The sequence below is a fragment of the Zongyangia sp. genome, assembly GCF_965361945.1.
Window position 1 is genome coordinate 1 of sequence record NZ_CBDTOK010000130.1, and the last position, 56527, is coordinate 56527.

The window sequence follows — 56527 nt, forward strand, 5'->3', positions numbered from 1 at the left end:
GTTGTCTGCAACTCCAACTATAACCGATGAGGCCGTATCCTTCATCCTTTTTTATTCAACTGTCCAATATGTATTGTACTCCTACATGATTGAATGATTAGAATTGAAAAGAGAGAAACTTCAATTTTTATCATAGATGTGCTATAATAAAGCGTTAAGTGCCCTCTCATGTTTGATGTGTGGCACGACAGATAAGAGCCAATGATATATAGGTTTGTTTTCAGAATGAAAGTAGCAGCAATGCTAAGTAAAAGGAGCAAAAATGGAACAGATTGACAAACCATTTAAGCTGGTTTCGCCTTATAGCCCCACGGGAGACCAGCCGGAAGCGATCGCCAAGTTAGTCGAGGGCATCAAAAGAGGGGATAAGGAACAAACCCTGCTGGGAGTCACCGGTTCGGGAAAAACCTTTACCATGGCGAATATCATTGCGCAGATGAACCGTCCTACGCTCGTGCTTGCTCATAATAAAACGTTGGCAGCACAGCTTTGTTCTGAATTTAAGGAGTTTTTTCCAGAAAATGCAGTGGAATATTTCGTCTCCTATTACGATTACTATCAGCCTGAAGCGTATATTGCTTCGACCGACACCTATATCGAAAAAGACAGTGCTATCAACGAGGAGATTGAAAAACTTCGCCATTCAGCGACTTCGTCGTTGTCGGAGCGCAGGGATGTGGTCATCGTCGCATCTGTTTCCTGCATCTACAGCTTGGGAGACCCTATTGATTACCGTAATATGGTCATTTCCCTGCGGCAAGGAATGCAAAAAGACCGGGATGAGCTGCTCAAAAAGCTAGTAGAAATACAGTATGAACGCAATGATATCAATTTTGTGCGGAATAAATTTCGGGTGCGGGGAGATGTAGTGGAGATTTTTCCCGCTTATTCTGGGGAAACTGCCATCAGAGTTGAATTTTTTGGCGATGAAATCGATCGGATTAGTGAGATTAACCCACTGACAGGGCAGATAAAAAATGTAGTTTCCCATGTGGCCATTTATCCCGCTTCCCATTACATTGTTCCGCAGGATAAGATGAAAGCGGCTATTGTGGATATCGAAAGGGAAATGGAGGAAAGAGTCGCCTACTTTAAGTCCAAGGATAAGCTGATCGAGGCCCAGCGTATACGGGAAAGGACCTGCTATGACATCGAAATGCTGCAGGAAATTGGCTTTTGTAAAGGGATTGAAAACTATTCTCGTGTCCTGTCAGGCCGCGCTCCCGGGAGCTGCCCTTTCACGCTGCTGGACTATTTCCCTGATGATTTTCTTCTATTTGTGGACGAAGCCCATGTGACACTGCCACAGGTCAGAGGAATGTATGCGGGGGATCGAGCGAGAAAAGAGAGCCTTATTGAATATGGGTTCCGGCTTCCCTCAGCACTGGACAACCGTCCTTTGAATTTTGACGAGTTTTACAACAAGCTCAACCAGATTGTCTATGTCAGCGCCACGCCAGGCGAATTTGAACGGGAACACAGCACCCAGATTGTAGAACAGGTGATCCGGCCAACCGGCCTTTTGGATCCTAAGGTGACGGTAAAACCGGTAGAAGGACAGATTGACGACCTGCTCAGCGAAATTAATCTGCGTGCCCCCAAGGGAGAGCGGGTGCTGGTCACCACCTTGACCAAAAAGATGGCGGAGGATCTGACCTCTTACCTGGAAAATATGGGGGTCAGGGTCCGGTATATGCACCACGACATTGATACCATTGAGCGGATGGAGATTATTCGGGACCTGCGTTTGGGCGAGTTTGACGTGCTGGTGGGCATCAACCTACTCCGTGAGGGATTGGATATCCCTGAGGTTTCTCTGGTAGCCATTCTGGATGCGGATAAGGAGGGATTTTTGCGCAGCGAGACGTCCCTGATTCAGACCATTGGCCGTGCTGCCCGAAACGCGGAAGGCGAGGTTATCATGTATGCCGACAGCGTGACTGGCTCCATGGAGCGGGCCATTTATGAGACCCAGCGCCGGCGAGAGATTCAGATGCGGTATAATGAAGAACACGGAATTGTGCCGAAAACTATTAAAAAAGATGTTCGAGAGATTCTAGAGATTTCTAAGAAAGAGGAGTCTACAAACAAGAAAACCAAGAAGCTTTCCCGGAAGGAACGGGAGGCCCTTATTGCAAAATATACTGTGGAGATGCGAAATGCCGCTAAAATTCTGGAGTTTGAGCATGCAGCGTACCTACGGGATAAAATAAAAAAACTCAAGGAACAGGCATAGATACTGGAGGTAACAATTTGGCAAGGGATAAAATTATCATTAAAGGCGCAAGGGAACACAATCTCAAAAATATAGATTTGGAGATTCCCAGAGATAAGCTGGTGGTGTTTACGGGACTTTCTGGTTCTGGCAAGTCCTCTCTTGCTTTTGACACCATCTATGCGGATGGCCAGCGGCGCTATGTGGAGAGTCTCTCCTCCTATGCGCGGCAATTTTTAGGCCAGATGGAAAAGCCAGATGTAGACTATATTGAAGGGCTCTCTCCAGCCATTTCCATCGACCAAAAGACAACTTCGAAAAACCCACGTTCCACTGTAGGCACGGTGACAGAAATCTATGATTATCTCCGCCTTCTCTATGCCCGCATTGGAATTCCCCATTGTCCGGTTTGCGGGAGAGAAATCAAACAGCAGACCGTGGATCAGATCGTGGATAAGGTCCTGGAGCTTTCAGAGGGTACCCGGATCCAGGTGATGGCTCCAGTGGTACGGGCAAGAAAAGGTACCCATCAAAAGGAATTTGAGGCCGCAAGAAAAAGTGGCTATGTCCGTGTAAGAGTTGACGGCAACATTTATGATCTCTCGGAAGAGATCAGCCTGGAAAAGAACAAAAAGCACACCATTGAAATTATTGTAGATCGTCTGGTTATCAAAGAGGGTGTCCGGTCCCGGCTGGCTGATTCCATTGAAACAGCGGTGGGGTTGACAGGCGGATTGGCAGTCATCGATGTCATTGGTGGCGAAGAGATCATGTTTTCGCAAAATTACTCCTGCCCAGAACATAACATTAGCATCGATGAGCTTTCTCCTCGGATGTTTTCCTTCAATAATCCCTTTGGCGCATGTGAAAAGTGTACCGGACTTGGTACCTTTTTAAAGGTGGATCCAGATTTAGTGATTCCGGATAAAAAGCTGAGTATCCGTCAGGGAGCGATTAAGGCCAGTGGATGGTATTTTTCCGATGGCGGTATTGCCCAGATGTATTATGAGGGCCTGGCCAAACACTATGATTTTTCTTTGGATACCCCTGTCCGGCAATTGCCCAAAAAAATCATGGACATTCTGCTTTATGGCACCAAAGGGGAGAAGATCAAACTCCAAAGGGAAAAAGGACTTTCTCAAAGCACCTACTTTACAGATTTTGAGGGAATAGTCAACAACCTGGAGCGGCGTTTTCGAGAAAGTAACAGCGAATGGATGCGGGAGGAAATCTCCTCCTATATGAGCAGTGTCGAGTGCCCGGAATGCCATGGGGATAGACTAAAAAAAGAAGTTCTTGCAGTCACGGTAGGCGGCATCAACATCAGTGATTTTTGTAAGATGTCGGTGGTGGATGCGTTATCCTTTATCGAACATCTGAATTTGACAGAGCGGGAGCACATGATTGCAGATCGTGTCCTCAAAGAGATCACAGAACGTCTGGGATTTTTGCAGAGTGTGGGGCTGGAGTATCTGACCCTGTCCCGTTCTGCCAGCACCCTTTCCGGTGGTGAAAGCCAGCGGATTCGGCTTGCCACCCAGATTGGCTCTTATCTGGTAGGGGTTCTCTATATTCTGGACGAGCCAAGCATCGGACTGCATCAAAGAGATAACGACAAGCTGATCGCAACCCTGAAGCGGCTTCGGGATTTGGGAAATACCTTGATTGTAGTAGAGCATGATGACGAGACGATGTTGGCTGCTGACTACATTGTAGACATTGGTCCAGGAGCGGGACGGCATGGTGGTGAGGTGGTCTTTGCCGGAACAGTAGAGGATATGATGAAATGTGATGCCTCTATTACCGGGCAATATCTCAGTGGGAAAAAGAAAATCCCAGTTCCCAAAGAGCGCAGAAAAGGAGACGGACGCTATCTGGAAATCAAGGGGGCGGCAGAGAATAATCTGAAAAATATAGATGTAAAACTGCCGTTGGGTGTATTCACAGCTATTACCGGGGTGTCCGGCTCGGGAAAAAGCTCACTGGTCAATGAGATCCTTTATAAAAAGCTGGCTCATGAGCTCAATGGCGCCCGGACCAAAGCCGGAAAACATGAGGATATGATTGGCATTGAGCAATTGGATAAGGTGATCGATATCAACCAATCCCCCATTGGTCGGACGCCGCGGTCCAACCCAGCAACCTACACCGGCGTCTTTACCGATATCCGGGAGGTGTTTGCCCAGACCAATGAGGCTAAAATGCGTGGTTACAATTCTGGCCGTTTCTCCTTTAATGTGAAAGGCGGCAGATGTGAGGCATGCGAAGGAGACGGCATTATCAAGATTGAGATGCATTTCCTTCCTGACATCTATGTCCCCTGCGAAGTTTGTAAAGGCAAGCGGTATAACCGTGAGACCTTGGAGATAAAATATAAGGGGAAGACCATCTACGACATTTTAGAGATGACGGTAGAAGAAGGCTTGCAATTTTTCGCCAATCACCAGAAAATCAGCCGAAAGCTCCAGACCCTTTATGATGTGGGACTTGGCTATGTCAAGATCGGACAGCCGGCCACCACGCTTTCCGGCGGAGAGGCACAGCGGGTAAAATTGGCTACCGAGCTTTCTCGGCGTCCTACCGGTCGCACCATCTATATCTTGGACGAGCCTACTACCGGCCTTCATGCTGATGACGTCAACAAGCTTATTCAGGTGCTACAGAAGCTGGTGGATAGCGGTAATACAGTGGTTGTTATTGAGCATAATTTGGATGTCATCAAGACTGCGGATTACATTATCGACCTTGGCCCGGAAGGCGGTGACAAGGGCGGTGAAGTTGTCGTTTGCGGCACACCAGAGGAAGTTGTTCAATGTGAACGGTCTTATACTGGTCGATATCTTAAAAAAATGCTCAAATAATTTGAAAAACCTATTTACAAACCGATACTAAAACAGTATAATTTAGTTAAGAATTTCACAATCCATGAATGTTGGAAAGGAGATTTCAAGTATGGCGAAATATGTTTGCTCCGTATGTGGCTATGTCTACGACGAAGCAGAGGGCGCTCCTGATGCTGGCATTGCTCCCGGCACCAAATGGGAAGATGTTCCCGATGATTTTGTTTGTCCTCTTTGCGGTGTCGGAAAGGACATGTTCGAACAGGAATAACCAAACGGCGTAAGGGGGCTCACATTGGCCCCCTTGCTCTTTGTGAAAGTGGGGAAATAAAATGGCGAGTTACAAAATTACCGATTCTATTTATTCTGTTGGTGTACTTAATCCCAATATGCGCATTTTTGATATTGTCATGGAGACAGAATACGGGACAACATATAATTCCTATATTGTCAAAGGCAGTGAAAAAACGGCACTTGTCGAGACCTGCCATAAAACCTATTTTAGAGCTTATCAGGATAACATCAATGAAGTTGCAGATATTAACAAGATTGACTATGTGATTATGAATCACAATGAGCCGGATCACTCTGGCGTATTGGCCAAATTATTTGACCTCAATCCCAATCTGACCGTCATCGCTTCTCAGGCAGGTGCTCTTTATCTGAAGAATATCACCAATCGTCCGGGATTAAAGGTCCAGGTGGTCAAGGATGGCGATACGCTGGATTTGGGCGGGAAAAAGCTTCAATTTAGGATTGCCCCCTTCCTCCACTGGCCTGACTCTATGTTTACCTGGTGTGAAGAGGATAAGGTCCTTTTCTCCTGTGATTTCTTCGGCTGCCACTACTGTGAGCCCTATGGATTTGATGTTAATGTGGCCTATCCCAAAGCATATGAAATTGCACTGAAGGGCTACTACGATGCAATTTTTGGCCCCTTTGGCTCCTATGTGCGCAAAGGACTGGACAAAATTAAAGACATTGATCCTGAATTTATCTGTACAAGCCATGGCCCTATTCTCACCAAAGGCGGCAATATCCAGCACGTCAAAGAGATGTATGAGCTCTGGAGCCGTCCGGCGAAAAATGAGGCAACAACCATCCCGATATTTTATTGCACTGCTTATGGAAATACCGGAATCCTAGCCAATGCGATTAAAGAGGGAATTCTCAGTGTACTGCCTGATGCGCAGGTACCTGTCTATGACATCAACGATTACGAGATGGGAGAGCTTGCTGCACAACTGAATGGCAGTGATGCTTTTGTTATCGGTTCTCCCACCCTCAATCGTGCTGCCGTACCGCCGGTGCTGCAGCTGCTGAGCCATCTGGATATGATCAATAACCAGAAGAAGCCTTGTATGGTCTTCGGTTCCTACGGATGGAGTGGGGAGGCTGTGCCTATGCTAACCACTTATCTGAAGGCGATGAAATTTAATGTCTTTGGTGATGGTTGCCGGGCTGTGTTTGTACCTTCTGAAGAAGAGATTGCCGCTGCCAAAGCCTACGGCGCAGATTTTGCAAAGACACTCTAATTGAATTGAAAAACCGCGGAAAGGAAGACTTCCCGCGGTTTTTGATATCTCCTCCACGGGAGCCGCTCAAAGTTGTAATCCGGTTGGGGACATGGTATACTTAATTTAAATTGTGCTTTCTGCTGCTAAAAGGAGATGACGGTAATGTGGGCTGATGAGAGCGTTTTTTATCAAATATATCCTCTGGGATTTTGCGGCGCGCCAGAGCAAAACGACGGATTGGTTGTTCCGCGTATTGCGAAGGTGGCGGAGTGGATTCCTCATATTTTGCAGACAGGTGCGAATGCCATTTATTTTTCTCCTCTTTTTGATTCGGATTCCCATGGTTATGATACCAGAGATTATCGCCGACTGGACTGCAGGTTGGGAACAAATGCAGACTTTGCAAAAGTTTGCAGGCAGCTTCACGAAAATAAAATCAAGGTTGTTCTAGATGGCGTATTTAACCATGTAGGGCGGGGATTCTGGGCTTTTCAGGATGTACTGCAAAATAGAGAGGGTTCACGGTATAAAGACTGGTTTCATATCAACTTTTCGGGTAATAGTAATTATAATGATGGCCTTTGGTACGAAGGATGGGAAGGACACTATGAACTAGTCAAGCTCAACCTGCGCAATGAGGAAGTGATTGCCCATCTCTTTGACTGCATCCGGGGCTGGGTAGAGGAATTTGACATTGACGGACTGCGGCTGGATGTGGCTTATATGCTTGACCGAGACTTTTTACGTCGGCTCCACGATTTTTGTCAGGGCCTCAAACCAGATTTTTTCCTGGTGGGAGAAATGCTCCACGGAGACTACAATCAATTGGTCAATGACCAGATGCTCCACTCTGCAACCAACTATGAATGCTATAAGGGGCTTTATTCCAGCTTTAACAGCATGAACATGTTTGAAATTGGTCATTCCCTTTTGCGCCAATTCGGCCCGGAGAATTGGACTTTGTATAAGGGCAAGCATCTACTCAATTTTGTGGACAACCATGATGTGACTCGGGTAGCCAGTATTCTGACCAATCCGGAACATCTGCCCTTAATTTACGGTATCCTTTTTGCCATGCCGGGGATCCCCTGCATCTATTACGGTAGCGAATGGGGGACAGAAGGGGTAAAACAGCAGGGAAGCGATGCCAATTTGCGCCCTTGTTTTGACGGACCTATTTTCAACGATTTGACCCAGCAGATTGCAGCCATGGCCCAGGCACACCGTGATAGTCCGGCTCTTTGCTACGGCGATTATAACTCACTGGTTCTCACCAATCGCCAGATCATATTCCAACGCAGATGTGATAGAGAGCGGGTCATTGTTGCCGTCAATGCAGATTCACAGCCCTACGTGGCCCATTTTGACGCCCAGTCAGGACAGGGAAAGGATTTGATTACAGGACAGCTCCATGATTTTGGCGGCGGAAGTACGCTGCCCCCTTATAGTGTTTCCTACTGGCAAACTGAAAGATAGATAAAAATACAGCCGATTACTATCGGCTGTATTTTTATTTGCGTGATGCCGAAAAGCCAGGACAAGGGGATTATTGGTTGAATCTTAGGGCAAAAAATGATATAATTATTTGAATTTCATCGTTTGGAAGGAGTTTCTGTTTTGCTCCAAAGCAAAGATTTAGAGATAGAGATTTCTACTACATCTAAAGGCACTGCTATGCAACTTGAATGGATTGGCTGGGAGGCTCAGCAAAGCTATATTTCCCAGGTAAAAAGCTTATTGGAAGAGCGCTTTGACCATCCTCCTATGGCGTGTGTACGGACCTTTGGCTGCCAGCAAAATGAGGCGGACAGTGAGAAGATTCGAGGAATGCTTTCTCAAATGGGGTATGGACTTACAGAAGAAACCGCCCTTGCGGACCTGATCCTTTTTAATACCTGTGCAGTCCGGGAAAATGCGGAGGATCGTGTTTTTGGCAATGTAGGAGAACTTAAACGTCAGAAGGAACAAAATCCACACCTTATCATCGGACTGTGCGGCTGTATGGTTCAGCAGGAGCATATCGCCCAACGCATTAAAAAAAGCTATCCTTATGTAGATTTGGTTTTCGGTACCCATGCCTTGTCCTCATTTCCCCAGCTTTTACTAGAAAAGCTGAGCCGAAACAAGAGGATATTTGACATCCATGACAGCGCGGGCGAGATCATTGAGGGTATGCCGGTGCGCAGAAAGGATGGGCTTAAGGCGTGGATTCCCATTATGTATGGGTGCAATAACTTCTGCACATACTGTATTGTACCCTATGTCAGAGGCAGGGAGCGAAGCCGGGAACCGGAAGCAATTCTGGAGGAAATCCGCGGGGTGGTCGCGCAAGGATATAAAGAGATCACACTTCTTGGGCAGAATGTCAACTCCTACGGTAAAACCCTGAAGACCCCTCTCTCCTTTGCAGGACTGCTGGAGAAAATCAACGGCCTGGATGGGGATTTTCGCATCCGGTTTATGACGTCCCATCCCAAAGACTGTACCCATGAGCTAATTGACACAATTGCCAGATGCGACAAGGTATGCAACCACATCCATCTGCCGGTCCAGTCGGGCAGCAGCCGGGTGTTAGCGGCAATGAACCGCCATTATACCCGGGAGGAATATATAGAGCTGATCCAGTATGCCCGAAAGAAGATTCCCGAAGTGTCCTTCACCAGCGATATTTTGGTAGGATTCCCAGGGGAGACCTATGAGGATTTCAAAGAAACTCTCCGGTTGGTCCAGGAGATAGAATACGATAGCCTTTATACTTTTATCTATTCCAAGCGGGAGGGGACAAAGGCCGCACAGATGGAAGACCCGGTGCCTTATGCAGAGAAATCCAGATGGCTCAGAGAGATTATAGAGGCGCAGGAAGAGATTGCCAGCCGGCGGCATCGAGGACTGATCGGACAGACTCTCCGTGTATTGGTGGAAGGCCCAGGAAAACATCCGGGAACGATGGCGGGACGAAGTGAGCAGAATATCATTGTGGAATTCCCGGGGGATGAAAGCGCGAAAGGGCTTTTTGTTGATGTGAAGATAGACCGGGCGGCCAACTGGGCAGTGTTCGGCAAAGCTGTATTTTAGTGGGGAGACCCTTAAAATAAATCATTTTGAAAAAAGTTTGGGAGGATATAACCATGGATATTATTCAAATGGCAAGAGAGATGGGTAAGGCCATCCAGAAAGACGAAAATTACCTGGCGCTGATGAAAGCTAAGGACCTTATTGACAATGATCCTACACTGCAGAAGCAGATTTCTGAATTTAATCTGAAAAAAATGAGCCTTAACCAGGAACTGGGCAAGGAAGAGAAGGATCAGTCCAAATTGGCCTCCTTAGATCGTGAGATCAAAGAAATTTACAACAGCATCATTGGCAATGAAAACATGATTGCTTTTAACCAGGCCAAGCAGGCGATTGACACCATGATGAATCAAGTCAGCCAGATTCTCATGCTTTCTGTTAACGGAGAGGATCCAGATACAGAGCTTAGCTCCTGCACCGGCAGCTGCTCCAGCTGCGCTGGATGCCATTAATCCTTAGAGCCATCTGATTAATGTGACAAAGCATAAAGATTTTCAAGGAGGAAATAACAGTGGCCGAACTTTCACCCATGATGCAGCAATATTTTAGGATCAAAAGTGAACACAAAGATCAGCTTCTGTTTTTCCGCCTTGGGGATTTTTATGAAATGTTTTATGATGATGCCATTACCGCCTCCAAAGAGCTGGAACTGACCTTGACAGGACGGGACTGTGGGCAGGAGGAAAGAGCACCTATGTGCGGCATTCCTTACCACAGCTGTGAAGCGTATATTGCGCGGCTGGTGAAAAAGGGCTATAAAGTAGCCATCTGTGAGCAGATGGAGAATCCTGCCCTTGCCAAAGGCGTTGTCAAGCGGGAAGTTGTCCGGGTTGTTACGCCCGGAACTGTGATTGAAAACAGTATGCTGGATGAGGCAAGCAATAACTTTATCTGCTGTGCCTATCTAGATACCTATGCCTGTGGGCTTAGCTTTGCGGACATTTCCACAGGTGAAGTTTATGTAACCGAACTTTCCACTGACGAAGTGGAATATAAGATCATGAACGAGTCCAGCCGATTCTCTCCCAGTGAGGTAGTAGCCAATCATACCTTAGCGGAGAAGAAACAGGTCATCCAGTTTTTTAAAGATAAGCTCAACTGCATGTATGACGTGCTCGATGACGGCTATTTTGAAGAAGAAAGTTGCAAGACCAGAGCAACCAGCCAATTTGCGGACACGGACCTTGAAAAGTTGGGACTTTTTGAGAAGAAAGCAGCCCTTAAGAGTTTAGGGGGGCTGATTCGTTATTTATATGACACCCAGAAAACCGGTGTCGAGCGGCTGATGACCATCAACTTGTATCAGGAAACCCAATTCATGAATTTGGACCTGGTGGCAAGGCGGAACCTGGAACTGACCAAAACGCTGCGTTCCGGTGATAAAAAAGGATCATTGCTTTGGGTGCTGGATCAGACAAAGACAGCCATGGGCAAGCGGCTGATGAAAACCTATATTGAGCAGCCAGTGGTTAATCCCACCATTATCACCAAACGTTTAGGCGCTGTAGATGAATTGTCCCAAAACAATGTGGCGCGCCAAGATCTGATGGAATTACTGGGCGGTGTCTTTGATATGGAGCGCCTGATGACCCGTATTGTCTATGGAAGTGTCAATGGAAGAGAGCTAAAGGCATTGGCCTTTACAGCTCAAAAATTACCCGAAATCAAAGGAATTCTTTCCCCTTTCCAGGCAACCTATCTGGAGCAGATCGAAAATGCCATTGATCCACTGGAGGATATTGCCTCTTTGATTGAAAACGCTATTATTGACGACCCGCCAGTTACCCTGAAAGAGGGTGGGGTCATCAAGAATGGATACAATGAAGAACTGGATTCCCTGCGGGACGTGGTGAACAACTCGAAACAGTATTTGGCCAATATTGAGGCGTCTCAGCGGGAAAAAACCGGGATTAAAAACTTAAAAATTGGATATAACAGGGTGTTTGGCTATTATATCGAAGTAACAAAGTCCTTTTTAAGCCAAGTACCTGAAGAATACATAAGAAAACAGACCCTGACCAATTGTGAGCGCTACATTACCCAGGAGCTCAAGGAATTGGAGGAGCTGATTCTTACAGCCAAGGATAAGATTATCCTTTTGGAGAATCAGTTATTTGAAGAGATTCGGAAAACGGTGGCGAGTGCCCTGCATCGAATTCAGGCTACCGCAACGGCAGTGGCCAAGCTGGACGTATTTTGCTCTCTGGCTCAGGTGGCGGTAAAGAACCGCTATGTTCGGCCCCACATCAATTTAGAGGGCAGAGTAGAAATCAAAGGGGGGCGGCATCCTGTAGTTGAGGCCATCAGCGACGCGCCATTTGTCCCCAACGATGCCATTTTGGATAAAAACGAAAACCGGGTGGCCATCATTACCGGGCCTAATATGGCGGGGAAATCTACCTATATGCGGCAGGTCGCCTTGATTGTCCTCATGGCACAGATGGGGAGCTTTGTTCCGGCAGAAAGTGCGGATATCGGAATTGTAGATGGCATCTTTACCCGTGTTGGCGCCTCGGATGATCTTTCGGCGGGACAGTCTACCTTTATGGTGGAGATGAGCGAGGTGGCCTATATTCTAAAAAATGCCACATCCAACAGCCTTCTCATTCTCGATGAGATCGGACGGGGAACCTCCACTTATGATGGCATGAGCATTGCACGGGCTGTGATCGAGTATATCGCTGATAAGAGAAAGCTAGGGGCCAAGACCCTGTTTGCCACCCATTACCATGAGCTGACGGAATTGGAAGATACTATCAGCCGGGTAAAAAATTACAATATTGCGGTAAAAAAACGAGGCGATGAGATTATCTTTCTGCGCCGCATTGTCAGTGGTGGGGCAGATGATAGCTATGGAATCGAGGTTTCAAAGCTGGCGGGCATTCCCGATCCGGTGATCAAGCGGGCCCATGAGGTGCTCAAGGCCCTAGAGGCAGGAAAAACACCGGCTGAACACCGGAGAGGCAGGAAGCCTGCGGCGGCAGCGGAGGACTCTATGCAGATTTCCTTTGCCCAGTCGGTCAATGACCAGTTGGCGGATACCATCCGGAATATTGATCTTAACACGGTGACGCCGATTGAAGCGCTCAACAAGCTATACGAATTAAAGAACATGCTTAAATAATGAGAAGGTGGTGGAAAGATGCCTGTTATCAATGTGCTGGACAAACATGTTGCCGAATTGATTGCTGCCGGCGAGGTGGTAGAGCGGCCAGCTTCCGCTATTAAAGAGCTGATGGAGAATTCCATTGATGCTGGTGCATCTTCCATTACGGTAGAGATAAAGAATGGTGGCATTTCCTATATACGGATTACGGATGACGGCTGTGGCATTGAAAGGGCGGATGTCCGAAACGCCTTTTTGCGCCATGCCACCAGTAAAATTAAGAGCGAGGAAGATTTGGAAAGCATCGGGACACTGGGATTTCGAGGAGAGGCTCTGGCCTCTATTGCGGCGGTATCCAAAGTAGAGATGCTGACCAAAACCCAGGAGGAGACCGTAGGATCCCGCATCACCTTGTCAGGCGGCGAAGTGGAAAGTCTGGATGACGCTGGATGCCCCAAAGGGACGACCATTATTGTGCGGGATATTTTTTTCAATACTCCGGCTCGGATGAAATTTCTGAAAAAAGACGTTTCAGAGGGGAATGCGGTCGCCAATGTTGTGGAGAAAACTGCGCTTTCTCATCCTAATGTATCCATCCGTTTTCTGAGGGATAATCAGGAGCGGCTGTATACACCGGGAGATAATAGCTTAAAATCCACTATTTATGCAGTTTATGGAAAAAAGTTCTCCGATGATTTGATACCGGTGAATTTTACCAGTGGTGCCCTTACCCTGCAAGGCTATATTACAAAACCCTATGCGGCCCGAGCAAACCGTACTATGCAGAACTTTTTTGTCAATGAACGTTTTGTCAAATCCAAAACCTGCATGGTAGCGTTGGAGGAAGGATATAAACACAGCATCATGGTGGGGAAATTTCCCGCCTGTGTGCTCCATATTACCATTCCGGAAAATACGGTAGACGTCAATGTCCATCCCGCAAAGATCGAAGTTCGTTTCGCAAACGAAAAGATGATTTTTGACCTTGTGTATTACGGGGTGAAATCTGCGATTATGAAGTCGGGGGATCAGCCGGAGCTTCATGTTTCTCCCACCGGCCAAACTGTGTCTGCTGCTAAAGCAACAGAACAGATTGATGCTGTAAAGAATCAAGTTCACTTTGAAGAGATAAAACCGTCTTCCAGAAAAAGCACTCTGGTTGAACGCGAGAATCCTGTTCCCCCAAAAGCTGCTGCCTACCGTCCACAGATGATTTTTACCTCCCCTGAAAGGGAGAAGCTGCGGCCACTTCAGGATACCACCACCTTTACCTATGAACTGAAACCTAAAGCGGCAATTCCGGTGGATGAAACTACTTCACCATCACTGCGCCCTATCCAGGCAGATCAGCAGGAAGAGACAGAAAAAAGTGTAAAAGAGATCTCTGAAAGTGCCAATAGAATACAAAAGGAAGAGGACGGCTATCGGCTGGTGGGAGAGGTTTTCCGCACCTATATGATTCTGGAACAAGGAGAAAAAGTCGTTTTCATTGATAAGCACGCAGCCCATGAGAGGCTGCTATATAACCGGCTGAAGACTGGACTCGGTGAGATGGATCGGCAGTTTCTCCTGTCTCCGGTGATGGTGACGCTGACGCCGCCGGAACATGAGGCTGTCTGCGGAAATGTGAAAGCCTATGCCGCTCTCGGCTTTGACGTGGAAGATTTTGGCGATCATACTATTCTTGTTCGTAGTGCTCCCATGATGCTGGATACGGCGGAGATTGAGAACTGTGTTTGTGAAATTGCAACTTCCATCTTGGAACATAAAAAAGATCTGACGCCTCAGGTTATGGATGATCTCTACCATTCCATGGCGTGTAAGGCGGCTATGAAGGCCAATGACAAAAGGAATACTCTGGAATTAGAGCAGCTTATTACCCTTTTGCGACAAGATGACGATGCGAAATACTGTCCTCATGGCCGGCCGGTTTCTATAGTGATCAAAAAAACAGAGCTGGAAAAGAAATTCGGCAGGCTGGGATAGGATGATGGTCAAGAATAAAGGAGGATGCGAGGTTGGATAGGAAAATACCTCTTTTGGTTATTACAGGACCAACTGCATCTGGAAAGACCCGGCTCTCCATTGACCTGGCCCGATGCTACCATGGGGAAATTGTTTGCGCTGACTCCATGCAGATTTATAAGGAAATGCAGATTGCCACGGCCAAGCCAACGGCTGAGGAGATGCAGGACATCCCCCATCATCTTTTTGATTTTTTATCCCTGGATGAGGAGTTTAGCGTCGCTCAGTATTGTGCAAAGGCGAAAGAAGCAATCGCGGATATTTCAAGCAGGCAGAAACTCCCTATGCTAGTGGGTGGAACTGGTCTCTATATTAATTCCTTGATTGACAATGTGAATTTTGAAAAGATAAAAACTGATCCCCAACTTCGTCAGAATCTACAGGGCTTGGCACAGGAAAAGGGCAACGATGCCTTGTTTGCGATATTACAGAAAATTGATCCCTTGCTCTGTGAAAAATTGCATCCCAACAATGTGGGCAGGGTGATCCGTGCCATTGAAGTTTATCAGACCACTGGAATCCCTATGTCAGAAATGCAGAAAAGGGCGAAAGAAAAGGAAAGCCAGTACCAGCTATGTATGATCGGTATTGCCTACGCCGACCGGCAGAAGCTGTATGACCGCGTTAATCTTCGAGTGGACCAAATGCTGGAGATGGGGCTGCTGGAAGAGGCAAAGGATATTTTGTCCAGAGGAGATCTAAAAACAGCCCGGCAGGCCATAGGCTATAAGGAACTTAAGGGGTATATTGATGGTCAGATTTCCTATCAGGAAGCTGTGGAGAATCTAAAAAGGGAAACCCGGCGATACGCTAAGCGACAACTCACGTGGTTTCGCAGAGATCAGCGGATTCAGTGGATTTTGCCTGATACTCTCCATGGTTATGATGAAGTTTTTCGGTCAGCGCAAAGAATACTGGAAAAAAGTGGAATACTGTGATAAGATATATTTAAAAGCCCATCAACAAATCTGACACAAAATTATGGTATGATAAAATATAGCTCAGTGTTGCTTGCTCAGACACAGAAAAGTTGATTCATAGGAAATAGGAAAAGCGGGTTTTTGCCAGCGACGAATCCGTTTCTTTCCTTTGCAAGGTTCGCTGGAGAAATGGTGGTTTGAAATGAACAAAAATATGAATTTACAAGATGTATTTCTCAATCAGGCACGGAAGGAAAAAATTACGGTGACCATTTATCTGACCAATGGTTTCCAATTCAAAGGTGTTGTCAAGGGATTTGACAGTTTCACTGTCATTCTCGACACCGAGGGAAAACAGAACTTGGTATATAAACATGCGATTTCCACCATTACGCCATCTCGGGCCATCAGCATTTTGGACCAGACGGAAAAGGAAAGTATAGAATAAAAGTCTGAGGTCTAACAATGAATAACCGAACTGGTAAGGTTTTAATCTTTGTATTTTCATTATTCCTCGTTATTTATGCCGGCTATCAGGCGGTGCGTTATTTTTATGCCCCCTATCGAACAGAGACAGCATTTAACTTCACGGTGGCGGACAGCATAGATGTCCAGGGAATTATGATCCGTGATGAGACGGTAATTGATGGCCAGACAGGCGATGTCATCAGTTATGTCAACGCTGATGGGACCAAAGTGTCCCAGGGCAGTGTGATCGCTGAAATTTATCCGTCGGAACAGTATGCGGCAGATAAGGTCCGCATTGAAGAATTGGCCAACCAAATCGAGATTTTGGAAGAAGCCCAAAGTGCTGGCAGTGGCTATTATGCCAATTCGGATTCTATCACTCGCCAGATCGCAGATGAATTAGGAAACTACATTGACGCCGCTTCATCTGGGCAGGTGGGAGAGATAGAAGATACTAAAATGAATTTGGTCTCTCTTATCAATAAAAAACAGATGTCCACTGGGAATACTACAGATTTCAGCGCTACAATCCAAGAACTGACTGCGGAAAAGGAGCAATTGGAAAGTACGGCTGCCGCTGGAACAGAACAGACGATTACATCTCCTTTGGCCGGGTATTTTGTAGGTTCTACTGATGGATTGGAGGAAACACTGAAGTTTGAGGCAATGGATCAGATGAGTGTTAAAGAGTATGAAGATCTCATCGCCCAAGAGATAGAGCCTCAAAGCGGGCATATAGGAAAGATCATCAGTGAGTTTAACTGGTTTTATGCGGCTCAGGTGTCCGCAGATGATGCCTCGAAGTTTGTAGAAGGTTCTGATGTTAGTCTGAGTTTTAGTGAGACTGATGAGGAAAGTGTTCCTGGGGAAGTTATAAAGATTTTCAGTGATGATACCTCAGAAAATAATATTGTTATTATCCGGTGTAATCGTATGTCTTCTGATCTTGCTCAAATGAGGACGGCACAGGCGCAGATTCAGTTTGAAAGCTATACTGGACTGCGTGTTCCTGAGAAAGCGATCCGGATTCAAAACAATGTACAGGGCGTTTTTGTCCGCATTGGAGACCGAGTGAGCTTTAAACAGATTTATCCCATATTTGTTGGAGAAGATTTTGTCCTCAGTTCCATTGACGAATTGGATACAGATGGATCACTGCAATTGTTTGACGAGATTATTGTAGAAGGGACAGATTTATATGATGGAAAGTTACTCAGTTAAAGAGAAACAGGAACAGATACGGGAGAATATTGATCGGATTCGTGAGGAGATCGTTAAGGCGGCGCTTTCCTGTGGGCGAAACCCGGATGATATTACACTGATGGCGGTAACAAAGACAGTAGACCCTATTTTTGTCAATACCGCCATTGACTGCGGCATCAAGCTCCTGGGGGAAAACAGGGTACAAGAATTTCTCTCTAAGAAGGACAAATATCATCGAGACGGTGTCTCTGTCCATATGATCGGACATCTGCAGACCAATAAGGTAAAATACATTATAGGGGAAGTGGATTGTATTGAATCGGTGGACAACCACCGATTGCTGGCTGAAATTGAAAAAGAGGCGGCAAAACTGAATAAAAGGATGAAAGTACTGCTAGAAGTCAATATCGGAAGAGAAGAGAGCAAGTCAGGTCTGGATCCGGATAAGGTGCTGGATTTTGTGGAGGAAACTTCTGCATATCCCCATATCCATGTAGCTGGACTGATGGCGATTCCTCCAATTTGTGATCAAATTTCAGATTTGGAGGACTATTTTGACAGAATGTATCAGCTATTTCTTGACATCGGCACGAAAAAAATAGATAATGTTTCTATGGATTTATTGTCGATGGGAATGTCAGGCGATTATCTGACTGCAATCCGCCATGGGTCTAACATGGTACGTCTTGGCACAGCAATCTTCGGCAAACGAAACTATTAAGGGGGAATTTTGTCATGGGAATGATGGACAAATTCAAGAACTTTATGGGAATACCTGACGAAAACTACGAAGATGACGACATGGATATAATTTCTTCTAAATTTGACGACGAGGTGGAGGCTCCGGCAGAGGATACGGCTGGAAAGCAGCGCAATAAGGTGGTAAACATTCATGCCACAACACAGCTGCAGGTCGTATTGGTAAAGCCTGAGCGCTTTGACGATGCCAGCGCTGTAGCTGACCATCTGAATTCCAAACACACAGTGGTACTGAATCTGGAGTCTACCAATCGGGATGTTGCCAGAAGGCTGCTTGACTTTTTAAGTGGTGTGGCTTATGCCAACAATGGCCATCTGCAGAGAGTCGCTAACAGCACTTATATTATTACACCCTATAACGTAGACATCAAAGGAGAACTCCTGGATGAGCTGGAGAGCAATGGCGTTTTCTTTTAATATTGCTTGCACGGGAGAAATGTGATGACGACAGTTTTATCTTCGCCTGAGGACAAACTTCTTTTGTCCCGGGCCGAAGATTGTTTCATATTTGCCCGGGATCAATACACGCCAAAATTCCTAGGCTTTTTGGATTTACACCAATCTGCGGTAATTCAGTCCATGATAAAACCTGTGGATGTTACACTGGATTTTTTCGGTGGATATCCGGGAAGTGAACGAACGATGGCGGGCTTTTTCCCGCCGTATTGTGAGCCAGAGGTAGGAGATTATCCTCTGTGTGCTTTGACACTTACCTTTCGCAGGGAAGCGCAGTTGTCACATCGGGATGTGCTGGGGGCGCTGATGCACCTTAATATTACCCGGGACAGTGTTGGCGACATTCTGATAGAGCCAGGTCGGTGTGTAGTTTTCCTCAGAGAACCTGCGGCTCGGCTAGTGAAAAATGAATTGTCCAAGGTGGGCAGAGAAGGTGTAAAAATCAGTGATGGTTTTCAAGACCCTTTGCCTGCCCTTCATCATTTTGTAGAGTCGGAAGGTACGGTCAGTTCTATGCGCCTTGATTGTGTCGTTGCACTGCTGCTTTCTTTGAGCCGTGAAAAAGCAGTGCGTCTCATTACATCTGGATTGGTGGCGCTAAATTTTCTGGTGTGCGAAGACAAGGACAAAACCGTGGAGGAGGGAGATCAACTCTCCATTCGCGGATATGGACGATTTCTGGTTGACAGCATCGGAGGGACAACCCGTAAGGGCAGAACCTTTATCCATACGAAAAAATTCATATAAGTGAGAGGGAGGACAGGGAATGTTAACTCCGAATGAGATTGCCAACAAAACTTTTGAGAAGACTAAATTTTCCGGTTACCGGCCTGAGGACGTAGATGTTTTCATGCAGGAAGTTGCATCGGCTATGGCTGCCCTTCAGGCCGAGAAAAATGAACTGGAGGCTAAAATTGAGGTTTTAGCTGACAAGGTTGAGGAGTACCGGAACGACGAGGACAGCCTTCGTGCCGCGTTGATCGGCGCCCAGAAACTGGGAGACAATATTGTCAAAGAGTCGAAAAATAAGGCGGAGCTCATTATGCGTGATGCCCAGATTAAGGCGGAACGCATCGTAGAAAATGCTCAGCATAAAATCGAAAAAGAGCAGTACGCCCTGCAGTTGATGCAGACGGAAGTTAAAAACTTTAAAGAGAAATTACTTTCCCTGTATAAAGCCCATTTAGAGCTAATTACGGCGCTTCCTGATTTTGACGATGAGAAGGAAGATGCGGTGGAAATCAATATTGACGATATTTCTTCTTCTGAACCGAAAGAGGATGCTGCGGTTCAGCCCGAGGAAACCAAGCTCAATGAAGAGCCGTCCATTTCGGTTGTAGAGAATTCTCAATCCGACGAAGCGGCTGCTGTTGAGGAAGTGGCTGAAGAGGATGAATTTATCATAAAAAAGAGCAGCTCTGCATTTAAACCAGATTATCACGCAGATATCGCTCAGGGCATTCAGGAACTGAGCCAGCCTGCAAAGAGCGAGACCAAGAGTGAAAACAAGTTTGGTCCGCTTAAATTCGGTGCTGCCTATGACTTGACCCGTGATTCCGACAAATAACGGTATTTTTGGATACCTAAAATATTAAGGAGAGAATACCCAATGCCTCAGGACTATAATCAAACACTGAATCTTCCCCAGACAGATTTTCAGATGCGTGCGGCGTTGCCCCAGCGGGAACCCGAGATGCTCAAGGAATGGGAAGAGAACAAACGTTATGAGAAGCTGATCAAAAAAAATGAGGGGAAACCTCTGTATGTGCTTCATGACGGCCCGCCTTATGCCAATGGAGACATCCATTTGGGTACAGCGCTTAACAAAGTACTGAAAGATTTTATTGTTCGCTATAAAAATATGGCCGGATTCCAGTCTCCTTATGTTCCGGGCTGGGATACCCATGGTCTGCCCATCGAACTTAAGGCAATGAAGAGTATCGGCGTCAATAATATTAAGTCGCCGGTAGACCTCCGCCATCACTGCCGTGAATTTGCATTGTCCTTTGTAGAAAATCAGAAAAAACAGTTCCAACGCCTTGGCGTTTGGGGGGATTTTGATGACCCCTATCTGACCTTGAAGCCTGAATTTGAGGCCCGCCAGATCGAAATTTTCGGTGAAATGGCGAAAAAAGGCTATATCTATAAAGGCTTAAAGCCAGTATATTGGTGCCCTGAGTGTGTTACGGCGCTGGCGGAGGCAGAGATTGAATATGCGGAGGATCCTTGTCATTCCATCTATGTTAAGTTTAAGGTAAAGGATGATAAGGGGAAAATGGCACCTTTGGGGGTGGATCTGTCCAAAACTTACTTTGTAATCTGGACAACGACCACCTGGACCTTGCCGGGTAACGTAGCCATCTGCCTTGGCCCTGACTTTGAATACTGTGCAGTCAAGGCTGGGGATGAATATTATATCATGGCGAGAGAACTTGTAGACAATGCCATGAAAGCCGCTAAAATCGAAAATTATGAAATTGTAGGATCCATCCAGGGTAAAGAGCTGGAATATGTGGTTTGCGAACACCCCTTTATTGATCGGGATTCCCTGGTGATTTTGGGTGACCATGTTACCCTGGAAAGTGGTACCGGATGTGTCCATACTGCCCCGGGACACGGTATTGAGGACTTCGAGGTTTGTGTCAACCATTATCCTGAGATTCCAATTGTAGTACCGGTGGATGATAAGGGTAAGTTGACAGAACTTGCCGGACAATTTGCCGGCTTGACGACAGATGAGGCCAATAAGGCCATTGCCAAGCATTTGGATGAGACGGGACATCTTTTTGCTATCGAAAAGATCATTCACCAGTATCCACACTGCTGGCGGTGTAAACAGCCGGTGTTATTCCGTGCGACCGAACAGTGGTTCTGTTCCATTGACGGCTTTAAAGAGGATGTATACAAGGCGATCAAAGATATTCATTGGATTCCTGCCTGGGGTGAAGATCGGATTACCGGTATGGTAAGAGACCGCTCCGACTGGTGTATCTCTCGGCAGCGGACCTGGGGTGTTCCTATCCCCATCTTCTACTGCGCAGACTGTGGTGAGCATGTTGTCACCGATGAGAGCATCAAAGCGGTGTCCGATCTTTTCCGAAAAGAAGGCTCTGACGCCTGGTATACCAAGGAGGCAGATGAGATTCTGCCGGAGGGCTTTAAGTGTCCGCACTGTGGCGGCACTCACTTTACCAAAGAAAACGACATTATGGATGTGTGGTTTGATTCTGGTTGTACCCACGCAGCAGTCCTCAAAGAAAGAAAGGAACTGCGCTGGCCTGCAGACCTCTATCTAGAGGGTGCGGATCAGTACCGCGGTTGGTTCCAGTCCTCCTTGTTGACCTCGGTGGCAGCCCTTGGTACAGCACCGTATAAAGCAGTTTGTACCCACGGCTGGGTTGTAGACGGAGAAGGCAAGAAAATGTCCAAGTCTTTGGGCAACGGAATTGTTCCTGAAGATATCATCAAACAATATGGTGCAGATGTACTGCGGCTGTGGGTTGCCTCCTCTGATTATCACGCGGATATTCGTATTTCTCCTGATATTCTCAAGCAGCTTTCTGAAGTGTATCGGAAGATCCGCAATACGGCGCGTTATATTCTGGGCAATCTCTATGACTTTGATCCCAACCGGGACATGGTCGCAGATGATCAGCTCTTTGAGCTGGATCGTTGGGCGTTGACCCAGCTGGATAGCCTTATCGGCAAGGTGCGCGATGCCTACGATCACTTCGAGTTCCATTTGATCTACCATGCAGTGCGCAATTTCTGTGTGATTGATATGTCGAATTTCTATCTGGACATTTTGAAAGACCGCCTGTATGTTGAAAAATCGGATTCTCTTTCCCGGCGTGCAGCGCAGACTGCTATTTACCGTATTCTTAGCGCTCTGACTCGGATGTTGGCTCCAATTTTGGCTTTCACTGCTGATGAAATCTGGAAATTCTTGCCCCATCTTGACAGCGAGGATAGCGAGTGTGTGATGTTTAATGACATGCCTTCTACCTCTGGGCTCAGTGAGGACAGCATCTTCATGACCAAGTGGAACCGGATTAAGGATATTCGTGAAGATGTCAATAAAGCGCTGGAGCTGGCGAGAAAACAAAAAGTTATTGGAAAATCCTTGGAGGCTAAGGTTACCTTGGGCTGTGAGGGTGAACTTTATGACTTCTTGAAGAGCGTGGAAAAGGAATTGACGACAGCATTTATTGTATCCGCTGTTGAAATTGTGAATACTCCCAGTGGAGATTTTGCAGGGGATGTAGAAGGCCTTAAGGTCACTATTTCCAAGGCTGACGGCGAGAAATGTGAACGTTGCTGGACCTTCAGTAATACTGTTGGCCAGGATATAGAGCATCCGACTTTATGCAGCCGGTGTGCCGCAATTATCAAAGAATAATTTCTTGCGGTGTGTCTCCTTGAGATACACCGCAAATTTATGCTACCCTTGCGCTATCAATTCGAAAGGGACAGGATATTCGTATGGTTTATATTGCGTTATTATCAGCTGCTGGTTTGGCCGCTATCGATCAGCTTATTAAGTTTTTTGCTGTAACCTGGCTGCAGGACGCCGGCACAGTGACACTGATACCGGGGCTCATCGATCTGGTTTATGTTGAAAATACTGGCGCTGCCTGGGGGCTTTTTGCGGGGAATACTTGGCTCTTGGTGGGGGTAACCTCCCTTGCTATCATCGCAGCCGTTGTATTCTTGTTGATGAAAAAGGTTCAGTCTCCCTTTTTGATTTGGATGATCAGCGTTGTCATCGGAGGGGGAGTGGGCAATCTCATAGACCGGATTTTTCGGGTAGATGCTGCGGGAAACCACTTTGTAGTAGATTATCTCAACTTTTCTTTTATAGATTTTCCCGTATTTAATTTTGCCGATTGTTGTGTTGTCATAGGGATGATTGCTATTGTAATCTATATTCTGTTTTTTGACGGAAAGAAGGATAAAGAAACCTCACAGGTGATTTCTCATGAATGAGAAAGAGACTATTATTTTGACGGTAGCAGGGGAGGAAGAAGTCCGGCTGGATAAGTATTTGGCTGATGTTGTGGAAGATCAGTCCCGTGCCAGTATTCAAAGGCTTATGGAAGCGGGCGAGGTGCGATTGGAGGGCAGAGTCGTTTCTAAAAACGCCAAGGCGAAACCCGGTGATCGAGTGGAATTAACCATCCCTCCTCCAATTCCTTTGGATGTTCTCCCTGAGAATATACCCCTGGATATTGTCTACGAGGATGAAGACCTCCTTGTTGTCAACAAGCCGAAAGGGATGGTAGTTCATCCAGCGGCGGGCAACCATGATGGTACCCTTGTCAACGCATTGCTTTTTCATTGTAGGAACTCTTTATCGGGCATTGGTGGTGTTATGCGTCCCGGTATCGTTCACCGTATCGATAAGGACACCAGTGGGCTGCTCATGGTGGCAAAAAACGACTTTGCTCATCTTTCTCTGGCCCAACAGATAAAAGATCATTCCTTTACCCGTATTTACGCGGCCGTGGTCTACGGCCACATGAAAGAAGAAAAGGGTGAGGTGATCGCTCCCATTGGGAGGCATCCAGTGGATCGCAAGAAGATGGCGGTCACAGAGAGAAATAGCAAAGAAGCGATTACCCACTTTGAGGTTGTACAGTATTTTCGCGGTTTTACCCAACTGAAGTTGCGGTTGGAAACAGGTCGGACCCACCAAATTAGGGTACACATGGCTTATATCGGACATCCAGTAGCCGGCGATCCTGTCTATGGCCCTAAAAAGGTGATCAAGAGCCTTCAGGGCCAATGCCTCCATGCCCAAACTTTGGGATTTGTTCATCCGCGCAGCGGGGAATATATGGAGTTTACGTCTCCATTGCCGAGCTACTTTGACCAATTTATCAAAGGCCTACCTGTGGAGTAGATGATAGAAAGGAAGGAACCTATGACAAAGCTTTCGGAGATCTTGCTTGTCACCGATATGGATGGCACATTGATGACTGCGAAGACGGGCATACCAAAGAAGAACTTGGTAGCCATTGAACGGTTCATCAATGAAGGCGGAAATTTTGCTATTGCTACGGGCCGCGCCATTGTCTCAGCGCAGTATTATGTTAATCAATTGCCTCCGATAGGACCCTCTATTGTCTTTAATGGTGGCGGTATTTATGATTATACAACCCACCAGATTGATGATACCCATTTTCTTCCACTTCATGCCATGAAGTATGTCCAGGAAATCTATGACCGCTTCCCTCGTACCGGCATTGAGGTCTATATAGACAGGGATATTTATATTCCCCGTATGAATTGTATTACTCAACAGCATTTGAATAATGAATTCCTAAAGCATATCAAAGTAGACGGAGTTTCGGGATTATCGGGTAGCTGTTTTAAAATTATGTTTGGCTCTGAAGGCGACGTCATGCCTGAAATTCTGGATTATGCTTATCATATGCAGGTGGAGGGCGTTTATTTTGTCCAAACCGGTCCATTCTATTTAGAGATGCTTCCGGCTCACGTTACCAAGGGAACTGCTATGCCGAAGTTGGCCCAGCTCTATGGCATCCCATTGGAAAATGTCTATGCCATTGGCGATTATGACAACGATGTGGAGATGCTGAAGTGCGTGGGACATCCGGTGTGTCCTGGAGACTCCCGGCCAGAAATTAAAGCCCTGTGTGAGCGCCAATTTTGCAATTGTTTGGACGGCGCTGTAGCGGAGCTGATTGAATATTTAGAAAATACCTATGAAATCTAGCCTATCAGAAATTATTGCCATCAGTGGCAGAAGGAGTGTTCTTATGCAACCAAATGAGAAAAAACAGTTGGAGTGCATGGCGTGTAAAATTAGAATCCACGCAGTGGATGCAGTCCATGCAGCCAAATCCGGACATCCCGGTGGGTCTTTGTCAATTGCTGACCTGTTATCCTGCCTGTATTTTTACAAAATGCGGGTTGACCCGAAAAATCCCAAGTGGGAAGATCGTGACCGTCTGGTCCTTTCGAAGGGCCACTGTGCTCCCGGCCTCTATGCCGCTTTAGCGCTGAAAGGTTATTTCCCGGTAGAGGAGCTGAAAAAGCTGCGGAAGCCCGGCGCAATGCTCCAAGGGCATCCTGATATGAAAGGAACTCCCGGTATCGATATGTCCACTGGATCTTTAGGTCAGGGCTTCTCCACGGCATGTGGTATGGCCGCTGCTGCGAAAGCAGATCATAAAGATTACCGTGTTTACTCCATCATCGGCGATGGTGAGACCCAGGAAGGCCAGATTTGGGAAGCTGCAATGTTTGCTTCAAATTACGGCCTGGATAATTTGTGCGCGATTGTGGACTGCAACGGATTGCAGATTGACGGCAATGTGGCTTACTCTAATTCTGCCGATTCATTGGCTGAAAAATTCGCCTCCTTTGGCTTTGAAGTGATCACCATTGATGCCCACGACTACGATCAGATCCTTTCTGCCTTAGATCAAGCGGAAGCAACCCAAGGCAAGCCTACAGTGATTATTGCAAAATCTATCAAAGGCAAGGGCGTTTCCTTCATGGAAAACAATGTAGCATGGCATGGATCCGCTCCCAATGATGAGCAGTATGCACAGGCAATGGACGAGCTGAATGCACAGCTTAAGAGCTTGGAGGTGGAATAAATGGCAGAAATGGTAAAAAAGGCAACCCGTGAAAGTTATGGCGCCGCTTTGGCTGAGCTGGGTGAAAAATATAAAAATCTTGTCGTTTTGGATGCAGACCTTGCAAAAGCAACCAAGACAGAAGTATTCCTGAAAAAATTTCCAGAACGTTTCTATGAATGTGGAATTTCTGAGGCCAATATGATGGGAGTTGCAGCCGGTCTTTCGACCTGCGGCAAGATCCCCTTTGCAAGTTCTTTCGCCATGTTTGCGGCAGGCAGAGCGTATGAAATTATTCGCAATTCTATCGCATACCCCCATTTGAACGTAAAAATTGGTGCTACCCATGCGGGTATTACAGTAGGCGAGGATGGCGCTACTCACCAATGCTTGGAGGATATTGCTCTTATGCGGGCTATTCCGGGCATGGTAGTGATCAATCCCTGTGATGATACTGAGACAAAAGCGGCAGTAGAAGCGGCCATTCTCCATGAAGGCCCTGTTTATCTGCGCTTTGGCCGTCTTGCAGTAGAAAACATCAACAATGGCCCAGACTATCATTTTGAATTGGGCAAGGGAATCCAGCTCAAAGACGGCAATGATGCGGCGATTATTGCCACAGGCCTGATGGTTCAGGAATCTCTGAAAGCGGCAAAGATTTTGGAAGATGAGGGGATTCATGTCCGTGTTATCAATATCCATACCATCAAACCCTTGGATGAAGAGATTGTCCTGAAGGCCGCTCGAGAAACTGGACTGCTCTTTACTGCCGAGGAACATAGCATTGTTGGCGGTTTGGGTGAAGCTGTGGCCTCTGTTGTCAGTGAAAACTGCCCAGTAAAGGTCCATCGGATCGGTGTAAAAGATCGCTTCGGCTATTCTGGTCCGGCAGGAGAGCTCTTAAAACAATTTGAATTGACGGGCGAAGATATTGCCAAAAAGGTAAAAGCTTCCCTTTAATATCCTTTGATGTAAAAAAGAGACGCATGAGCGTCTCTTTTTTTATACTATAATCGAAAATAGTCGAAAAATGTGGTATGATATGGATGTTAATATTTGTAGATGGGACGTGGGATCATGGGCAATCATCGTGACATGAAGATCTTGTTGATCGCAGTTTTAGTCATGTCAATCTTTTTGGTGGCCTTTAATGTGGCGACCATCCCCTCCACGATAGAGCCGGAATTTTATTACTATGAGGAGGATTCAGAGGAGATTCCAGATGGGAGAGGGGATGTCTATGAGTCATCGGATGTTACATCCAGTGTAACTGCCAGCTTTCCCATCAATATCAATACAGCAACCAAAGAGGAGTTGGATCTGATTCCCGGGATTGGGCCTGCAAAAGCGCAAGCAATTATTGACTACCGTAACACTGTGGGGGTGATAAGAACCATGGAAGAGCTTGTCAATGTGTCCGGTATCGGAGAAAAGACTCTTGAAAATATACGACAGTATATTGTATTGGAATAGTGAAATAAAAAACCTGGGAAAAGTTTCCCGGGTTTTTTATCGTATCCATACGATGAGGAGCCCCCAATAATATAGGAGATTTTTTGGAAAATTTCACAAAAAAATTTGGTACAATTTCTCTTAGAAAACAAGTAAATAAAACAACGATAAGCAAATAACGGTTTCTTATTATTTTTAAATTTGGGAAAAAATAGAATAAAATTTGATATTTTGCAATAAATATAAAGAGCTTATTTTAAATTTGTATCAAAAATATAAAAAATATCTGAAAAAATATAAGTTTTGTCAATTGTTTTCACTGTAAATAACATTTACAATAAGAAAAGATGTAAGTACAATCAGGAGGTGAGTTGTATTATGGACATAAAAAACGTTCCAAAACATGTTTATCTCAGAGAATGGATCAGAAAAAACATCATGGATAAAACCTTTGCCAACGGGGAAAAACTGCTTTCTGAAAATATTTTGGCAGAAAAATTCGGTATCAGTCGTCAAACTGTGCGGCAGGCGATAGGAGCCTTGGAAGCAGAAGGGCTTTTAGAGAGAAGAAGAGGCAGCGGCACTTATATTTGTTCTTCCAATATTCAAAGCCATCCCAAAACTATGAATATTGGTGTCATTACAACCTATGTTGATGACTACATTTTTCCCGGCATTATTAAAGGGATTGATACGGTGTTATCCCACTATGGCTATGGTATGTCATTAGGAATTACATACAACAAAGTTGAAAACGAGGGAAAACTGCTCCGTTCACTTTTAGATAAAGGAATTGATGGACTAATTGTAGAAGCGACAAAAAGCGCTTTGCCCAATCCTAATTTAGATATTTATAAAGAATTTGATGCCCAGGGGATTCCCTATATTTTTATCAATGGCTATTATCCTGCCCTGCCCTGTAATAAGGTCATTATGGATGATGAGTATGGCGGGTATACAGCTGCTTCAACCTTGATTAACACAGGTCACCGAAAGATCGGCGGTATATTTAAGTCAGATGATATTCAGGGACATAGCCGGTATGCGGGATTTGCAAAAGCGCTGAAAAACTCTGGAATTATTCTCAATGACAGTTCTGTCGTATGGTATACAACAGAAGATGTAGAAAGCTTTTTCTCAGGAGAATTTGACAAAATTATTATGAGTCGACTCAGTCGATGCACAGGTGTGGTCTGCTACAATGATCAGATTGCGTTAAAATTTATGGACATGTTGGCCCGAAATGATAAAAAAGTGCCGGATGATATGTCCATCGTCAGTTTTGACGATTCTAATCTTGCAACGATTCAGTCGGTTGGGATTACATCTGTCGCACATGCGGGTGCTCATCTTGGGGAACAGGCTGCAGACCGCATCATCAAGTTAATTGATCGTCCGGAAGAGGATCAGACGTTGGTTATGAAACCGCAAATGGTAGAACGGGACTCTGTAAAAATTTTATAGTTTTTTTCATTCATATTCTCTATTGCTCTTTTTTTGAAATCGAATTACAATAGTTACAATGTGGAGTTGTACGTACAAGATACAGTCTGACAATTCTATGAAAAGGCGGATTTCCGCGAAAGGGAGGTTATTATGGGAAAGTATACAATTGGTGTGGACTTTGGAACACTTTCTGGACGCGCAGTTCTTGTGGATGTTACGACAGGTAACGAACTGGGCAGCAGTGTGTTTGAATATCCCCATGGTGTCATGGATGAGAAACTGCCGGATGGCACAAAGCTAGGTGTTGACTGGGCTTTACAGCAACCACAAGACTACCTGGATGTCTTTTCCCATACCATACCGGATGTATTGAAAAAAACTGGAATTAGTCCGGAAGATGTCATCGGTATTGGTATTGACTTCACTGCGTGTACGATTCTGCCGGTCAAAGCAGATGGAACGCCGCTATGCTTTTTGAAGGAATTTCAGTCCAATCCTAACGCTTATGTGAAACTGTGGAAACACCACGCAGCGCAGGATAAGGCCAATCAACTGAATGAAATCGCTGAAAAACGAGGAGAAGATTGGCTCCCTAGATATGGTGGCAAGATTTCATCGGAATGGGTAGTGCCAAAGGTTTGGCAGATTCTTGATGAAGCACCTGATGTCTATGCAGCTACAGATTTCATTATTGAAGCAGCTGACTGGGTCATTTGGCAGTTAACCGGCGTCCAGACCCGCAACTCCTGTACCGCGGGATATAAAGCAATTTGGCATAAGAAAAAAGGCTACCCCTCCAAAGATTTTTATCGAGCGTTGGATCCTCGTTTGGAAAACTTTGTAGAGGAGAAACTTGGATGTCCCATTACTCCTTTGGGTCAAAAGGCTGGAGAGATTACTGAGGCTGCTTCGAAACTGACGGGGCTGAAGGCAGGTACCGCCGTGGCAGTAGGAAATGTGGATGCCCATGTCTGTGTACCAGCAGTAAAAATTGATGGACCGGATAAAATGCTGGCAATTATGGGTACTTCTACCTGCCACATGCTCCTTTCTGAAGTGGAAAAAGAGGTACCGGGTATGTGCGGCGTGGTAGAGGATGGAATTCTTCCTGGTTATTTTGGCTATGAAGCTGGCCAATCCTGTGTAGGGGATCACTTTGCCTGGTTTATGGAAAATTGCCTGCCTTCCGAGTATTATTCTGCAGCAAAAGCGGAGAATAAAGATGTGTATCAATACGTGGAAGAAAGAGCAAAAGCTCTCCGTCCTGGACAAAGTGGGTTGCTGGCCCTTGATTGGTGGAATGGCAATCGTTCCTGCCTTGTAGATGTAGATCTTACTGGAATGATGGTAGGACTCACTTTGGCTACCAAGCCTGAAGAAATATATCGTGCTTTGGTTGAAGCCACAGCTTACGGAACCAGAAAGATTATCGAGACTTTCCGGGAAAGCGGCGTGCCTGTCGAAGAGTTTTATGCTTCCGGCGGGATTGCACAGAAAAGTCCTATGGTTATGCAGATTTATGCAGATATTATCAACATGCCTATAAAAATTGCGGGAAGCACCCAGGGACCGGCCCTTGGATCTGCAATTTTCGGAGCAGTGGCCGCGGGTAAAGAAAAGGGTGGCTATGACAGCGTATTTGATGCCGCAAAAGTAATGGGCAAACTCAAAGATGTGATCTATCAGCCAATTCCGGAAAATGTGGCTGTTTATGACCAGCTCTATGCGGAATATTCTATCCTGCATGATTACTTCGGCAGAGGTGGAAATGATGTGATGAAGCGGCTAAAAAAGATTAAAAAAGCTGTGGACCGTTAAGAAAGAGGTTTTTCATGCTCAAATCTTTGAAAAAACAAGTATATGAGGCAAATATGTTACTGCCTCACTATGGACTGATTACCTTTACTTGGGGAAATGTCTCCGCCATTGACAGGAAAAAAGGCCTTGTAGTTATTAAGCCGTCTGGGGTGGAATATGATGTGATGAAACCTGAGGACATGGTGGTGGTGAATCTTCAGGGAGAGGTAGTAGAAGGGGAACTGAATCCCTCCTCGGATACACCGACCCATTTGGAACTCTACCGTAGTTTTCCTGGGCTTGGAGCCATTGTCCATACCCATTCCAATTGGGCTACAATTTGGGCGCAGGCTGGAAAAGATATTCCAGCTTATGGAACTACACATGCCGATTACCTCTATGGTGACATACCTTGTACCGGACTGATGAGCGATCAGCAAATCGCTGGGGAATACGAGCTGGAAACAGGTAAAATAATCGTAGAAACATTTAATAAGCGGCAGATCGATCCAGATATGGTACCGGCGGTCCTAGTCCATAGTCATGGTCCTTTTACTTGGGGTCAAAATCCGGTAGAGGCAGTACACAATGCTGTTGTGTTAGAACAGGTTGCTATGATGGCCTGGCATACACAGATGCTGGCGGGAGAAGGATATCCTCCCATGCAGCAGGCGCTTTTGGATAAGCATTATCTGAGAAAGCACGGAAAGAATGCTTACTACGGACAAAAGAAAAAGAAGTGAGTGATAAAGGATGGAATTTCTGCGAAGAATTCCATCCTTTTCTTGTTTATTCAAAACGATCAGAAATACGCAAAATAAAAGGAACCGAATGTGCTTTCGCACATCCGGCTCCTTTTATTGAGAAGAAGAAATAAGAAGTAATCAAATAAAACAAGTGATAACTTATTGCATCCCGCAACAAGTAGCATAATTATTATAGCCCATTTACATGTAAAATACAATATTTTATCCGCAAAAAACAAAATAAATCGTCAAGCAAAGAAGAATAGATTTTTATGTATTCTGCTGTCATGATATTTCAAAAAATCAAAAAAAATCAATATTAACAAAAAACTTACATATTTCTGGTCGCTATAATATTCGCACCTGTATTTAAAATGTTTTCAATGATGATGTCTCCCTTATGTACAGGCGCTTCTACTTCAACATTGTCTAATAATCGGACAACATCAAAGATTTTGTCTTTGGGGATATCACAGCTTGTTTTCACAGGGAGACGATGATGAATGCCGCCATGAATTTTTACGGTAGAGGTGATTACCCTGGTGGGATGGGTCAGCTCCTTATAACCATAATCCGCACCCTTGGGACAACTGTTGCCCGTCACTTTATAGCCATTTTCCTCGTCAACCCGCAGGTGACATCCTTTGGGGCAGACAATACAGATCAGTTCCTTCATTTTGCTTCCTCCTGATTGACTACTGCAATGGTGATTTCATCCTGTTTCGCTTCGTCAAGAAATTTTTTCGGTACAACAATTTTTTCCATTTCTCCAGGAGCCATATGTTCCCGTTTAAAGCTACATAATTCTTGTCCACCAGATGTGACCACGATGCGCATATTGCTGTAAACATTATCCACACGGAAGAAAACCTCTGCCAGTTTTTCGACATGGTCAGGCCGAATATACTGGGGAACCGTATAGTTGACATGACTTCCGTTTTTAACGGTAATCAGATTTTTCTGATTTGGAGTATCGCCTAGAATGTACTGTGCGGCAGCCTTACCAGCACGCATACTTTCCTGGGTGACAAAGTCAACTAGATCGTGGACATGAACCACATTGCCGCAGGCAAAAACACCTTCCAGGGAAGTTTCCATATTTTCATAGACGACGGGCCCATTGGTACGGGGATCGATCTGGATTCCTACGCCACGGGATAGCTCATTTTCTGGAATCAGGCCTACTGAAAGAAGAATGGTGTCACAATCAAATTCGATTTCCGTTCCCGGAATGGGCTTTCTGTTGGCATCCACCTTGGAAACAATGGCTTTTTCTACCCGTTTATGGCCCTGGATATCGGTGATAGTATGGGAAAGATAGAGGGGAATATCATAGTCATGAAGACACTGAACAATGTTGCGGTTAAGGCCATTGGAATAGGGCATAAGTTCCACAACCGCCAAGACTTTTGCTCCTTCCAGCGTCATACGCCGGGCCATGATTAACCCGATATCGCCAGATCCCAAGATCAATACCCGTTTGCCTACCATATAGCCTTCCATATTGAGATAACGTTGGGCCGCTCCTGCGGTGAAAATTCCAGAAGGCCGGTCTCCTGGAATGGCAATAGCGCCTCTGGTACGTTCCCGGCATCCCATAGCTAAGACAATGGCTTTAGTCTTTATCATCATATAGCCATCGACACTGTTCATGGCCTGGATGGTGCGGTCTTCTGCGATATCCAGGACCATAGTGCCAAGTTTAATATCGATCCCTGTGTTTTGGAGCATATCGATAAAACGAAGGGCGTACTCCGGCCCTGTCAATTCTTCCTTAAAATAGTGCAGGCCAAAACCATTGTGGATACACTGATTGAGGATGCCACCTAGTTCACGGTCACGTTCGATGATGAGGATACTGTTCACACCATTTTCATGGGCAGAAAGTGCAGCCGCCAATCCAGCAGGACCTCCGCCGACAACGACAAGATCATATTGCATTAGTTGTTACCTCCTCTTGTTTTTGTCTCACCCATGACGATATAGGAACCATCTTTGTCCTGTGGAATTTCACGGGGATCAAGGCCAAGCTCCCTACAGAGTATCTCCAAAACGCGAGGCCCACAAAAACCGCCCTGGCAGCGACCCATTCCCGCATTGCAACGGCGCTTGATGGCATCTACAGATCGGGGAGCGGTAGGGGAGTGAATGGCATCCACGATTTCCCCTTCAGTTACAGTTTCACAGCGACAGATGATTGTTCCATAACGGCTGTCTTTTTTAATGAGCTCCGTACGTTCCTGGGGGGAAAGATCACGGAAGGTAACTTTTTCCCTCCGGTCGATATATTCCTCCTTTTTGACTAGGGAAAGACCAGCTGCCCCCAGCATGGATACCATATCCACGGCAATGGCAGGAGCAGAGGTGAGGCCAGGAGATTTAATTCCCGCAATATCAAAAAATCCTTTTGCGTCTTGCGCCTCCCCGATAATAAAATCGTCAATTTCTGTCAATGCACGATTGCCAGCAAAATTGCGGATCGATTGGCGATAATTCACCTTGTCACAGGAACGGGAAGCTGCCTTGATAACGAAATCCAGGCCAGTACGTGTAGTACCAACATCGTCTTTTTCATCAGCGTCTACAGCATTGGGGCCCACGATCAGATTGCCATGGACGGTGGGGGAGACGAGGACACCCTTTCCTACCTTGGAAGGGCACTGGAAAATGACATGGCTGACCACATTCCCTTGATTTTTATCCAGGAGATAGTACTCACCTTTATTAGGCGTCACTGTAAAGGCAGGGGCCGATACCATGTTGTGAATTTGATCGGAATAAAGACCTGCTGCATTGATGACATAGCGGCTTTGATAGCGCTTATCGCCGCAGATAACCTCGTAGCCATCCGGTTTTTTTTCAATTGCGGTGACCTGAGAATCGGTGTAAAGGCTAACACCATTACGAAGAGCGGTATCCATCATCGCAATGGCCAACTCCCACGGAGAGACAATACCGGCAGAGGGGGCATATAACGCCCCCTTAATTTCTGGATTGATGTTAGGCTCAATTGCCAAAGTCTCCTTTGCGGAGAGAATCTGTAGGTCAGGCACACCATTTTGCCGGCCTCGGTCAAATAATGTGCCTACAGTAGCAAGATCAGTGTCGTCAAACGCTAAGACAAAAGATCCGACTTTTTTATAGGGCACATCCAGTTTTTTAGCGATTTCTTCGATGAGCCGGTTGCCCTCTACATTGTATTTGGCCATCAGTGTTCCAGGACGGGGATCATATCCCGCATGGACGATGGCACTATTGGCTTTGGTGGTTCCGCAGGCTACATCGTTTTCTTTCTCCAGTACCACCGCCTGAACCTGGTATTTGGAAAGTTCATAGGCCAGGCTGCAGCCCACAATACCTGCACCGATGATGATTACATCAACCATAATGACATCCTTTCAGCATCAATTTTGGAGGATATCTTTTCTCCAATTGATTGTTTCTTCCCTCTTTCTCCAAATGGGAGCAAAACAAAGAGAGCCGCTACATTAGGCCAACCCCAATAGGCCTAAAATGTATCGACTCTCATTACTCCGACATTTTAGAACAAAATTATTATATCACAATAAAAATACGTTTGCAATGGCTCTCCTGGCACATGGATCATTTTGTCCAATCTCTGCTTCTTCCCACCGCCTTACTCCATCCGGCGATCAGCGTCTTTTTCGTTGCTTCATCCATGTTTGGCTCATATACTTTATCCAGTGTCCAATTATTTTTGATTTCATCCAGACTGTTCCACAGCCCCACGGCTAAGCCAGCGAGATAAGCAGCCCCCAGTGCTGTTGTCTCCCGAATCATGGGCCGGCGCACTCTTTTGCCGATGATATCCGCCTGGAACTGCATGAGGAAGTTGTTGGCTGACGCGCCGCCGTCTACTTTAAGCTCATTGATGTCGATGCCAGTATCAGCAATAATGGCAGAAAGCACATCAAAAGACTGATATGCAATGGATTCCAAGCTGGCGCGGATAATATGGTTGCGGTTGCTTCCACGGGTCAATCCGAAAATGGAACCTCTGGCATACATATCCCAGTAGGGAGCACCCAATCCTGTAAAGGCGGGGACAACATAGACTCCTCCATTATCAGGTACCTTGGTGGCAAAATACTCCGAATCCTTGGATTCCACAATGAAACGTAGCTCATCCCGCAGCCACTGAATAACCGCACCGCCGACAAAGACGCTTCCTTCAATAGCGTAGGTGACCTTGCCTCCAAGTCCAATAGCGATGGTCGTCACCATGCCATTTTTGCTCAGATACATATCTTCTCCTGTGTTCATCAGCAGGAAACAACCGGTACCATAGGTGTTCTTAGCATCTCCCTTGGAAAAACAAGTCTGACCAAAGAGAGCGGCCTGCTGGTCTCCTGCAATACCAGCAATAGGCACCTGAACACCGGAAATGTTGACATATCCATAGACTTCACTGCAATTTCTCACTTCTGGCAGCATGGAAGCAGGAATATCCAGCTCTTTGAGCATCCGTTCATCCCAACAGAGATCTTTGATGTTATAGATCATGGTCCTAGAAGCATTGGTATAGTCGGTCACATGGACTTTACCCTCAGTTAGTTTCCAGATGAGCCAGGTATCCACAGTGCCGAAAAGCAGTTCTCCACGCTCTGCCTTTTCTCGAGCACCTGGGACGTTATCCAAAATCCATTTAATCTTTGTTCCGGAAAAATAGGCATCCACTACAAGGCCTGTGGTTTTCTGTATGTAGTCGGCCAGTCCTCTGGCCTTAAGATCCTCACAAATAGAGGCGGTACGCCTGCATTGCCAAACAATGGCATTGTATACCGGACGTCCAGTATTTTTATCCCAGACAATAGCGGTTTCACGCTGGTTGGTAATGCCGATAGCAGCGATTTCTTCCGCTTTAACACCGCTTTTGGCCAGCACTTCGATGAGGACACCGTACTGGGAAGCATAGATCTCCATAGGGTCGTGTTCCACCCAGCCTTCTTTCGGGTAGTGTTGGATAAATTCCTTTTGTGCCATTGCAATAATATTTTGCTCTTTATCGAAAATAATGGCGCGGGAACTGGTAGTGCCCTGATCCAGGGCGATGACATACTGTTTCATTCAATCTCCTTCTTTCTTAGCTTACATAAACCAAACGTCCTCGCAGGTGGTGGATATGGCAGTAGCACCTGCCTGCAACATGGAAATTACATCGTCTTTGTCTGAAATCAGCCCCCCTGCAATGAGAGGCGCCGCGCTATAGGAGGCAATACGCTTGACAATCTTGGGCATAACACCGGGAAGAATCTCTACATAATCTGCATATCCACTGTCAATCGTCTTCAGGACATTGCCAAGGGCGATGGAATCAATCAGGAAAAAACGCTGAATGGTGAGAAATCCCAGACTATGGGCCAGTTTGATCAGATTGGTTTTGGTGCTGATAATTCCGTCTGCCTGAGTATTTTCTTTGAGAAAACGCACAGCTACATCCTTGGTAGAAAGACCATCCACTAGATCGATATGAACAATGGCCATTTTCCCTCCAGCCTTGATGGTATGGACGATTTGTCCGATATTGCAGATATCCCCAAAGAGTACGAATACCATCTTGCATTCCGATGTCATGCATTTTTGGAGACCACGGAAATCTTTGACTGCCGCAATGACAGGGGAATCACTGAGTAAATCGGTAAAATCCTGGCGCAAGCATACTCCTCCTTCTTATAGTTAAATTTATTATACCGTACCTGTCCTCAAAAGGGAATGGACCACCAGAACAAAAAAAATCCAACACTTTGGTCAAAATGTTGAGATAAAAGGACTTTTTCTTGACAGAATGAAGAAATAATTTATAATAAAAATAGTAAATCTGACGAAAAAAGAATCTTTTTTAGATGGGGGATATTACGGTGAAAAAAGCTGCCATATTTGACCTGGATGGCACACTATTAAACACGTTGACAGACCTTGCGGTTGCTTGTAACCATGCGCTGGAAACATACGGTTATCCGACGCACCAGGTAGAAGCGTACAAGATGTTTGTGGGAAACGGCGTCTATAATCTGGTAAAAAGGATTCTTCCTGAGGATGCTCAGGATGAGGAGACACGGGCGAAAGTAAAAGCTGCATTTGATGCCTATTATGAGGCCCATACCGTAGATTTTACAAAACCATATGACGGTATTTCTGAGATGCTGGACACCCTTAAGAACAAGGGAGTAAAGATGATTGTCATTTCAAATAAGGCCCATAACTTTGTGGTACAGCTAATACAAAACATCTTTCCCGGCATTTTCGACGTTATTTTGGGACAGAGGGATCATGTGCCAAAAAAACCGGATCCAGCCGCTGTTTTTGAGGCACTGGGTCAGGTGGATATAGCGCCGGAAGATACTATTTATGTGGGCGATTCTGGTGTTGATATGCAGACGGGGAAAAATGCAGGGCTGCTGACCATTGGAGTAGCATGGGGATTTCGCGGTGAAGCGGAACTTTTGGAAAACGGCGCTGATGCCATTGTCCATGCACCAGAGGAAATTATCGATTTTATTGATTGAAGTTTAACACAAAACGCACAATGAAAGAAATGTGTTCCTAGCAGATCTATCCAAATTTTTTAAAAAATTCTCTTGACAAAGCTAGTAAGTTGGGATATGATAGGGAACAATAAAGCAAAAGCGATGAGGAAGGCGGCCTTTCGCCGTAGCCTTTTACAGAGAGCCGGTGGGTGGTGTAAACCGGTAAAGGTGGAGAAGGGAGATCACTTCTGAGCTGAGGCCTGAACGTTTTCAAGTAGGGCTCTTCCGTATGACTGCGTTAAGGTCGGGGATTTGTTAGAATCCTGCTAAGTGGCATCAATAGATGCAATTTGGGTGGTACCGCGGGTTTTGTTTATAAGCTCGTCCCAATCAATTTGATTGGGACGAGCTTTTTATTTTTGTCTATAAACCATTCTAAAATTATGAGCAAAGGGGAGCGATTCCATGGAAACTCAGATCATTGAAATTGCAGAGAGAATAAGGACCTTACGAGATATTATGGGCTTTTCCCTTGAGGAAATGGCAGCCGGGACTGGGGTCTCCGTCCAGGAATACAGCGAGATGGAAGAAGGAAAATCTGATTTTTCTTTCACCTTTCTGTATAAATGTGCCGAAATGTTTGGCGTAGACATTGTGGAGATTCTCACTGGAGACGGTCCAAAACTTTCTTTCTATAGTATTGTAAGGAAGGGAAAGGGACTGCCAATTAAACGGAGAAAGGGATTTCTCTATCAGCATATGGCACCCCGGTTCCGGGCTAAGGTTGCAGAGCCTTTTGTGGTTACAGCACCTTATTTTGAGGAGGAACAGAATCAGCCAATCAAGCTTTCGACCCATGAGGGGCAGGAATTTGACTACATCCTCAGTGGCAGCTTGAAGGTGGCGATGGAGGACCACATTGAAATCCTTCACGAAGGAGACGCAATTTATTACGATTCCGGCCACGGCCATGGTATGATTGCCACCGGCGGAAAAGAGTGTGTCTTTTTGGCTGTAGTCCTGAAAAAAGATGATAATCAAGATTAAACTGATGCTTCGGAGGAGTTAGGCAAATGGAAAATATGGAAACATTTTATCAGCGCTTTTGCAAAGAACATTTTGATGAAAATGGAGTACTGGATCAATTTGAAATCACCTGTGCAGACAATTTCAACTTTGGCTATGATGTTATTGACGAGATTGCCCGGCTGGATCCGAATCGCCGTGCAATGATCTGGTGTGATGATGCCGGGACAGAAAAGGTATTTACTTTTGCGGATCTCAAACGCCTGAGTGACAAGGCGGCAAACATGTTTACAGAGCATGGTATCAAAAAAGGCGACATGGTAATGCTCATCCTGAAACGTCACTATCAATTTTGGATTGCCATTCTTGCACTGCATAAGATCGGCGCTGTAACAATCCCGGCGACCAACCTGTTGACCACGAAAGATCTAATCTACCGTTTTGACGCAGCGGACATCAAAGCCATTGTTGCTACAGCCCATGGGGATGTTACCAAATATGTAGATGAGGCATGTCAGCAGTATCATGGTATGCAGGTGAAATTCGTAGCTAACGGAGAGCGTGAAGGCTGGTTTAATTTTGATGAGGAAGTAGAAAAGGCGGATGAGCATTTTGATCGTGTACCCACGAAGGTCACAGATTATATGCTGTTGTATTTTACTTCTGGCACCACAGGATATCCCAAGATGGTCATCCACGACCATTATTATGCATTGGGCCATATCATCACAGCAAAACATTGGCACAATATCCATTCGGATGATCTCCATTTGACTGTCTCAGAAACAGGGTGGGGAAAAGCTGTTTGGGGAAAACTGTATGGCCAATGGTTTGCCGCTAGTTGCATTTTTGTCTATGATTTTGACGGAAAATTTGTACCTGCCGACCTGCTGCATATGATTGAAAAATATCGTATTACTACCTTCTGCGCTCCTCCGACTATTTATCGTTTCTTTATCAAAGAGGGAATGGGCAACTATGATCTTTCCAGTTTGCGCTATGCGACAACGGCTGGAGAAGCACTCAATCCAGAGGTTTATAATCGCTTCTATGAGTATACCGGACTAAAATTGATGGAAGGGTTTGGCCAGACAGAAACAACATTGCTTTTGGCGAATCTCTATGGCACAGAGCCAAAACCTGGTTCTATGGGTAAGCCTTCGCCGCTGTATCGTGTTGATCTTTTCGACGAGGATGGGAATACAGTGGCACCTGGTGAAGTTGGAGAGATCTGTGTAATCACCGAGGAAGGTAAAAAACAGCCTGGCCTTTTCTGCAGCTATTACCGAAACGAGGAAAAGACCAGAGAATCCTGGCATGATGGCCTCTATCACACTGGAGATACAGCGTGGAAAGACGAGGACGGATTTTACTGGTATGTGGGTAGAACCGATGATGTAATCAAAGCGTCTGGCTACCGCATTGGGCCTTTTGAAATTGAAAGTGTTCTAATGGAGCACCCCGCAGTTTTGGAATGTGCCATCACTGGAGCGCCTGACCCAGTACGTGGCCAGGTGGTAAAGGCAACCATTGTTCTTACCAAGAACTATCAGCCCTCGGACGCATTGGTGAAGGAGCTACAGCAATATGTGAAGAAACAGACAGCACCCTATAAATATCCGCGTATTGTTGAATTTGTCGAAGAACTTCCCAAGACCATCAGCGGTAAGATCAAACGTGTGGATATCAGGAATAATCAACATCAATAAAGTAATTCATAAAGGGAGAAACTGTGTCTGGCAGTTTCTCCCTTTATTGATAAAGAGCTAATGTAAAAACAAACAATATGGACATTTTTATACATTCTTTCTATAACATTTCTCTAGCAAAAATGTTATAATCTATATATAACGTGCAGTTTGTCGATGACCGAACGTAAGTCCTGTTATCAACAAGTTGTGCGTTTTTATGGAGGTAAAGAAAATGTTTCATGTCGAAGATTCTGTCATGTATGGTAGCTACGGAGTGTGCCAAATTGTTGACATCCGATCAGAAAAATTTGACAGGGACGCCAAGCTCTATTATGTGCTCAAGCCGGTACAGGATAAAAATTCTACCTTTTATTGCCCTGTTGAGAGTGGAGAAGACAAAATGCGAAAGATCCTTTCTATCGGAGAAATCCATCAGCTGATTGAGGCTATGCCGGATGCACAAACAAAGTGGATTGAAAATGAGCAGCTTCGGAAGGAAAAATATGGGGAAATTATCAGAAGAGGAGATCATAAAGAGCTGGTACAGCTTATCAAAACCCTCTACTATAAAAAGCAAGAAAAGAAGCAGGAGGGGAAGAAGTTTCATGTAGCCGATGAAAAGGCGATGAAAGAGGCGGAACGAATCCTGCATGGTGAATTTGCCTATGTGTTAAAAATTAAACCTGATGATGTAGTCCCATTTATTATGGGGCAAATCAATCATATTGGTGAGCAAAATGCAGATGCAGAGAATGCATGATAAAGTGTGAAAAACATGAAAAATGGCATAAGCCCTAGAGCTTATGCCATTTTTCATGTTTTTCACAGACTATGTCATCGCAATGAATCCAACACGCTTCGATAGAGAATCTCCGGATCATCCAAAAAGCGCTCTTTCACCCGCTCAGCCTGCTCCTTGGTGGGCACAAATAAACTTAGTCGTAACAGATCAGATCCAATATCCTTCATGAGGCAGGTGACGATATAGCCATCTTTTGTTTTCTCAATTTCTGCCTTATTTTGAGAACGAAGCCGGGCCTTTTTTTGTATCTGTAGCGCGCTGTTCACTGATTTTTCCCGTACAGTAAGAGGCAATGAACGCTCGAACTCCAAAGCTGTCATCTTTCCCTTGGGAAGGAGACGGTAAAACTCTCCTTCAGGCCGCATTTCTTCAATGACTTCAATATGCCCATCCTGTACAAGCTCTTCCAAGGCATCGGCAAATTGAAAATAGTTCACCAGACCATTTCCGGTTAGCACCTCGTTCATCTGAGATTTTGACAGAGGATCCTTAAGTGCGGAAAGAAGATAGCAAATGAGAATTTTTATCTCGTAATCCTCGTGTAATCCTCCCGGCTCTACACCGGCAGAAAATCCGTGAAGTTTCATGAGCATCACCCGCCTTTGCACTAACTCTTGTCATATATTTTACACGAAACTCATTGAAAAAGAAAGGGGAAAACCTGACAGTCTCACATATTGGTATAAGACATTAATCTATCACCAAGTGGGAAGGTGATTGATTTACTCCAGACGAGTTTTTGAGAAAATTACTTATTCGCCTTCATCCCCATGGACTATCTGTTTTCTCAATTTCGCAAATGAAGGGGAGCAATAGAAAATCTCGACAAAAAAGGCGGGGCAGGATATTTTCCTGTCCCGCAAATGAAATATGGGAAGGTGAGAACTTACTATCCGATAGAGACTTCCTTGACGTCCTTCATATCATTGAGCCCAGTTGACTTGATTTTGAGATCAGAGATTGTGTAAATATAGTCTCCTCGATAGACCCCGCGGCGAATGCTGAGAGATTGATCCAAGAGCTGTGTGAGATCCTGTTGTGCTTCCTCACTTTGATGGGTAATCCGTCCTAATTCGGTTAGTTTTCCATCAGAAATTTGGAAGAGAAGGTATCCATTGAACACATTTTCATATTGAGCATCATAATAGCCGGCATTGGGAGTAAGATTTTGAGTCAAGGTGGCGGGAATACCAATGATCCCTTTTTCTTCATAATAAAGGAAAGCCTTGTGATCATACAATGCGGGGCTATCACTACCGACATCTCCTACAATGATATAATTGATTTCGGTTGGATTTTCCACATCAGAAACATCAAACAGGGAAAGTTTGATGCCGCCGGTAACGGTAAAGGTATTGCCATATCCGTCATCTATTTCTTGCGTGTCATAACCTAACCCTACGATAAGATTATCAGAAATCGGATGCATATAGGTGGAAAATCCGGGGATCTTCAGCTGGCCCAAAATAACAGGCTGACTGGGATCGGAAAGATCAATGGCGAAAAGAGGATCAACCTGACGGAAGGTAACAAGATAAACCTTATTCCCCATAAAGCGCACAGACTTGATTTCCTCGCCCTCCGCTATATTCTCCAAGTAGGAGAATAGGCTGAGATTTTCATCGAGGACATAGAGATTGTTGGTAGTTCTATTATTCCGCGCGTCATAAAGCTGGGTAGCAATCCGGAAGTAGCCGGCATATTCGTCCATAGAGAATTGGTTGAGTACGCTTCCTTTGACCCGGCCGGAGGCGGTGAGAGCGATCTCACTGCCAGAAAGCTCTACCTTATAAATATTGGAATAGGAGATCGTGGATACATTGTCATAGCTCTCGCTGACCAGATACATGCTGTTAGTAGAAACATACATCTGGCTGGAACTGCCTAAAATAGCTTTCGTATTGAAAGCACTGCTGGCGTCTGTGACATCCACTGCGGAGATAATATTATAACAGGATGCCTCTATCTGGGGAAGCAGATAAATGGAATCTGCAGGGAGCATTTGCAGGGAAGTGTTGCTGCTGTCTGAAATTGAGGGGATAAAGGAGGAAGGTTCTGCTTTATTCGTTTCTTGAAGATACATGAAATCCTGGGAGACGACATAGAGCTGTGAACCGATCATCCGCGCATCCTTATAATCTCCTTCTTGTGTAAGAACGCGGTCCACTTGGGGGGAAGAAGGATCCGAGACATCATAGATGGTAATTTTTACAGAACTTCTGGATTCTCCGCTAGAATCTGCCGCTATCTTCCTCTGGCTGTCTAATCCAGTATTGGAAGAGGCAAGGACCATCAGTTTGTTCTCATGGAGGAATAGATCTAAGGTATAACAGAATTCCTGATCCTTGATTTTGGCCACATGTTCCATGTCGCCGTCTTCTCCCATGAGGACAATGTCAATGGTGTCAGTAGTCGAATAGTAAATGTAATCCCCATCGGTTTTGACAATATCCGCTTCGCTGACCCCATCTACCTGAGTATTGGTTTGATCGCGGGCTAGCTTTTCGTCTGTATCCCCGCCGGCTGTGTTGGGATTGGGCTTGATTTCACTGGATGAGTCAGCCCCGTTTTCGTTACCAGCCCCTGCGGTAGGTGGGTTGATATTTTGTGCCGTACCTCCATCGCTTCCGCCAAGAAAATTGCTTCCCTCAAAGGGAGCTAGAACCTCTGCGATTTCCTCATAATCCTTAGCCTTTAGTTCTGTAAGTTCTCGGTCAGCCAGAGAAGAATCCAGATCGGAGACCACAGCGGTTTCAGGACTTGCGGCATCAGCAGTGGCGGTGGAAGAAAAAGCGTTCCCTTGGTCTGCGGCGGTAAAATCAGTAGTGGCGAGTTTGGCGCCCGCATACATGGAGATACTGACCACGCATCCAAGAACCAGAATCAGGCTGGCGGCGATGGCGATGTACTTGCTGATAGGCTTTTTCTTTAGCGGCAAAGAAAAGAGTTTTTGCATTTCGCTGGGTTGGACCTTGTCAGGAATTGGAATATCACGGTCAATGTCCTGTAGGAGCTTTTGTAAGCGAAGCATATCATCCCCATGTGAGCCGTTATTTTTGTACTTCACAATACTCACCCCTTTCGATAGTTTTTTTCAGTTTTTCTAGGCAGCGGTGCAGTTTTGAGGAGACCGTTCCCTGTGGCATTTTAAGAATTTCTGCAATCTCTCTGATTTTGTACCCCTGGATGACGCTGAGGACAACAATAGAGCGCTCGTGATAATTAAGGCAGTACAAAGCGTTCATCAGTACCAGTTTGTCATCTGAGTTTTGATTGTAGCATAAGCTGGTGTCGGATAGGGCAAAATCTTCGAGGTTAAAATGATTGCGAAGCTTATAGTTGAGAGCAATTTTCCTGTTGCAGCGAGCCTGCAGAATTTTGAAAATCCAGGATTTAAAGGCTGATGGTTCCTTGAGCTTTCGGATGCCCCGATAGGCATCTAAGAAGGTTTCGGATACCGCGTCCTCCGCGTCTGACCGACTACCCAGTATAAACAGAGCAGTTTTGTATAAATCGGCATAGACCTGCTCGTAAAGGCGAGTAAAGGCCTCCTGATCTCCCAACCGCGCTTCTTCGACGACACGTATATCGATCGTCATATGTTCCACCACCTTCCGGAAAGGGTGTCCATTTTTTTAGTGGGAAAAATATTGCGATTTATTGCATAATATTTGATTTTTTTATTTTTTTGCCGAAGAAACGGCACGCCGCATCCATGACAGGGCAGCGTGCCGTTTTTCGAAGTATTACGAAAACAGGATAAAGATTAAAAGTATTCTACAGAAACCTTTTTTCCTGTGCGTTCCAGTTCGGCTGCGAGTTCTTTAATTAGGTTAAGTTTAAGACCGAGAGATACAGGCATACCTGGATTTTGATGTGCAGGATTGAGAGCCCGTCCAACCAAGAAGCGAACCTCGGTGGCATCCTCTAAAAGAAGACGGGTCAGTTTGGTAGCACCATCTTTTTTATTGAGTGTGTAGGCTTCTGTGTTTTCCACTCCAGCATCGTTGATTCCCTTGATAATCTCCAGCGCCTTACCTAGGGTCAGAACACCTTCTGTAACCAGATCTACCCCAGGGAGTGTGGCGATTGGGGGAACGGCAGGATTTTCATAGTCGATTTGCACCTTAAGTTCACGGCCGGTAATCCGGCTGACAATCTGGGATGTGGTACCGCCGCAGACTACCTTGATTCCCTTGGAATACATCAGTTTGTCAACGACAATTTTGTCCATCTCATTATTAACAGGGGGGCCAACCATTATTGTAGCAGGACGGTTAGGCTTGAGTGCCAGGGCACAGACGGTGGAATCGTCGCCACATTTCTGCATGTAAAGGGTGTTAACAGCGGCAAGTAGTTTTTTGGTAATGACACGAGGGGACATACCGGGTTCCAGATTTTCTACCACATAGTTGACAATATTCTCATATTGCCAGCCTAGGTCCAGCAGACGTCCAACTCCCGCATGAACTACACCATCAGAAAAGGTGATGATCATGTCGGAACTTTCAGCCTCAAATTGGCTGATATGAATGATCTTTCCACCAATTTCTACTGTTTCACGGGGAATAGGGGTGAGAACATTTTTGTGAAAATAGAGTAGGTCAGGATTGTCAAACTCAGCGGTATACACTTTACCATCCCGGCCGACACGAATGATCGTAAAGGTAGAATATGCAAGCCCACGCTCACTACAGACAGGTAAAGTACTGGCGATAGTTTCCAGAGTTTCTTCTAAATCTGCGCCACTTGCAAACATAGTGGCAATAATTTTGCTGGTCAGGGTAGAGAGAATATTGGCTTTTACACCGCTTCCTAAGCCATCGGCCAACACAGCCAAAAAATAATCATCAGTACGGACAAACTCTACTTTATCTCCACATAATTCTTCGCCATATTTATGTAGGCTTTCATAAACAGCGTCAATATATAATTCCATGGTGAACCTCCGTTTCTAATCATTGAAAAAGGCCGGAAAGAACCTTTCAATTCTATCTAGGGCGTTTCCTCTGGCGAAGTTCACACTCATAGCTCGGAAAGTTCAGACATGGATTTTTTCAGATTGGTCAGCGCCACCTTAGTTTCTGCGGTGGTTTCACCCAGCAGGCTTGCAATCTCCTGAGCGACCCTCATCTGTTTGACAATGACTTTTTGTGCAATGTCCACGGTGGAATCGCGGAGAGACTCCATCTGTTTTTTATGCTGCTCTTCTTCAGAGATATCCTTGACGAAGACCAAATACATACCATGTTCTTTAATATAAAGGATGGTTTGTTCTACTGTTTTATCGGATTCATCTACATGTACTTTCTTGGTGACAGCCTTTCCTTCACTTTTAGCGGTGTCAAAGTCAGGCTCACCATAAAAGGCGGGAATGGGGTAGCCTAGGATTTCCCCACGATTTACTTGATAAATATCCTCTGCCATGGGGTTGATGTCCTGCACATTCAGATCCTCATCCAGAGCCAAAATAGCGTTGGGGGAATGCTCTGTAATGGTGCTGGACATATTTTCTGCCCTCTCGCGGAAGAAGGGAAGACACATATTAATATCCGCTTTACCTTGGAAAACTGCAACCGCTTTTTCACGACATGAATGATAGCCACAGCTGCCGCAATTTAGCTCATCCTCCGGCGTCAGCTTACCGATTTTTGCAAGGATAGCTCTAATCTCTTCTTCTGTCGGCATATCCCGCCGGACAGAACGGTTGGTAAAGACACGGGGATGTGGGAATTCGATGGTAGAGGTGGGGGCAGGATTTTCATCCTGGGGCATGGGGGCATCGTCAATCATTGTTTCCGTGACCAGCAGGCTCTTGTGACCCATCCGCATAATAGGGCCGCCAATACATCCGCCCGGGCAGATATTAGCTTCAACAAACAGACCCTCTACCAGACCATCGCGGATGGCATCGAAAACCTCCATACAACGGCTGATACCATCGACAGCAACCGGCCGATAGTGGTGAAATTTTTCGTCTGGAATGGTTTTGAGAATACCGGTAGTTTTGGGATAAAGGCGAGAAACCGGATTGCTCACACCGGTGGCTTCACTGTCTTGGACATCCATGGAAACGCCAGCGTTGTCCATCCACTTTTGAATGCCAGCAAAGGTTAGAGCGTAGTTGACAAAGCCGCCGGCCAATGGATCAGAGGCTTCATTTTTTTTAGAAAGGCAAGGCCCGATGAAAGCTACCTTGATATCTCCGTAAGTTTCACGCATCAGCTTGGCATGAGCCATCATGGGAGAGGAGACAGGGGCCAGATTTTTAATCAGCTCCGGATAATACCGCTCTACCAGCATGACCACAGAGGAGCATGCGGTGGCAATAATATTTTTCATCTGTCCGTTTTCCATCAGAGCGGCGTACTCTCTGCTAGTTTCATTGGCGCCGATGGCTGTTTCTTCTACTCCGGCAAAGCCTAGCTTCTTTAGTGCAGCCGAAAGTTTGGAGAAGTCATCTGTGCCGAAGAACCCCGGCCAGGAAGGCGCGACGGTAGCATAGACTCGTTTCCCTTGGGCAATCATTTCTTGGACATAGTGATGATCGCTTTTGATAAATTTAGCATTTTGGGGACAGCACTGGACACAGTTACCGCATAAAATACATTCATCGTCAATAATAGTGGCTTTCCCATCCTTAAAAGCAATGGCCTTCACAGGACATTCCCGGATGCATTTATAACAGTTGTGACAATTACCGATATTCAGCTCAATAACTCCCATTAATGTAACCTCTCTTTCCTTTTATTCCCCTGCTTTCTCAGCCTGTGCTAGGGGAAAGACATGTTCATAAAAGACATTTTCCGCATTGACGAAACCAACATTCTGGACAGGAGTGTCGTTGACCATTACCGAGATGCCGGAAAGGCAACGGCCCATACAGAAAGAGGCTTTCAGCTCAATGACATCTTCCAATTGATTTTTTTTGATCAATTCTTGAAAAGTTTTGATCACTTGATAGGAGCCCTTCATATGACAGGAACTGCCTACACAGACACTGACGACGACCATAACTTCTCCATCCCTTCTTCATGAATTACTACATAAAATTGTTAAAAACGAAACGAATTCCATATTATCTCTAGTATACATGAAAAAAGGGGAGAATAACAAGATGAGAAACGCATAAAAAGGCTGGGAAATCTTTGGCGCAATCTTTATGAAAGGGAAGACTGTACAAAGAAAGGGAACAATCCTAGGAACAATGAACAAAGATGAAAAAAACAGCTGGAAACTCTAGGCCACGCCTTGACACGATCTCTTTTTATAGGATATAATAAAATCAATTGTTAAAATGTAGACAATTTTTAATAAGGAAATTTGTGTATTGTTCTAAAAAGTTTGGAACAAGCCATGGAGGAATAAGGAAAGGTGGCGTTTTGCCCGGATGAAAAGGTTGATTGTGGAAGTGTGTGTATGTCCAGAGTGTGTCATGATGGGGGCAATGGACATCATTGAGGCCATTGAGAGCTTGAAAAAGCTGAAAACCCAGCTGAGATTGAATACTCAGGTGCAGGTGATTACCAAAAGCTGTATAGGAGATCCAAAGCATGGAAGTGACTCTCCTGTGGTAGTGATTAACGGTGACAGATTGGTTTGCGCTAACAGCCAGACTGTCATGGAAAAGATCATTTCATTAAAAGCGAAGGATGTGAAGCATTAAGTGCGCGGAATTTATACACCGGTAACAAAATTACGGCGTCAGGTATTCGCTCAGATTGCTGAGTTTGCTTATAACAATGAGGAATATGCGGCCTTTGAGGAAATTCCTTATCGCATTATTAAGGGTGAGGTGGCGACTTATCGCGACAGCATTTTCAAGGAGAGGGCTATTATCGGTGAGCGCCTGCGCTTGGCCATGGGCCTTTCTCTGCGTAAAGTAGATGAGCACATGCCGGTAGCAAAAGGAATTGAGGAATGCGCTAAGCCGGAAAAATATTACGAACCGCCGCTGGTGAATGTTATTCCCTTTGCCTGTAACGCATGTCCAGAAAATTCCCTCATGGTAACCGATAACTGCCGCGGATGTTTGGCGCATCCCTGTGTTAGTGTCTGCCCGGTAAAGGCAGTATCTTTTGAAAACGGAAAATCACATATTGATCAGGATAAGTGCGTACGGTGCGGTCGATGCAAGGATGTGTGCCCCTATAGTGCCATTGTTAAATATGACCGTCCCTGCGCTGCGGCCTGCGGTGTCGACGCCATTGAAAGCGATTATTTGGGACGGGCAAAGATCAACTATGACAAATGTGTTTCCTGCGGGATGTGCATTGTTAATTGTCCCTTTGGAGCGATTGCCGATAAATCCCAGATTTATCAGCTGATCCGCGCGATTATGGATGGCCAGGAGATTATAGCTGCTATTGCCCCTGCTTTCGTTGGACAATTTGGACCTATGGCAACTCCAGAAAAAATGAAAGAAGCACTGAAAGTGCTAGGATTTTCTGAAGTTTATGAAGTAGCTGCCGGCGCAGATGTCAGTGCTATGGCAGAGGCGGACCACTATGTGAACCATGTGGGAAAGGATTTGCCGTTTTTGGCCACGTCCTGTTGTCCTTCTTGGTCCGTAATGGCAAAAAATAATTTCCCGGAGCTGGCGGGCTGTGTTTCTGAAGCACTGACACCTATGGTTGACACGGCTAGGATCATCAAGAAAGAGCATCCGAACGCCAGAGTGGTATTCATTGGCCCATGTGCGGCTAAGAAGCTGGAGGCATCCAGACGGACGGTACGAAGCGATGTAGACTTTGTTATCACCTTTGAAGAATTAATGGGAATGTTTGTCGCGAAAGGCATTGACTTTGGCAGCATTGAAGATGAACCCTTGCAGGATGCTACCGGCGCGGGACGTGGTTATGCCGTGGCTGGCGGCGTGGCGGATGCTATTGCCAATTGCATCAAGACCAAATATCCTGATGTAGAGGTAAAAGTCGACCGGGCAGAGGGTCTGCGCAACTGTAAGAAGATGCTCCAGATTGCCAAGGCGGGTAAACGAAACGGATATCTGCTGGAAGGTATGGCGTGCCCAGGTGGCTGCGTAGGTGGCGCTGGCACGATTATCCCATTGAACAAGGCATCGGCTGCGGTCAAAGGATTCCAGACGGCGGCAGGAACTTCAAATGCTTACGATAGCAAATATGCCGATGAAAAGATCGAAGAATAGAGATTAAGGTAAAGAGTTGTATGGAGATACAGCGCCCGCTGCATTGTTGCGCGGGCGCTGTCTGTTTGGAGGTGACAAGATGCTCCCTAACTGGAAGGATGTAACCGGTGTATGGGATCGGATGAAAAAAACAAAAAAGCCCATTGCGCTGTATGGCATGGGAAACGGTGCTCAGATGATTCTGGATGTCTGCCAACAAAAGCAGATTCCGGTAGCTGAAATATTTGCCAGTGATGAATTTGTGCGTGGACATAGTTTTGCAGGATATAAGGTGAAAAGGTTGTCGGAGCTGGAAGAGATATATGATGATTTATTTATCGTAGTAGCTTTCGGTGTTCATCATCCTCAAATGCTTCTTCGTTTGCAGCAGTTATCTCGGCGATATGAGGTGGTAGCGCCTGATGTTCCAGTGGCAGGGGAAGGACTGTTTACTCCAGAATTTGCCGCCGCTCATGAGGAAGAGATCCAACAGGTTTATGAAATGTTGATGGACGATCAGTCAAAACGAGTCTTTGAAAATGCCTTGCGTTTTAAGGCTACGGGAGATATTCAGCTTTTGGCAGAGGTAGAAACACCGGTTGAGGAAATCTATCAAAATCTTCTTTGTCTGGGCCGTGATGAAATTTATATCGATCTAGGTGCCTACGACGGCGATACCCTTCGGGAGTTTCTAAATTGGGCTCCTGAATATAAAAAAATCTATGCGGTAGAGCCTGACGAAAAAAATTATCGAAAACTGTGCAAGACTATTGAATCTTTAGGAATTAATCATATTGAGGCAGTCCATGCAGGTATCTGGAATCAGGCTGAGGAAATCTCTTTTCTCGGAAAAGCAGGGCGCAATTCCAGAGTGGGGCAGGGTGGAAATAAAATTTCGGCTATCAGTGTGGATAGTCTTCTACAAGGAAATCCAGCGACCTACATCAAGTTGGATGTGGAAGGAAGTGAAGAGAAAGCTCTGACCGGAGCTCAAGATACTATTCGCACTTACGGACCCAAGCTTTTGCTCAGTGCTTATCACCGCAATGAGGATCTATGGTCTCTGCCCTTGGCGGTTAAAAGAATCAATCCCAATTATGTTTTTTATCTGCGTCACCAGCCTTACATCCCCGCTTGGGAAACTAACTATATTGGGGTAGTACCGAATTTTTAAGAAGGTTTGTGAAATGATGATAAAGATATACCAGAAGGGAATGGAGATATTGCATGCGGAGAAAACAAAAGATAAAAGGAGTAAATAAAAGATATTAGAAGCAGGATATGGAAATTTAATAAAAGCACAGACAGAAGCGCAAAATTTACGAGAATTTAGTAAAAATATTGACTTTTTTAGGATATATGCTATAGTGATATTCGTTGCTTTTGGCATCTAGCAAAAAAGAGAATGAACTGATGAATAAGGTACCGCCTAAAACGGGCTGGTGGATGATGGGAAAAGCACATTCACAGCAACGATAGAAAAAGCCTTTTGCGGGAAGCGGCTACAAGTTCATCGGGGTTGGCATGCTCGTTTATCGGGACATGTAACTTAAATCCGCAAAGGGGGATGCTCAATGGGGGAAAATTGTATTGTAAGCTTGAAAGACATCGTCGTCGACTATGATGGGGAAGTAGTATTGGATGGAATCAACCTTGACATTCACGACAAGGAGTTCGTCACATTGCTGGGCCCGTCAGGCTGCGGAAAGACCACAACGCTGCGCATTATCGGCGGTTTTGTGGAGCCTGCGTCTGGCGATGTCTTTTTTGATGGCAAGAGAATTAATGGCCTGCCGCCTTATAAGCGGCCGCTGAATACTGTCTTTCAGCGTTATGCATTGTTTCCGCATCTGAACGTATTTGAGAATATCGCCTTTGGACTGCGGCTGAAAAAACTGCCGGAAAAAGAAATATCCTCCCGTGTTTCTGAGATGCTGGAACTGGTCAACCTAAAAGGCTTTGATAAAAGAAACGTGAACCGCTTATCCGGTGGTCAGCAGCAGCGGGTGGCGATTGCAAGAGCTCTGGTCAATCATCCCAGATTGCTGCTCTTAGACGAGCCTTTGGGCGCATTGGACCTCAAGCTCCGCAAAGGGATGCAGATTGAACTGAAGCGTATTCAACAGAGCTTGGATATCACCTTTATTTATGTAACCCACGACCAAGAGGAAGCTTTGACCATGAGCGATACGGTGGTGGTAATGAAAGATGGGCATATCCAGCAGGTGGGGACGCCTCAAGATATTTACAACGAGCCAGAAAATGCTTTTGTAGCAGATTTTATCGGAGAAAGCAACATTCTAGATGGCGTTATGCACAAAGATTTCGTGGTGGAATTTGCCGGACGGCAATTTGATTGCGTGGATAAAGGATTCGCCAAGATGGAAGAAGTGGATGTTGTCATCCGACCGGAGGATATTAAGGTAGTGCCCGCTATTGCAGGGCAGTTAACTGGCCGGGTTGAATCGGTTATATTCAAAGGTGTTCACTATGAAATGACGGTGGAGGGAGCGGGATTTACCTGGATTATCCATTCTACCCAGTCTCAAGAGCCGGGATCATCTATCGGCATGAATATCGATCCCTTTGATATTCATATTATGCACAAAATGGAGGCGGAGAAATGAAACTGAAATCTGCTTCTCTGCCTTATGCAGTGTGGTCTTTTATCTTTGTCGTAGTGCCGCTGGGAATGGTGGCTTATTTTGCGTTTATCGATCAGAATGGACATTTTACATTAGAAAATGTATCCAGTGTTGGGCAGTACACGCCGGTTCTGGCCCGTTCCATCTGGCTTGCTGCCATTGCCACCATCATCTGTTTGATCATTGCCTATCCTCTGTCCTATCTTCTTTCTCGGATGCATGCAGGAAGGCAGAAGGTATTCCTGATGCTGGTGATGCTCCCCATGTGGATGAATTTTCTGCTGCGCACCTATGCATGGATGACCTTATTAGAGAGAAATGGCCTCATCAATCGCTTTTTTGCCCTGTTTGGTTTAGGACCCTTTGAGATGATTAATACCCAGGGAGCGGTGGTTCTGGGGATGGTATATAATTACCTGCCCTTTATGATTCTGCCCCTTTATACCATCATGGTCAAAATCGATGACCGGATCATTGAGGCGGCACAGGATCTTGGCGCCAATTCCTTTCATGTCTTTTCCAAGGTGGTTCTTCCGCTGAGCGTTCCTGGTATTACCACCGGAATTACTATGGTATTTGTTCCGGCAGTGAGCACCTTTATCATTTCTCGGATGCTGGGCGGCGGCGGTAATCTGCTCATCGGAGATCTGATTGATTTACAATTTCTTGGCAATGCATATAATCCTAATTTGGGTGCAGCCATTTCCCTGGTCCTTATGGTGCTCATTCTTCTATGTATGAGTATCATGAACCAGTTTGACAACGATGAGGGAATGGAGGGAGCATTGCTGTGAAAAAGAGAAGATGGCTATCCAACACCTATATTGGATTGGTCTTTGCATTTTTATACCTTCCTATTGGTGTGTTGATTGCCTACTCCTTCAATGAATCGAAGAGCAGGGCAGTCTTCACAGGCTTTACCTTTGATTGGTATGAGCGACTGTTTCACAATGAGGTCATCATTCAATCTCTGATCAACACCCTTATCATTGCCATTGTATCCTCCCTGATTGCCACAATCATTGGCACCGCGGCAGCAGTAGGGATCAATTCCATGAACAAGTGGATGAAATCGGCTATGATGAATTTGACATATCTCCCCATAATTAACCCTGAAATTGTCACAGGCGTATCCATGATGCTGCTATTTGTATTTCTGAAACTGGAATTTGGATTTACCACCTTGATTATTGCACATATTACTTTTGGACTACCGTACGTCATCCTCAATGTGCTTCCAAAGCTAAGGCAGATGGATAATTTTGTCTATGAGGCAGCTTTAGACCTAGGATGCACACCCTTCCTGGCTTTTCGTAAGGTGATTTTTCCAGAAATCCTGCCAGGCATTATTTCAGGAATGCTGATGGCCTTTACATTTTCTCTGGACGACTTTGTTATTAGCTATTTTACTACCGGCCCCACATCACAGACCCTTCCGGTCACCATCTTTTCCATGACCCGGAGAAAGGTAAGCCCAGAAATTAACGCGCTATCTACAATTATCTTTATTGTAGTTTTGGCCACACTTCTTATTGTCAATTTCAAAGATCTGAAAAAAGAGAAAAAGGTTCGCCGGGAGGTGAGCCTGTGAAAAGACTTCTCTCGCTATGTTCTATAATTTTACTGCTTATCACCTTTACGATCCCCGCTTTCGCGCAAATTGAGGTGGAGGACGAGGGCTACTATCAGAAATTCCAGGGCCAGAACATTTCGATCAATGTTTACAACTGGGGTGAATATATTTCTGATGGTGCTGAAGAAGGGACAATCAATGTCAACAAGGAGTTCGAGAAACTAACCGGGATCAAAGTAAACTACTCAACCTATGCTTCTAATGAGGAACTCTACGCCAAGTTAAAAAGCGGCGGTGCTAGTTATGATATTATTATCCCCTCTGATTATATGATCGGCCGGATGGTCAAGGAAGATATGCTGGAACCGCTTAATTTTGAGAATATCCCCAACTTTCAGCATATTAATGAACAATTTGTCAATCCGGCTTATGACCCAGACAATGCATATTCTGTACCATATACCTGGGGAACTGTAGGAATCATCTATAATACTACCATGGTGGATGGCGATGTGGATAGCTGGGATATTCTTTGGGATGCTCGGTATATGGGGGACATTTTAATGTTTGCCAATTCCAGAGACGCTTTTGCTATTGCACAGAAACGTCTGGGCTATTCCTTTAACTCCGGCAATGCGGACGAGTTAGAAAAGGCTGCTGAAAGTCTCAAAGAGCAAAAGCCTCTAGTACAGGCCTATGTTATGGATGAGATCTTTGACAAGATGCAGGCAGGGGAGGCGGCGTTGGCTCCGTATTATGCTGGGGATGCGATTACCATGATCGCCGATAATCCGGATTTGGCTTTTGCCTTCCCGAAGGAAGGAACCAATCGCTTTGTAGATGCCATTTGTATTCCAAAAGGCAGCCAACAGAAGGAAGCGGCGGAGATGTACATTAATTTTCTCTGCGAACCGGAAGTAGGATTGGCTAACTGTGAATACATCGGCTACTCCACACCTAATGACGGTGCCATGGAACTGTTAGATGATGAAGTAAAAAATAATCCTATCGCTTATCCGTCTGATGAGATACTGGAAAATACCGAGACCTTTTTAAGTCTGCCGGATGACGCAAACCGTCTGATGGACAAGCTTTGGACCGATATCATGAGCACCAATGAGGGAGCAAATCAGTGGATTATCCCTGTGTTTTTAGTTCTTTGTATTGTGGCTTCAATTGTCATTAATGTAGTGCGTCGTATTCGGAAAAAAAGAGAAGAAATGTACTAATACAATAAGAAGCAGCTGCCTTTTGGGGGCAGCTGCTTCTTATTGCATTTTGTATGAAAGCGGTGAAAAATGGAAAACTATTTCATGAATCCCTTTCGGTGAAAGGAAGATCATGAAATGAACAGTAATTACTTTATAGGTGATGTTCCGTATTCTGATAACGCTTCGAGATTTGCTCGGACATATTCCCGAAAATATCACTTGGACTCACTATCCAATTTGGATTCCTGGGTAACGATCAGACCACCAAAGAAGCTTCCTCCCCGACGTCCTGTGGGTATCCGATTGATTCTCTC

The 56527-nt window shown here is 45.5% G+C and carries 48 protein-coding genes and 1 other annotated feature; of the genes, 37 read left to right on the forward strand and 11 right to left on the reverse strand.

Annotation, left to right across the window (positions count from 1 at the left end):
• Positions 1-262: 262 nt before the first annotated feature.
• The 26 genes from uvrB to araD all read left to right on the forward strand — a co-directional run bounded on the left by uvrB (position 263) and on the right by araD (position 31629).
• Entirely contained in the window at positions 263-2236 is a 1974-nt protein-coding gene (gene uvrB, locus ACZ25G_RS08345) for an excinuclease ABC subunit UvrB (protein WP_463682137.1), read from the forward strand.
• Between the two features lie 17 nt (positions 2237-2253).
• A complete protein-coding gene (gene uvrA / locus ACZ25G_RS08350; protein WP_463682138.1) occupies positions 2254-5076 on the forward strand; it encodes an excinuclease ABC subunit UvrA in 2823 nt (940 codons plus the stop codon).
• A gap of 91 nt (positions 5077-5167) precedes the next feature.
• Positions 5168-5326 carry a rubredoxin gene (rd, locus tag ACZ25G_RS08355; protein WP_191482212.1) on the forward strand — a complete coding sequence of 53 codons (159 nt, stop codon included), beginning with the start codon at positions 5168-5170 and terminating at the stop codon, positions 5324-5326.
• A gap of 61 nt (positions 5327-5387) precedes the next feature.
• Positions 5388-6590: an FprA family A-type flavoprotein gene (locus ACZ25G_RS08360; RefSeq protein ID WP_191482213.1), complete on the forward strand. Its 1203-nt coding sequence runs from the start codon at positions 5388-5390 to the stop codon at positions 6588-6590.
• Between the two features lie 144 nt (positions 6591-6734).
• Positions 6735-8048, forward strand: coding sequence for an alpha-amylase family glycosyl hydrolase (locus ACZ25G_RS08365; RefSeq protein WP_463682139.1), 1314 nt, complete (start codon positions 6735-6737; stop codon positions 8046-8048).
• 198 nt (positions 8049-8246) lie between these two features.
• Complete coding sequence (gene miaB, locus ACZ25G_RS08370) at positions 8247-9647, forward strand: tRNA (N6-isopentenyl adenosine(37)-C2)-methylthiotransferase MiaB (protein ID WP_463682140.1); 1401 nt, start codon at positions 8247-8249, stop codon at positions 9645-9647.
• Positions 9648-9700: 53 nt separating this feature from the next.
• On the forward strand, positions 9701-10099 hold the full coding sequence (locus tag ACZ25G_RS08375) for a YlbF family regulator (RefSeq protein WP_191482215.1): 399 nt from the start codon (positions 9701-9703) through the stop codon (positions 10097-10099).
• Between the two features lie 59 nt (positions 10100-10158).
• Entirely contained in the window at positions 10159-12771 is a 2613-nt protein-coding gene (mutS, locus tag ACZ25G_RS08380) for a DNA mismatch repair protein MutS (RefSeq protein ID WP_463682141.1), read from the forward strand.
• 18 nt (positions 12772-12789) lie between these two features.
• Positions 12790-14739 carry a DNA mismatch repair endonuclease MutL gene (gene mutL / locus ACZ25G_RS08385; RefSeq protein WP_463682142.1) on the forward strand — a complete coding sequence of 650 codons (1950 nt, stop codon included), beginning with the start codon at positions 12790-12792 and terminating at the stop codon, positions 14737-14739.
• A 32-nt stretch (positions 14740-14771) separates the two neighbouring features.
• Complete coding sequence (gene miaA, locus ACZ25G_RS08390; protein WP_191482218.1) at positions 14772-15716, forward strand: tRNA (adenosine(37)-N6)-dimethylallyltransferase MiaA; 945 nt, start codon at positions 14772-14774, stop codon at positions 15714-15716.
• 184 nt (positions 15717-15900) lie between these two features.
• Positions 15901-16146 (forward strand): RNA chaperone Hfq, encoded by a 246-nt coding sequence (hfq, locus tag ACZ25G_RS08395; protein WP_191482219.1) that lies wholly within the window; start codon positions 15901-15903, stop codon positions 16144-16146.
• Between the two features lie 17 nt (positions 16147-16163).
• Entirely contained in the window at positions 16164-17387 is a 1224-nt protein-coding gene (locus ACZ25G_RS08400) for a biotin/lipoyl attachment domain-containing protein (RefSeq protein ID WP_463682143.1), read from the forward strand.
• On the forward strand, positions 17365-18090 hold the full coding sequence (locus tag ACZ25G_RS08405; RefSeq protein ID WP_463682144.1) for a YggS family pyridoxal phosphate-dependent enzyme: 726 nt from the start codon (positions 17365-17367) through the stop codon (positions 18088-18090). The genes ACZ25G_RS08400 and ACZ25G_RS08405 overlap by 23 nt, the downstream gene beginning before the upstream one ends.
• A 14-nt stretch (positions 18091-18104) precedes the next feature.
• Positions 18105-18545 carry a cell division protein SepF gene (locus tag ACZ25G_RS08410; protein WP_191482222.1) on the forward strand — a complete coding sequence of 147 codons (441 nt, stop codon included), beginning with the start codon at positions 18105-18107 and terminating at the stop codon, positions 18543-18545.
• Between the two features lie 24 nt (positions 18546-18569).
• Complete coding sequence (locus tag ACZ25G_RS08415) at positions 18570-19331, forward strand: YlmH/Sll1252 family protein (RefSeq protein ID WP_191510090.1); 762 nt, start codon at positions 18570-18572, stop codon at positions 19329-19331.
• 19 nt (positions 19332-19350) lie between these two features.
• Positions 19351-20151: a DivIVA domain-containing protein gene (locus ACZ25G_RS08420; protein ID WP_463682145.1), complete on the forward strand. Its 801-nt coding sequence runs from the start codon at positions 19351-19353 to the stop codon at positions 20149-20151.
• A gap of 42 nt (positions 20152-20193) precedes the next feature.
• Positions 20194-22983: an isoleucine--tRNA ligase gene (gene ileS / locus ACZ25G_RS08425; RefSeq protein ID WP_463682146.1), complete on the forward strand. Its 2790-nt coding sequence runs from the start codon at positions 20194-20196 to the stop codon at positions 22981-22983.
• A gap of 83 nt (positions 22984-23066) precedes the next feature.
• A complete protein-coding gene (gene lspA / locus ACZ25G_RS08430; protein ID WP_463682147.1) occupies positions 23067-23570 on the forward strand; it encodes a signal peptidase II in 504 nt (167 codons plus the stop codon).
• Entirely contained in the window at positions 23563-24486 is a 924-nt protein-coding gene (locus ACZ25G_RS08435) for an RluA family pseudouridine synthase (protein WP_463682148.1), read from the forward strand. The genes lspA and ACZ25G_RS08435 overlap by 8 nt, the downstream gene beginning before the upstream one ends.
• 21 nt (positions 24487-24507) lie before the next feature.
• The gene (locus ACZ25G_RS08440; RefSeq protein WP_463682149.1) at positions 24508-25323 is read left to right on the forward strand and encodes a Cof-type HAD-IIB family hydrolase; all 816 of its coding nucleotides are present in this window, start codon (positions 24508-24510) and stop codon (positions 25321-25323) included.
• Positions 25324-25366: 43 nt separating this feature from the next.
• Positions 25367-26212, forward strand: a complete 846-nt coding sequence (locus ACZ25G_RS08445) for a 1-deoxy-D-xylulose-5-phosphate synthase N-terminal domain-containing protein (RefSeq protein WP_191482229.1) — start codon at positions 25367-25369, stop codon at positions 26210-26212.
• Complete coding sequence (locus ACZ25G_RS08450) at positions 26213-27151, forward strand: transketolase family protein (RefSeq protein WP_463682150.1); 939 nt, start codon at positions 26213-26215, stop codon at positions 27149-27151.
• Positions 27152-27268: 117 nt separating this feature from the next.
• Positions 27269-27664, forward strand: a complete 396-nt coding sequence (locus tag ACZ25G_RS08455) for a helix-hairpin-helix domain-containing protein (protein ID WP_224771585.1) — start codon at positions 27269-27271, stop codon at positions 27662-27664.
• A 357-nt stretch (positions 27665-28021) separates the two neighbouring features.
• Positions 28022-29107, forward strand: coding sequence for a substrate-binding domain-containing protein (locus ACZ25G_RS08460; protein WP_463682151.1), 1086 nt, complete (start codon positions 28022-28024; stop codon positions 29105-29107).
• A gap of 132 nt (positions 29108-29239) precedes the next feature.
• The gene (gene araB / locus ACZ25G_RS08465) at positions 29240-30907 is read left to right on the forward strand and encodes a ribulokinase (RefSeq protein ID WP_342680754.1); all 1668 of its coding nucleotides are present in this window, start codon (positions 29240-29242) and stop codon (positions 30905-30907) included.
• Positions 30908-30921: 14 nt separating this feature from the next.
• On the forward strand, positions 30922-31629 hold the full coding sequence (gene araD / locus ACZ25G_RS08470) for an L-ribulose-5-phosphate 4-epimerase (protein ID WP_463682152.1): 708 nt from the start codon (positions 30922-30924) through the stop codon (positions 31627-31629).
• A 334-nt stretch (positions 31630-31963) separates the two neighbouring features.
• Here the strand turns inward: araD and ACZ25G_RS08475 are convergent, their stop codons facing one another.
• The 5 genes from ACZ25G_RS08475 to ACZ25G_RS08495 form a co-directional block, all read right to left on the reverse strand.
• A complete protein-coding gene (locus ACZ25G_RS08475) occupies positions 31964-32308 on the reverse strand; it encodes a DUF1667 domain-containing protein (protein ID WP_342680752.1) in 345 nt (114 codons plus the stop codon).
• Positions 32305-33573 carry an NAD(P)/FAD-dependent oxidoreductase gene (locus tag ACZ25G_RS08480; protein WP_463682153.1) on the reverse strand — a complete coding sequence of 423 codons (1269 nt, stop codon included), beginning with the start codon at positions 33571-33573 and terminating at the stop codon, positions 32305-32307. The genes ACZ25G_RS08475 and ACZ25G_RS08480 overlap by 4 nt, the downstream gene beginning before the upstream one ends.
• Entirely contained in the window at positions 33573-35018 is a 1446-nt protein-coding gene (locus ACZ25G_RS08485) for an FAD-dependent oxidoreductase (RefSeq protein WP_463682154.1), read from the reverse strand. Before ACZ25G_RS08485 ends, ACZ25G_RS08480 begins: the two co-directional genes overlap by 1 nt.
• Positions 35019-35235: 217 nt before the next feature.
• Positions 35236-36720, reverse strand: coding sequence for a glycerol kinase GlpK (gene glpK / locus ACZ25G_RS08490; protein WP_191482237.1), 1485 nt, complete (start codon positions 36718-36720; stop codon positions 35236-35238).
• Between the two features lie 21 nt (positions 36721-36741).
• Positions 36742-37308, reverse strand: coding sequence for a glycerol-3-phosphate responsive antiterminator (locus ACZ25G_RS08495; RefSeq protein ID WP_463682155.1), 567 nt, complete (start codon positions 37306-37308; stop codon positions 36742-36744).
• Between the two features lie 188 nt (positions 37309-37496).
• Between ACZ25G_RS08495 and ACZ25G_RS08500 the strand changes: the two genes are divergently transcribed.
• From ACZ25G_RS08500 to ACZ25G_RS08515, 4 genes are all read left to right on the forward strand, one after another.
• Complete coding sequence (locus tag ACZ25G_RS08500) at positions 37497-38159, forward strand: HAD family hydrolase (protein ID WP_224771586.1); 663 nt, start codon at positions 37497-37499, stop codon at positions 38157-38159.
• A gap of 114 nt (positions 38160-38273) precedes the next feature.
• Positions 38274-38512: a binding site (T-box leader), on the forward strand.
• A 73-nt stretch (positions 38513-38585) separates the two neighbouring features.
• Entirely contained in the window at positions 38586-39167 is a 582-nt protein-coding gene (locus tag ACZ25G_RS08505; protein WP_191510434.1) for a cupin domain-containing protein, read from the forward strand.
• A gap of 26 nt (positions 39168-39193) precedes the next feature.
• Positions 39194-40855, forward strand: a complete 1662-nt coding sequence (locus ACZ25G_RS08510; protein WP_463682156.1) for an AMP-binding protein — start codon at positions 39194-39196, stop codon at positions 40853-40855.
• 214 nt (positions 40856-41069) lie between these two features.
• Positions 41070-41597, forward strand: coding sequence for a CarD family transcriptional regulator (locus ACZ25G_RS08515; protein WP_224771587.1), 528 nt, complete (start codon positions 41070-41072; stop codon positions 41595-41597).
• Positions 41598-41671: 74 nt separating this feature from the next.
• On the opposite strand, the gene ACZ25G_RS08520 is transcribed toward ACZ25G_RS08515, so the two are convergent.
• The 6 genes from ACZ25G_RS08520 to ACZ25G_RS08545 form a co-directional block, all read right to left on the reverse strand.
• Positions 41672-42226 carry a DUF4364 family protein gene (locus ACZ25G_RS08520; RefSeq protein ID WP_342680746.1) on the reverse strand — a complete coding sequence of 185 codons (555 nt, stop codon included), beginning with the start codon at positions 42224-42226 and terminating at the stop codon, positions 41672-41674.
• 302 nt (positions 42227-42528) lie between these two features.
• A complete protein-coding gene (locus ACZ25G_RS08525; RefSeq protein WP_463682157.1) occupies positions 42529-44670 on the reverse strand; it encodes a beta-propeller domain-containing protein in 2142 nt (713 codons plus the stop codon).
• 19 nt (positions 44671-44689) lie between these two features.
• Positions 44690-45238, reverse strand: coding sequence for a sigma-70 family RNA polymerase sigma factor (locus ACZ25G_RS08530; protein WP_191482245.1), 549 nt, complete (start codon positions 45236-45238; stop codon positions 44690-44692).
• Between the two features lie 167 nt (positions 45239-45405).
• Positions 45406-46578: a SpoIIE family protein phosphatase gene (locus ACZ25G_RS08535; protein WP_463682158.1), complete on the reverse strand. Its 1173-nt coding sequence runs from the start codon at positions 46576-46578 to the stop codon at positions 45406-45408.
• 86 nt (positions 46579-46664) lie between these two features.
• Positions 46665-48365 carry a [Fe-Fe] hydrogenase large subunit C-terminal domain-containing protein gene (locus ACZ25G_RS08540; RefSeq protein WP_463682159.1) on the reverse strand — a complete coding sequence of 567 codons (1701 nt, stop codon included), beginning with the start codon at positions 48363-48365 and terminating at the stop codon, positions 46665-46667.
• 21 nt (positions 48366-48386) lie between these two features.
• Positions 48387-48653 carry an NAD(P)H-dependent oxidoreductase subunit E gene (locus ACZ25G_RS08545; RefSeq protein ID WP_191482248.1) on the reverse strand — a complete coding sequence of 89 codons (267 nt, stop codon included), beginning with the start codon at positions 48651-48653 and terminating at the stop codon, positions 48387-48389.
• A 376-nt stretch (positions 48654-49029) separates the two neighbouring features.
• On the opposite strand from ACZ25G_RS08545, the gene ACZ25G_RS08550 reads away from it, so the two are divergent.
• The 7 genes from ACZ25G_RS08550 (at position 49030) to ACZ25G_RS08580 (ending at position 56231) form a co-directional block, all read left to right on the forward strand.
• Entirely contained in the window at positions 49030-49305 is a 276-nt protein-coding gene (locus tag ACZ25G_RS08550; RefSeq protein ID WP_191482249.1) for a (2Fe-2S) ferredoxin domain-containing protein, read from the forward strand.
• Positions 49306-50805: a monomeric [FeFe] hydrogenase gene (locus tag ACZ25G_RS08555; RefSeq protein ID WP_191482250.1), complete on the forward strand. Its 1500-nt coding sequence runs from the start codon at positions 49306-49308 to the stop codon at positions 50803-50805.
• 79 nt (positions 50806-50884) lie between these two features.
• Positions 50885-51958, forward strand: coding sequence for an FkbM family methyltransferase (locus ACZ25G_RS08560; RefSeq protein ID WP_463682160.1), 1074 nt, complete (start codon positions 50885-50887; stop codon positions 51956-51958).
• 400 nt (positions 51959-52358) lie between these two features.
• A complete protein-coding gene (gene potA, locus ACZ25G_RS08565; RefSeq protein ID WP_191510441.1) occupies positions 52359-53411 on the forward strand; it encodes a spermidine/putrescine ABC transporter ATP-binding protein in 1053 nt (350 codons plus the stop codon).
• Positions 53408-54223 (forward strand): ABC transporter permease, encoded by an 816-nt coding sequence (locus ACZ25G_RS08570; RefSeq protein ID WP_191510442.1) that lies wholly within the window; start codon positions 53408-53410, stop codon positions 54221-54223. The genes potA and ACZ25G_RS08570 overlap by 4 nt, the downstream gene beginning before the upstream one ends.
• On the forward strand, positions 54220-55020 hold the full coding sequence (locus ACZ25G_RS08575) for an ABC transporter permease subunit (RefSeq protein WP_191482254.1): 801 nt from the start codon (positions 54220-54222) through the stop codon (positions 55018-55020). The genes ACZ25G_RS08570 and ACZ25G_RS08575 overlap by 4 nt, the downstream gene beginning before the upstream one ends.
• Positions 55017-56231 carry an ABC transporter substrate-binding protein gene (locus tag ACZ25G_RS08580; RefSeq protein ID WP_463682161.1) on the forward strand — a complete coding sequence of 405 codons (1215 nt, stop codon included), beginning with the start codon at positions 55017-55019 and terminating at the stop codon, positions 56229-56231. Before ACZ25G_RS08575 ends, ACZ25G_RS08580 begins: the two co-directional genes overlap by 4 nt.
• Positions 56232-56527: the final 296 nt, after the last annotated feature.

Excerpts from the sequence above, each read along its gene's own strand:
- ACZ25G_RS08515 (WP_224771587.1), top strand. The coding sequence starts at position 41,070 with ATGTTTCATGTCGAAGATTCTGTCATGTATGGTAGCTACGGAGTGTGC.
- araB (WP_342680754.1), top strand. The coding sequence starts at position 29,240 with ATGGGAAAGTATACAATTGGTGTGGACTTTGGAACACTTTCTGGACGC.
- mutL (WP_463682142.1), top strand. The coding sequence starts at position 12,790 with ATGCCTGTTATCAATGTGCTGGACAAACATGTTGCCGAATTGATTGCT.
- rd (WP_191482212.1), top strand. The coding sequence starts at position 5,168 with ATGGCGAAATATGTTTGCTCCGTATGTGGCTATGTCTACGACGAAGCA.
- ACZ25G_RS08420 (WP_463682145.1), top strand. The coding sequence starts at position 19,351 with ATGTTAACTCCGAATGAGATTGCCAACAAAACTTTTGAGAAGACTAAA.
- lspA (WP_463682147.1), top strand. The coding sequence starts at position 23,067 with ATGGTTTATATTGCGTTATTATCAGCTGCTGGTTTGGCCGCTATCGAT.
- ACZ25G_RS08450 (WP_463682150.1), top strand. The coding sequence starts at position 26,213 with ATGGCAGAAATGGTAAAAAAGGCAACCCGTGAAAGTTATGGCGCCGCT.
- ACZ25G_RS08560 (WP_463682160.1), top strand. The coding sequence starts at position 50,885 with ATGCTCCCTAACTGGAAGGATGTAACCGGTGTATGGGATCGGATGAAA.
- ACZ25G_RS08400 (WP_463682143.1), top strand. The coding sequence starts at position 16,164 with ATGAATAACCGAACTGGTAAGGTTTTAATCTTTGTATTTTCATTATTC.
- ACZ25G_RS08445 (WP_191482229.1), top strand. The coding sequence starts at position 25,367 with ATGCAACCAAATGAGAAAAAACAGTTGGAGTGCATGGCGTGTAAAATT.
- ACZ25G_RS08440 (WP_463682149.1), top strand. The coding sequence starts at position 24,508 with ATGACAAAGCTTTCGGAGATCTTGCTTGTCACCGATATGGATGGCACA.
- ACZ25G_RS08505 (WP_191510434.1), top strand. The coding sequence starts at position 38,586 with ATGGAAACTCAGATCATTGAAATTGCAGAGAGAATAAGGACCTTACGA.
- ACZ25G_RS08405 (WP_463682144.1), top strand. The coding sequence starts at position 17,365 with ATGATGGAAAGTTACTCAGTTAAAGAGAAACAGGAACAGATACGGGAG.
- ACZ25G_RS08540 (WP_463682159.1), bottom strand. The coding sequence starts at position 48,365 with ATGGGAGTTATTGAGCTGAATATCGGTAATTGTCACAACTGTTATAAA.
- uvrB (WP_463682137.1), top strand. The coding sequence starts at position 263 with ATGGAACAGATTGACAAACCATTTAAGCTGGTTTCGCCTTATAGCCCC.
- ACZ25G_RS08435 (WP_463682148.1), top strand. The coding sequence starts at position 23,563 with ATGAATGAGAAAGAGACTATTATTTTGACGGTAGCAGGGGAGGAAGAA.
- glpK (WP_191482237.1), bottom strand. The coding sequence starts at position 36,720 with ATGAAACAGTATGTCATCGCCCTGGATCAGGGCACTACCAGTTCCCGC.
- miaB (WP_463682140.1), top strand. The coding sequence starts at position 8,247 with ATGCAACTTGAATGGATTGGCTGGGAGGCTCAGCAAAGCTATATTTCC.
- ACZ25G_RS08510 (WP_463682156.1), top strand. The coding sequence starts at position 39,194 with ATGGAAAATATGGAAACATTTTATCAGCGCTTTTGCAAAGAACATTTT.
- potA (WP_191510441.1), top strand. The coding sequence starts at position 52,359 with ATGGGGGAAAATTGTATTGTAAGCTTGAAAGACATCGTCGTCGACTAT.
- ACZ25G_RS08530 (WP_191482245.1), bottom strand. The coding sequence starts at position 45,238 with ATGACGATCGATATACGTGTCGTCGAAGAAGCGCGGTTGGGAGATCAG.
- ACZ25G_RS08455 (WP_224771585.1), top strand. The coding sequence starts at position 27,269 with ATGGGCAATCATCGTGACATGAAGATCTTGTTGATCGCAGTTTTAGTC.
- ACZ25G_RS08375 (WP_191482215.1), top strand. The coding sequence starts at position 9,701 with ATGGATATTATTCAAATGGCAAGAGAGATGGGTAAGGCCATCCAGAAA.
- ACZ25G_RS08410 (WP_191482222.1), top strand. The coding sequence starts at position 18,105 with ATGGGAATGATGGACAAATTCAAGAACTTTATGGGAATACCTGACGAA.
- ACZ25G_RS08475 (WP_342680752.1), bottom strand. The coding sequence starts at position 32,308 with ATGAAGGAACTGATCTGTATTGTCTGCCCCAAAGGATGTCACCTGCGG.
- ACZ25G_RS08535 (WP_463682158.1), bottom strand. The coding sequence starts at position 46,578 with ATGGAATTATATATTGACGCTGTTTATGAAAGCCTACATAAATATGGC.
- ACZ25G_RS08460 (WP_463682151.1), top strand. The coding sequence starts at position 28,022 with ATGGACATAAAAAACGTTCCAAAACATGTTTATCTCAGAGAATGGATC.
- ACZ25G_RS08545 (WP_191482248.1), bottom strand. The coding sequence starts at position 48,653 with ATGGTCGTCGTCAGTGTCTGTGTAGGCAGTTCCTGTCATATGAAGGGC.
- ACZ25G_RS08365 (WP_463682139.1), top strand. The coding sequence starts at position 6,735 with ATGTGGGCTGATGAGAGCGTTTTTTATCAAATATATCCTCTGGGATTT.
- ACZ25G_RS08480 (WP_463682153.1), bottom strand. The coding sequence starts at position 33,573 with ATGCAATATGATCTTGTCGTTGTCGGCGGAGGTCCTGCTGGATTGGCG.
- hfq (WP_191482219.1), top strand. The coding sequence starts at position 15,901 with ATGAACAAAAATATGAATTTACAAGATGTATTTCTCAATCAGGCACGG.
- ACZ25G_RS08360 (WP_191482213.1), top strand. The coding sequence starts at position 5,388 with ATGGCGAGTTACAAAATTACCGATTCTATTTATTCTGTTGGTGTACTT.
- ACZ25G_RS08500 (WP_224771586.1), top strand. The coding sequence starts at position 37,497 with ATGGGGGATATTACGGTGAAAAAAGCTGCCATATTTGACCTGGATGGC.
- ACZ25G_RS08550 (WP_191482249.1), top strand. The coding sequence starts at position 49,030 with ATGAAAAGGTTGATTGTGGAAGTGTGTGTATGTCCAGAGTGTGTCATG.
- ACZ25G_RS08415 (WP_191510090.1), top strand. The coding sequence starts at position 18,570 with ATGACGACAGTTTTATCTTCGCCTGAGGACAAACTTCTTTTGTCCCGG.
- ileS (WP_463682146.1), top strand. The coding sequence starts at position 20,194 with ATGCCTCAGGACTATAATCAAACACTGAATCTTCCCCAGACAGATTTT.
- ACZ25G_RS08520 (WP_342680746.1), bottom strand. The coding sequence starts at position 42,226 with ATGAAACTTCACGGATTTTCTGCCGGTGTAGAGCCGGGAGGATTACAC.
- ACZ25G_RS08525 (WP_463682157.1), bottom strand. The coding sequence starts at position 44,670 with ATGCTTCGCTTACAAAAGCTCCTACAGGACATTGACCGTGATATTCCA.
- araD (WP_463682152.1), top strand. The coding sequence starts at position 30,922 with ATGCTCAAATCTTTGAAAAAACAAGTATATGAGGCAAATATGTTACTG.
- ACZ25G_RS08485 (WP_463682154.1), bottom strand. The coding sequence starts at position 35,018 with ATGGTTGATGTAATCATCATCGGTGCAGGTATTGTGGGCTGCAGCCTG.
- ACZ25G_RS08570 (WP_191510442.1), top strand. The coding sequence starts at position 53,408 with ATGAAACTGAAATCTGCTTCTCTGCCTTATGCAGTGTGGTCTTTTATC.